Source organism: Bacteroides sp. RTP21281st1_H5_RTP21281_210402, assembly GCF_040918965.1.
In the GTDB taxonomy this organism is placed as follows: domain Bacteria; phylum Bacteroidota; class Bacteroidia; order Bacteroidales; family Bacteroidaceae; genus Bacteroides; species Bacteroides congonensis.
Map to the genome: position 1 here is coordinate 1 of NZ_JBCOWR010000003.1, position 57,671 is coordinate 57,671.

The 57,671-nt window shown below is 50.3% G+C and carries 54 protein-coding genes, 2 pseudogenes and 1 riboswitch (1 of these 57 running past the window's edge); of the genes and pseudogenes, 16 read left to right on the forward strand and 40 right to left on the reverse strand.

Annotated elements, in window-relative coordinates; translation table 11 throughout:
- From AB5443_RS05520 to AB5443_RS05575, 12 genes and pseudogenes are all read right to left on the reverse strand, one after another.
- Positions 1-207: pseudogene (locus AB5443_RS05520) on the reverse strand (hypothetical protein); the annotation flags it as partial.
- A gap of 211 nt (positions 208-418) precedes the next feature.
- The gene (locus AB5443_RS05525) at positions 419-1,156 is read right to left on the reverse strand and encodes a DUF6064 family protein (RefSeq protein ID WP_008782453.1); all 738 of its coding nucleotides are present in this window, start codon (positions 1,154-1,156) and stop codon (positions 419-421) included.
- 3 nt (positions 1,157-1,159) lie between these two features.
- Positions 1,160-1,660 (reverse strand): threonine/serine exporter family protein, encoded by a 501-nt coding sequence (locus AB5443_RS05530; protein WP_008782454.1) that lies wholly within the window; start codon positions 1,658-1,660, stop codon positions 1,160-1,162.
- Positions 1,657-2,419: pseudogene (locus AB5443_RS05535) on the reverse strand (threonine/serine exporter family protein). The gene AB5443_RS05530 and the pseudogene AB5443_RS05535 overlap by 4 nt, the downstream one beginning before the upstream one ends.
- 14 nt (positions 2,420-2,433) lie before the next feature.
- The gene (locus AB5443_RS05540; protein WP_008782458.1) at positions 2,434-3,189 is read right to left on the reverse strand and encodes an ABC transporter ATP-binding protein; all 756 of its coding nucleotides are present in this window, start codon (positions 3,187-3,189) and stop codon (positions 2,434-2,436) included.
- Positions 3,186-4,166 (reverse strand): iron ABC transporter permease, encoded by a 981-nt coding sequence (locus AB5443_RS05545; RefSeq protein ID WP_008782459.1) that lies wholly within the window; start codon positions 4,164-4,166, stop codon positions 3,186-3,188. Before AB5443_RS05545 ends, AB5443_RS05540 begins: the two co-directional genes overlap by 4 nt.
- Positions 4,167-5,306, reverse strand: coding sequence for an ABC transporter substrate-binding protein (locus AB5443_RS05550; RefSeq protein ID WP_008782460.1), 1,140 nt, complete (start codon positions 5,304-5,306; stop codon positions 4,167-4,169).
- Between the two features lie 4 nt (positions 5,307-5,310).
- Positions 5,311-7,401, reverse strand: a complete 2,091-nt coding sequence (locus AB5443_RS05555) for a TonB-dependent receptor (protein WP_016278621.1) — start codon at positions 7,399-7,401, stop codon at positions 5,311-5,313.
- A 13-nt stretch (positions 7,402-7,414) separates the two neighbouring features.
- Positions 7,415-8,494 (reverse strand): glutaminyl-peptide cyclotransferase, encoded by a 1,080-nt coding sequence (locus AB5443_RS05560; RefSeq protein WP_004320571.1) that lies wholly within the window; start codon positions 8,492-8,494, stop codon positions 7,415-7,417.
- An 85-nt stretch (positions 8,495-8,579) separates the two neighbouring features.
- On the reverse strand, positions 8,580-10,634 hold the full coding sequence (locus AB5443_RS05565; RefSeq protein ID WP_008782462.1) for a DUF4971 domain-containing protein: 2,055 nt from the start codon (positions 10,632-10,634) through the stop codon (positions 8,580-8,582).
- A gap of 8 nt (positions 10,635-10,642) precedes the next feature.
- Positions 10,643-12,418: a PKD-like domain-containing protein gene (locus AB5443_RS05570; RefSeq protein WP_016278619.1), complete on the reverse strand. Its 1,776-nt coding sequence runs from the start codon at positions 12,416-12,418 to the stop codon at positions 10,643-10,645.
- Positions 12,419-12,545: 127 nt separating this feature from the next.
- Positions 12,546-13,514, reverse strand: a complete 969-nt coding sequence (locus tag AB5443_RS05575; protein WP_008782464.1) for a DUF4465 domain-containing protein — start codon at positions 13,512-13,514, stop codon at positions 12,546-12,548.
- A gap of 159 nt (positions 13,515-13,673) precedes the next feature.
- Positions 13,674-13,866, reverse strand: a riboswitch (cobalamin riboswitch).
- A 215-nt stretch (positions 13,867-14,081) separates the two neighbouring features.
- Here AB5443_RS05575 and AB5443_RS05580 point away from each other — a divergent pair.
- The 5 genes from AB5443_RS05580 (at position 14,082) to AB5443_RS05600 (ending at position 17,962) form a co-directional block, all read left to right on the forward strand.
- Complete coding sequence (locus AB5443_RS05580; protein ID WP_004293627.1) at positions 14,082-15,161, forward strand: IS110 family transposase; 1,080 nt, start codon at positions 14,082-14,084, stop codon at positions 15,159-15,161.
- A 785-nt stretch (positions 15,162-15,946) separates the two neighbouring features.
- The gene (locus AB5443_RS05585) at positions 15,947-16,429 is read left to right on the forward strand and encodes a hypothetical protein (protein WP_016278616.1); all 483 of its coding nucleotides are present in this window, start codon (positions 15,947-15,949) and stop codon (positions 16,427-16,429) included.
- A 425-nt stretch (positions 16,430-16,854) separates the two neighbouring features.
- Complete coding sequence (locus tag AB5443_RS05590) at positions 16,855-17,322, forward strand: hypothetical protein (RefSeq protein WP_008782466.1); 468 nt, start codon at positions 16,855-16,857, stop codon at positions 17,320-17,322.
- Positions 17,319-17,573 (forward strand): hypothetical protein, encoded by a 255-nt coding sequence (locus tag AB5443_RS05595; protein ID WP_008782467.1) that lies wholly within the window; start codon positions 17,319-17,321, stop codon positions 17,571-17,573. The genes AB5443_RS05590 and AB5443_RS05595 overlap by 4 nt, the downstream gene beginning before the upstream one ends.
- A 14-nt stretch (positions 17,574-17,587) precedes the next feature.
- A complete protein-coding gene (locus AB5443_RS05600; protein WP_008782468.1) occupies positions 17,588-17,962 on the forward strand; it encodes a hypothetical protein in 375 nt (124 codons plus the stop codon).
- 59 nt (positions 17,963-18,021) lie between these two features.
- On the opposite strand, the gene AB5443_RS05605 is transcribed toward AB5443_RS05600, so the two are convergent.
- From AB5443_RS05605 to AB5443_RS05680, 16 genes are all read right to left on the reverse strand, one after another.
- Positions 18,022-19,710 carry a zincin-like metallopeptidase domain-containing protein gene (locus tag AB5443_RS05605; RefSeq protein ID WP_008782469.1) on the reverse strand — a complete coding sequence of 563 codons (1,689 nt, stop codon included), beginning with the start codon at positions 19,708-19,710 and terminating at the stop codon, positions 18,022-18,024.
- A gap of 5 nt (positions 19,711-19,715) precedes the next feature.
- Positions 19,716-20,324: a hypothetical protein gene (locus AB5443_RS05610; RefSeq protein WP_016278615.1), complete on the reverse strand. Its 609-nt coding sequence runs from the start codon at positions 20,322-20,324 to the stop codon at positions 19,716-19,718.
- A gap of 83 nt (positions 20,325-20,407) precedes the next feature.
- Positions 20,408-20,584: a hypothetical protein gene (locus AB5443_RS05615; protein WP_016278614.1), complete on the reverse strand. Its 177-nt coding sequence runs from the start codon at positions 20,582-20,584 to the stop codon at positions 20,408-20,410.
- Positions 20,585-20,596: 12 nt separating this feature from the next.
- Positions 20,597-22,153 carry a glucosaminidase domain-containing protein gene (locus AB5443_RS05620; RefSeq protein ID WP_008782471.1) on the reverse strand — a complete coding sequence of 519 codons (1,557 nt, stop codon included), beginning with the start codon at positions 22,151-22,153 and terminating at the stop codon, positions 20,597-20,599.
- An 11-nt stretch (positions 22,154-22,164) separates the two neighbouring features.
- Positions 22,165-24,435, reverse strand: a complete 2,271-nt coding sequence (locus AB5443_RS05625; protein WP_008782472.1) for a zincin-like metallopeptidase domain-containing protein — start codon at positions 24,433-24,435, stop codon at positions 22,165-22,167.
- A 27-nt stretch (positions 24,436-24,462) separates the two neighbouring features.
- Positions 24,463-26,262 carry a hypothetical protein gene (locus tag AB5443_RS05630; RefSeq protein WP_008782473.1) on the reverse strand — a complete coding sequence of 600 codons (1,800 nt, stop codon included), beginning with the start codon at positions 26,260-26,262 and terminating at the stop codon, positions 24,463-24,465.
- A gap of 8 nt (positions 26,263-26,270) precedes the next feature.
- Positions 26,271-26,552: a hypothetical protein gene (locus AB5443_RS05635; protein ID WP_004301295.1), complete on the reverse strand. Its 282-nt coding sequence runs from the start codon at positions 26,550-26,552 to the stop codon at positions 26,271-26,273.
- A 23-nt stretch (positions 26,553-26,575) separates the two neighbouring features.
- Positions 26,576-27,400: a M23 family metallopeptidase gene (locus AB5443_RS05640; RefSeq protein WP_016278613.1), complete on the reverse strand. Its 825-nt coding sequence runs from the start codon at positions 27,398-27,400 to the stop codon at positions 26,576-26,578.
- Between the two features lie 25 nt (positions 27,401-27,425).
- Complete coding sequence (locus tag AB5443_RS05645; RefSeq protein WP_008782475.1) at positions 27,426-28,091, reverse strand: hypothetical protein; 666 nt, start codon at positions 28,089-28,091, stop codon at positions 27,426-27,428.
- Between the two features lie 13 nt (positions 28,092-28,104).
- Positions 28,105-28,788 (reverse strand): hypothetical protein, encoded by a 684-nt coding sequence (locus AB5443_RS05650; RefSeq protein WP_008782476.1) that lies wholly within the window; start codon positions 28,786-28,788, stop codon positions 28,105-28,107.
- A gap of 14 nt (positions 28,789-28,802) precedes the next feature.
- Entirely contained in the window at positions 28,803-29,492 is a 690-nt protein-coding gene (locus AB5443_RS05655) for a hypothetical protein (RefSeq protein WP_008782477.1), read from the reverse strand.
- Positions 29,473-29,970: a PH domain-containing protein gene (locus AB5443_RS05660; RefSeq protein ID WP_008782478.1), complete on the reverse strand. Its 498-nt coding sequence runs from the start codon at positions 29,968-29,970 to the stop codon at positions 29,473-29,475. The genes AB5443_RS05655 and AB5443_RS05660 overlap by 20 nt, the downstream gene beginning before the upstream one ends.
- The gene (locus tag AB5443_RS05665; RefSeq protein WP_008782479.1) at positions 29,967-31,355 is read right to left on the reverse strand and encodes a toprim domain-containing protein; all 1,389 of its coding nucleotides are present in this window, start codon (positions 31,353-31,355) and stop codon (positions 29,967-29,969) included. The genes AB5443_RS05660 and AB5443_RS05665 overlap by 4 nt, the downstream gene beginning before the upstream one ends.
- Before the next feature lie 3 nt (positions 31,356-31,358).
- Positions 31,359-32,936 (reverse strand): hypothetical protein, encoded by a 1,578-nt coding sequence (locus tag AB5443_RS05670; RefSeq protein ID WP_008782480.1) that lies wholly within the window; start codon positions 32,934-32,936, stop codon positions 31,359-31,361.
- A gap of 16 nt (positions 32,937-32,952) precedes the next feature.
- Positions 32,953-33,177, reverse strand: coding sequence for a hypothetical protein (locus AB5443_RS05675; protein WP_004301303.1), 225 nt, complete (start codon positions 33,175-33,177; stop codon positions 32,953-32,955).
- A 20-nt stretch (positions 33,178-33,197) separates the two neighbouring features.
- A complete protein-coding gene (locus AB5443_RS05680; RefSeq protein WP_008669702.1) occupies positions 33,198-33,956 on the reverse strand; it encodes a DUF4099 domain-containing protein in 759 nt (252 codons plus the stop codon).
- Between the two features lie 219 nt (positions 33,957-34,175).
- Between AB5443_RS05680 and AB5443_RS05685 the strand changes: the two genes are divergently transcribed.
- Positions 34,176-34,829 carry a M23 family metallopeptidase gene (locus AB5443_RS05685; RefSeq protein WP_008782482.1) on the forward strand — a complete coding sequence of 218 codons (654 nt, stop codon included), beginning with the start codon at positions 34,176-34,178 and terminating at the stop codon, positions 34,827-34,829.
- Positions 34,830-34,977: 148 nt separating this feature from the next.
- Here AB5443_RS05685 and cobO read toward each other — a convergent pair whose 3' ends face one another.
- From cobO to AB5443_RS05705, 4 genes are read right to left on the reverse strand one after another with little or no spacing between them, the layout of a single operon-like run.
- Positions 34,978-35,496 carry a cob(I)yrinic acid a,c-diamide adenosyltransferase gene (gene cobO / locus AB5443_RS05690; protein ID WP_004301307.1) on the reverse strand — a complete coding sequence of 173 codons (519 nt, stop codon included), beginning with the start codon at positions 35,494-35,496 and terminating at the stop codon, positions 34,978-34,980.
- Positions 35,497-35,529: 33 nt separating this feature from the next.
- Entirely contained in the window at positions 35,530-36,264 is a 735-nt protein-coding gene (locus AB5443_RS05695; RefSeq protein ID WP_008669706.1) for an ATPase, read from the reverse strand.
- Entirely contained in the window at positions 36,261-37,334 is a 1,074-nt protein-coding gene (locus AB5443_RS05700; RefSeq protein WP_008782484.1) for a nucleotidyl transferase AbiEii/AbiGii toxin family protein, read from the reverse strand. The genes AB5443_RS05695 and AB5443_RS05700 overlap by 4 nt, the downstream gene beginning before the upstream one ends.
- Positions 37,331-38,053: a DUF6577 family protein gene (locus tag AB5443_RS05705; protein WP_008669710.1), complete on the reverse strand. Its 723-nt coding sequence runs from the start codon at positions 38,051-38,053 to the stop codon at positions 37,331-37,333. Before AB5443_RS05705 ends, AB5443_RS05700 begins: the two co-directional genes overlap by 4 nt.
- A gap of 481 nt (positions 38,054-38,534) precedes the next feature.
- Here AB5443_RS05705 and AB5443_RS05710 point away from each other — a divergent pair, with 481 nt between their 5' ends.
- The 9 genes from AB5443_RS05710 to AB5443_RS05750 all read left to right on the forward strand — a co-directional run bounded on the left by AB5443_RS05710 (position 38,535) and on the right by AB5443_RS05750 (position 49,974).
- On the forward strand, positions 38,535-38,759 hold the full coding sequence (locus tag AB5443_RS05710; protein ID WP_008782486.1) for a hypothetical protein: 225 nt from the start codon (positions 38,535-38,537) through the stop codon (positions 38,757-38,759).
- Between the two features lie 47 nt (positions 38,760-38,806).
- Positions 38,807-39,439: a hypothetical protein gene (locus AB5443_RS05715; protein ID WP_008669713.1), complete on the forward strand. Its 633-nt coding sequence runs from the start codon at positions 38,807-38,809 to the stop codon at positions 39,437-39,439.
- A gap of 588 nt (positions 39,440-40,027) precedes the next feature.
- Complete coding sequence (locus AB5443_RS05720) at positions 40,028-45,025, forward strand: helicase-related protein (protein WP_008782487.1); 4,998 nt, start codon at positions 40,028-40,030, stop codon at positions 45,023-45,025.
- Between the two features lie 355 nt (positions 45,026-45,380).
- Complete coding sequence (locus tag AB5443_RS05725; RefSeq protein ID WP_008669717.1) at positions 45,381-46,136, forward strand: ParA family protein; 756 nt, start codon at positions 45,381-45,383, stop codon at positions 46,134-46,136.
- A gap of 7 nt (positions 46,137-46,143) precedes the next feature.
- Positions 46,144-46,398 (forward strand): hypothetical protein, encoded by a 255-nt coding sequence (locus tag AB5443_RS05730; protein ID WP_008669718.1) that lies wholly within the window; start codon positions 46,144-46,146, stop codon positions 46,396-46,398.
- A gap of 427 nt (positions 46,399-46,825) precedes the next feature.
- Positions 46,826-48,562, forward strand: coding sequence for a ParB/RepB/Spo0J family partition protein (locus tag AB5443_RS05735; protein ID WP_008782488.1), 1,737 nt, complete (start codon positions 46,826-46,828; stop codon positions 48,560-48,562).
- A 442-nt stretch (positions 48,563-49,004) separates the two neighbouring features.
- Positions 49,005-49,280 carry a hypothetical protein gene (locus AB5443_RS05740; RefSeq protein ID WP_004320502.1) on the forward strand — a complete coding sequence of 92 codons (276 nt, stop codon included), beginning with the start codon at positions 49,005-49,007 and terminating at the stop codon, positions 49,278-49,280.
- A gap of 7 nt (positions 49,281-49,287) precedes the next feature.
- Entirely contained in the window at positions 49,288-49,560 is a 273-nt protein-coding gene (locus AB5443_RS05745) for a hypothetical protein (RefSeq protein WP_004320500.1), read from the forward strand.
- 33 nt (positions 49,561-49,593) lie between these two features.
- The gene (locus tag AB5443_RS05750; RefSeq protein WP_004320499.1) at positions 49,594-49,974 is read left to right on the forward strand and encodes a hypothetical protein; all 381 of its coding nucleotides are present in this window, start codon (positions 49,594-49,596) and stop codon (positions 49,972-49,974) included.
- A 102-nt stretch (positions 49,975-50,076) separates the two neighbouring features.
- On the opposite strand, the gene AB5443_RS05755 is transcribed toward AB5443_RS05750, so the two are convergent.
- Positions 50,077-50,199 carry a Fic family protein gene (locus tag AB5443_RS05755; protein ID WP_004320497.1) on the reverse strand — a complete coding sequence of 41 codons (123 nt, stop codon included), beginning with the start codon at positions 50,197-50,199 and terminating at the stop codon, positions 50,077-50,079.
- 89 nt (positions 50,200-50,288) lie between these two features.
- Complete coding sequence (locus AB5443_RS05760; RefSeq protein ID WP_008782490.1) at positions 50,289-50,471, reverse strand: hypothetical protein; 183 nt, start codon at positions 50,469-50,471, stop codon at positions 50,289-50,291.
- 148 nt (positions 50,472-50,619) lie between these two features.
- Between AB5443_RS05760 and AB5443_RS05765 the strand changes: the two genes are divergently transcribed.
- Positions 50,620-51,834: a PDDEXK nuclease domain-containing protein gene (locus tag AB5443_RS05765; RefSeq protein WP_004320495.1), complete on the forward strand. Its 1,215-nt coding sequence runs from the start codon at positions 50,620-50,622 to the stop codon at positions 51,832-51,834.
- A 107-nt stretch (positions 51,835-51,941) separates the two neighbouring features.
- Here AB5443_RS05765 and AB5443_RS05770 read toward each other — a convergent pair whose 3' ends face one another.
- The 6 genes in view from AB5443_RS05770 to traM are tightly spaced (at most 28 nt apart) and all read right to left on the reverse strand, a layout consistent with a single transcriptional unit that may run on beyond the window.
- Complete coding sequence (locus tag AB5443_RS05770) at positions 51,942-54,128, reverse strand: type IV secretory system conjugative DNA transfer family protein (RefSeq protein ID WP_008782491.1); 2,187 nt, start codon at positions 54,126-54,128, stop codon at positions 51,942-51,944.
- Between the two features lie 28 nt (positions 54,129-54,156).
- The gene (locus AB5443_RS05775; RefSeq protein ID WP_008782492.1) at positions 54,157-54,813 is read right to left on the reverse strand and encodes a hypothetical protein; all 657 of its coding nucleotides are present in this window, start codon (positions 54,811-54,813) and stop codon (positions 54,157-54,159) included.
- 25 nt (positions 54,814-54,838) lie between these two features.
- Positions 54,839-55,363 carry a hypothetical protein gene (locus AB5443_RS05780; protein WP_008782493.1) on the reverse strand — a complete coding sequence of 175 codons (525 nt, stop codon included), beginning with the start codon at positions 55,361-55,363 and terminating at the stop codon, positions 54,839-54,841.
- Positions 55,360-56,211 carry a conjugative transposon protein TraN gene (traN, locus tag AB5443_RS05785; RefSeq protein WP_008669736.1) on the reverse strand — a complete coding sequence of 284 codons (852 nt, stop codon included), beginning with the start codon at positions 56,209-56,211 and terminating at the stop codon, positions 55,360-55,362. Before traN ends, AB5443_RS05780 begins: the two co-directional genes overlap by 4 nt.
- A gap of 20 nt (positions 56,212-56,231) precedes the next feature.
- A complete protein-coding gene (locus AB5443_RS05790; RefSeq protein ID WP_016278608.1) occupies positions 56,232-57,035 on the reverse strand; it encodes a site-specific DNA-methyltransferase in 804 nt (267 codons plus the stop codon).
- 11 nt (positions 57,036-57,046) lie between these two features.
- Positions 57,047-57,671 carry the 3' portion of a conjugative transposon protein TraM gene (gene traM / locus AB5443_RS05795; protein WP_016278607.1) on the reverse strand. 527 nt of this gene lie beyond the right edge of the window, so the window shows 625 of its 1,152 coding nt (coding positions 528-1,152); its start codon lies beyond the right edge, outside the window; it ends in the stop codon at positions 57,047-57,049.

Sequence of the window (57,671 nt, forward strand, 5' to 3'; positions counted from 1 at the left end):
TTGTTGCCAAATGCATGAGGAAAAAGCAGCATAGCCAAAAGAAAATATAGCAGAACTGTAAAATATAAAAGAGGTTGCGCCAACGTTTTGACACAACCTCCATTGTTTGCAAAATTCGACAAAACGTTTTTCGTCTCGGAAGCGTGAAATGTATTCGTCCACGCTTATATTTGCCGTGAAATTCTCTGTTACATATCCTTTTTTCATTGCTTTACTTTAATGAAACCTGTTATGATATCGAACGTCACGCAATTATTTCGGAAGAGCCGTTCAATGCAGTCGCTCCGACGCATCTCCTCGGTCAACAGAACCGGTTGTCCGGGAAAAGGACTATAAAGGCTATATCGAGTGATGTGCCGGTTTATCGGCTCGAGTCCATTGCAACGGTAAAATATTTGTTTGAGCATGCGCATATAAATCAGATGATTCGAGTGAATAGGTCAAGCTGGTGCAATAACGTGAAAGTAAAGAAGATGCCGATGACCAGGCACAGCGTAATGAGCAACGCATCGAGCACATGGGCCGAGGGTTTCATCGGCCGGTCGGCGTTGCTTCGGACATACTCCCGAAAGAAGATGTAGAGTGCAGGTATGGTGCTGCACGCCAGCAGGTAGTCTTCGGGGATGCCGAAGAAGTAGACTTTCGACAGACCGATGAGTGCCCAGTGGCAGAGGAACATCGCCAGCACGATATTGACCCGCTCCGAGAAGGCGAGCATCAGTCCGATGGTGAAGACCGCCACCGAACAGGGCATGACGGGCGAGGTCATTATGGGGAATTCGTGGCCCAGCGCCAGCGAGCAGAGTGGATATATCAACGGCATGACAAGGAGCAGGACAGCGAATGCGTTGTGCTGGCCGGTGCGTTCGAGCGAGGCGTGCTTCACCAGCAGCTCATAGATCCATATTCCACCCATTATGGCCCAGAAAAGCGCCAGCATGCCGTGATATTCGCGCGGACGGCAATAGATCATGTAATAGACTCCGGCGATCCAGAAGTTGAGAAACGCCATGAAGAGTTTCATGGCGATCCGTACTGCGGGCGTCGGACGGAGGTAGAGTAGCACAAGCAGCATGGCCGCCACGAGCGTGAAACCGATCTGCGCAGGCCAGGTTGCGGCATTGTAGGCCGCGATCGTGTTCCAAAAGATTTCCATAACCTAACTATTTTTTCGTGTGCGTCGGGTCATCGAGAAAGCCCGGCGTTTGAAGATGAATATCGGCAGCGTGGCACCGGCGGCAAGCAGCGCAATGACACTCAGCGATACGGTGGCATTGAGAAAGAACTGTTGCATGTAGCGCATACCCTCGTCGGCCCGATCGAGCGACTGGAGGAACATGATGAGCGAGAAGACCGTCTTGTAGGCGTAGATGCCCGGCACCATCGGCAGCAGAGCCGGAATGTAGAGGCAGGTCATCGGGCAGCGGACGCCGCGGCCGAGCCACAGGCTGCCCATGCCGATTGCAAAGGCCGCGAAAAGCGATGCGGTGGCGATATCCAGTGCGGCACAGTGTATCAGCGTGAAACGCAAGGCGTGGCCTATGGCGGCAAGCAGGGCGATGCGTGGAAAGGCCCGCATCGGCGGGTCGGAGATGGCCCCGAATCCGATGGCGGCGACAGCGGCGAAGAGGCCGTCGAGCAGAATATCCGTCACGATCATAGCAGCGAATCTTTAACCATTAACAAAGTGGCCGACAAACCGACGGCGATGCAGACAATCTGCAGCAGAGCGTTAACCAGCCGGCTGCCCCCCATGAGGACGTGTCCTTCCATGATGTCGATGACCCCGTTGATGAGCGGCACGCCCGGCACGAGGAAGAGCGGACTTGTTGCCAGCGCTATCTCGGCCGTGCAGTCGAACCGCAAGGCTGCCGTGGCGCAGAGCGAGGCGACGAAAGCCGAGCAGGCGAAGACGAGGAAGTGATTGACAGCGTGGGCCTGCATGCGCTGTTTGACGGCGAAGCCCACGAGTGTCGCCGTGAAGACGATGCCCACGGCCGTCCAGTCGCCGCCGAAGAGCTTGCAGAATGAGGCGTTGGCCAGCCCGACGACCACGAGCGTGAAGATTGGGTCCATGCGCGGTTTGTCAACCAGCGTCCGGTAACGGCTGCGGATCTCGTCGAGCGAGAGGCCCTCGTCCAATGCGTCCCAGCTCAGGGCACTCAGATCGGAGTTACGCTCGAAACTGATGGGGAGCGACGGGATTGCCACAACACGGGTTGCGGACTCGCCGCTTACGGTGTCGAGCACCGTCAGTACTCTTTTGGAAACTCGATAACTGAACGTCCACACCCAGCGCCTCGCCGATCCGTTGCGCATTGCGTATTACCCGAGAGGTGTGCACACCCGAACCGAGTTGATAGGTCGCATATTCGGCGATGAAACCGAGTATATCGCAAAGTTCCTGCTGCGTTTTCATATGCGGATCATTATTTATCGGGCTTTTACCATACCTGTCGCGGTATCGAACGTCACGGAATTATTACGGAACAGCCGTTCGATGCAACCGCTCCGGCGCATCTCTTCGGTCGGCAGGCACGACAGGCAGGGCGGGTCGATAAGGGCTATCGCATCGGTGAGCGACAGGGCGATATCCAGCTCGTGAGTGGAAAAAAGGATGCACTTGTTTTCTTCATGCGCCAGCCGTGCCAGTAGCGTACACAATTCGTAGCGGTTGGGCATATCGAGAAACGAGGTGGGTTCGTCAAGTAGGATAATCGGCGTATCCTGCGCCAATGCCCGTGCAATCATGATGCGCTGGCACTCGCCGTCCGACATCCTGTCCATCGTGCGTTCCGCATAGTCCTCCATGCCTACCGAGGCGAGCGACCGCATAACGATCTCCGTGTCGGCCTTCTGCATCCTTCCTATCCAATTGGTATAGGGTGCGCGGCCGATAGCCACGACGTCCTCGCATTTGAGGTTGGCGATGCGTGTGCGCTCGGTCGTGACGAATGCCAGTGTTCTTGCCCTCTCTGCAACCCGCATATCGGCGGCGTTATGCCCGTCGAGCAGGATTCGACCGGCATAACGGCGGTTCAGTCCGGCGATGGCGCGGAGCAGCGTCGATTTGCCCGTGCCGTTGCGCCCGATAAGGGCTGTCAGTTTGCCTTTTTCTATGGTGGCTTCCACCTCGCAGAGCAAAGTTCGCTCGCCGTAGCCTATGGAAAAATCGTGTAACTCTATCATGCTGTAACGGATTTGTTGCGCAAGACCACCCACACCACAATGGGGATTCCCAGCAATGCGGTGATGGCGTTGATCGGCAGGGTGAACAGTTTGGAAACAAGGTCGCAAAGCAGCAGCACGGAAGCACCCGAAAGAACGGTTCCCGGCACGAGCACCCGATGGTCACTGTTGCGGAACAGCATCCGCGTGACGTGGGGCATGGCCAGCCCGATGAAACCTATCGGACCGCAAAAGGCGGTCACAGTGCCGGCCAGCAACGTCGTGGAGAGGAACAGCAGTCCGCGTGAGCGACGAACGTTCAGCCCCATCGTCACGGCATACTCCTCGCCGAACAGCAACAGGTTGAGCGGCTTGATCGTCACCACCGCCAACAACAGTCCGGTGGCAATCGACGGGATAAGCACTGCAAGCTGGTTGAAGGTCACATCGCCGAGCGACCCCATCGTCCAGACGACGAACATTTTCAAGGATTCATCGTTGGCAACATACTGCAATATTTGGACAATCGCACCGATTCCCGACGAGAACATCATGCCGAGAATCAGAATTACCATGATATCCTTGATGCGGTGTCCGACGGCGGCGATGACGACCAGCACGATTGCCGCTCCGAGCCATGCCGCCCCAGCGATGCCTATCGACGAGCCGACACCGGCGAGTACGACGAGTGCCACGCCGAGGCTCGCGCCCGAACTGATGCCGAGCACGTAGGGGCCGGCAAGCGGATTGCGGAAGAGGGTTTGCATCTGGAGTCCGCTGACCGACAGGGCGGCTCCGGCCAGCAACGCGACCACCGCCTTAATCAGTCGGATATTCAGTATGATTTTCGCCGTCGCTCGCGGACAATCGCCGCCCGTCAGGGCCGCCCAAACATCACCGAGCGGTACGGCGACAGCCCCCACCGCCAAATCCAGCAAAAACAGGAAAAGGGTGAGGGCAGCCAGTGCGGTAAACAATAGGACGGAACGGGAGCGCATCTATTTCAGTTGCTTGTAATAGACGAAATCTTCCTCGACCAGTTCGGGGTGGAATATCTTCACGAGGTCTCGCAGCACGAGGTCGGGATTTACGACTGCAGACTCATAGTAGTCGTTGCCGCCAGCAGCATTGGTGCGGGCGTTGTTGTTATAGACCTGTCCACCACGGAAACAGCGGGTGTCGATGAACTTCGGGCAGGCGGCTCGCAGCTCGTCGAGCGTGTTCGCCATACCCACATGCAGCCACATATCGGCTTGCGAGGCCAGCAGGTAGGCTTCCTCCAGGTCTATGGGCACCGAGGCATTGCCCGTGTTCTTTTTGTAGATGTAATCGCCTCCGGCATCTTTGACCATTCGGGCGACATAGCTTTCGGTCGAGGGCATGAACCAGCTGTCGCCGTAAGGGGTGTTGAGCATCACCGACGGGGCATCGAGAACATTGTCCGCTACTTTCTTTCTCAGGACATTGTATCTGACGGGGATTTCCGCGAATACTTTTTCGCCCTCCGCCCGTTTTCCGATGATCTCCGAAAGTGCCAACAGCCATTCGGCTTTGCCCAGCGGCGATTCTTCGAGGTAATCGCCGACGTACATGAACGGAATATCCAGTTCTTTGAGCTTGCCCTCCATCGAGCTTGCCCCGTTCACGCCGTAGAGCAGCACGAGGTCAGGGTCGAGCGAGAGCAGCAATTCGTAGTTGATATTCCCTTCGTAGCCTACATCTCCAACGCTGTCCCGCCGTGCCTGAATGTCGGGATTGGAGATGTAGTCGATGCCTGACACGCCGACTACGCGTCCCGTTTCACCGATTGCGTCGAGCATGGCGATATGGGTAGAGGACATGCAGATGATGCGCTCGGCATCTTTTCCGAGCACCTGACCGGTGAAATCTTCGGGTACGCTTTCTCCGTCACGGGCGATGAACAGGTATGTGGTAATGCTGTCAGCTCCCTGCCAAGGGTTCGTGACGGTAACCAATACGCTCTTTTTGCCGTCTGCACCTTTTATGTCAAACCCCGAAGCGTATTCGGGTGTATAGACCGCTCGGTTGAAATCGGCAAGTTTGGAACTCTTATCATGGCAGCCTGTGAATGTCAGTACAAGCAGCAATATCAGGCTCAGATTTTTCAATGCTTTCATATCGTTACAAATTTGTGTTTACGGACTTTTTCTTGTTTTTCCCGAACTTCGGGGTGATACCGATGAACAGCTCGAAGTTGATGCCGGGCATGGGGCGCGAGAGTACCGAGAGGTAATCTTCATTGAAAAGGTTGTTGACGGCGAATTTCAACTGCACGTCCACCGGTTTGAAAAAGAGGTTTTTCTCCAAGGAGACGTTGCTCATGAAATATTCGGGCAGGTGTCCTGTCAGCGTATAGTCGTTGCTCGACATGGTGAAACGCTCCGAGTAGAACGCCCACTTGTAAAGGAACGCCCACGACCGCCACGACAACCGTCCTGTCAGCGAGGCGGAATGCTCCGGCACGTAGGGTAACTGTTTGCCCACCGACTGGTCAGCAGGTGACATTTTCTCGCCCTCGTTGATAGAGGGTGTCCACGAATAGGAACCGTTCAGGTCAATGAGCCAATCCTTTGCCGGCTGCACGGCCAGGTTCGCCTTGACCTCGATGCCGTAGGCGTGTACCTTCTTCACGTTGCGGGGCGAAAAGAAGCCTTTGGTGGTGGGCAGCCAGATAATCCAATCGTCGATGTAGGAATCGAACCAGTTCACGCCGCCGCTCAACTTATAGACATTTTCTTTGCCGACCTCGAAACTTACACCTGCATCGTAGCTGAAACCATGCTCGTTTCTCAGATTGGGATTGCCACCGGGCAGAAAATAGAGGTCATTCAGCGTCGGGAAACGGTAATTGCGTGAAACAGAAGCTTTGAGCATCACATTCCCTTTCGGAGAAATGATGCCGTCAATAAAAAAAGCCGGTATAAGCGGAGCCCACTCGGAACCGTACATTTCTTCTCGCAACACAACCGACATGCCAAGCCGGTCTATCGGTTGCCACTTGGCAGATACGGAGCCGGAAAGTTCCACGCGTCCTTTGTCATAGCCCACGATGGCTTTGCCTCCGTCCTGCAAGATGATATTCTTGTCCTCACTGCGTACCAAATGCTGGTGAGCCGATACGTTAGCGGTGAAAAACCAACGTTTTGTCGGACTGTATTCACCTTCAGCCTGCCCGTAGAACGTATTTACCTTGCTACGGGAACGGGTCATCGACGCCCAGTTATCAGGTGCGACCTCACGCTTGTAGTCGTAGGCCATCCATGTGTGTATGTAACCGCCTTTCACGCCGAGTTTCCAGTTGCTTTTGATATGATCCCACGAAAGGACACTGCGGAAAGTCTGTTCCCGCTGGCGGTTCTCGAAGTCGGTTGCATCTCCGTAGTCGGTCGTCAACATCGGAAGTTCCCGGTTGGAGTTGATATACCATGCGTTCAGGCCTAATTTGTCGCCTTTGCGGGTGTTGTAATAGACCTCTTGAAGCAGGTGCAGGTCCTTGAACGCCCCGGAGCGGTTGCGCTCTTTAGGGTGATACTGCCCGATGATGTTCTTGTCCTCGTCGTAGATGTTTATCTTCTTGTCGTGGTTGGTGTACTTGTAATCGTTGGGCGAGGAAGAATAGACCGCACGGGTGGAGATGTGCCACCGCTCGCTTCCGTAGGTGAAGCGGGCGAACTCGTCGAATGTCCGGAACGATCCGATGCCCTGCACGTACTGGGCGTTGAACCCTTCGGCAACGGTGGGGGTGGTACCAAGCTTAACCAGACCGCCCAGTCCACCGCCAGTCTCGTTCACCGATGAAGTACCGTGCAGCAGCGATGCGTTGTCTATGAAGTAGGACGGAATGGTGGAGAAGTCTGTCATGCCGAGCATGGGGTTGTTGATGCGCATGCCGTTCCATGTCACTTGCGTGTGTGAAGGCGACGTTCCTCGGAACGCGACGGTCGAGAGCGTGGCGCGTCCGTAGCTCTTGACGAATACGGACGAGTTGAACGTCAGGATGTCGGCCATCGAGAGGGCGATGTTCTCTTTCAGTGCGAGTGAATCGAACTTCGTCTTCTGCACACCGATTTCTTTCATCGGCCGATGTCCGATGACCGTGACTTCCGGTATGGTAAGATGCCAGTCCGACCGCTTTTTGCTTTCCGTCTGCTGCGCGAAGAGTGTCGTGGGGAGACATGCTGCCAAAGCGAAGAACAGATATAGTCTTTTCATATTGCCTCCTTTCTTATTTCCAACAAAATGCACCGGGGATAATCCCGACATAAAATTCATCTATCAATTTCCCTTCGGGCGAGTAGCGGTAAATCATGCCCTGCTGCTGGTAGTCGATGGCATCGGCGATGTATACTTCCCCGTTGGCGGGGTTTACCGTCAGTCCGTAATAAATCGTGCCGCTGTATTCGAGGAACGGACGCACCGGCACATGGCTGGCTGTCACGTCCATGCTCCAAATGGCCTTGTTGATCCAGTAGAGTTTGTCCCTGTCGCCATTGAGCTGTACCTCCGAGGGCCAGTCGCCCAACTTGAACTTGAACTGCTTCTCCACCGTGAATGTCTCGGCGTCGATGCGGTAGAGCGACGGGGCTTCGTAACCGTAGGGGCTGCCTTCGTAACCGCCGTCGGTCACCGTCCACATCTTGTTGTACTTGTCCATGACCAGCGATGTCGGTTGTATGCCGACCTTCAGTTCATCGACCACTTGGTCGGTTTCGGTGTCGATTTTGATGATGCGGTTCTGATACGACCAGCAGTTGCAATAGACGTATTTGCCGTACTGCACCATCTGCTCCGTCGAGCCGCTTTCCATCGTCATGTCCGGCACTTGAATGTAGCCGGTAATTTCATATTTCTTCGGGTTGATGATGAAGATGCGGTTGTCCCACAGTTGGGTGACGTAGGCTTTTTCGTCGCTTAGGAAATGAATGTAGCGCGGCGAGGTCAGGTTCTCGATGCGTCCCACCTCCTTGAAGGTGTTCAGGTCGATGGCGAAAATCACGTGGGAGTTGTTCACCACGACCCAGCCCTTGTTGTCGTAGATGGTCATCGACTGCGCCACGTCGCCGAGTTTCATGCCGTTGGCACGGAAGAAGATTTCGTTCTGTACCTGTTTGGTCGCAGGGTCGTAATAGGACAAGGTAGCATTGCCGTACTGGAAGTTGCCCTCGTTGGTGATGAACAGTCCGGCTCCCGTGGCATTGAAGTCTTCTACGGCATCGCCGTAGTCCCACTTCATGCAGGATGTCAAGGATAGTGTCACTCCGACAACTACGCTCCATAGCAGATATTTCAATTGGTGATAGGTCATACCGTTATTTTTATAGTTAATCCCCGGTAGTCTTACCTTACGGTAAGCATACCGAGGATTGGCAGAAAACTTATTGTTTGGTTATCTATTCGGCAGGCTTGTACTTCCCGTCTTTCATATCTTGGTATGTGGGGTTATAAGCACATTCTCTGACAGACCATTGAGATTCTCCTGTTAGAACATTGTTTTCAAACAGGTATTTGAAAGAACTGAAATCGCTAACATCTCCTTGCCCGCTTATACTAATCCCTTTTACTGATTTGAGACCTGAAAAATCAATGGACAAAATACCATTAGAACCAAAATCAGAATACGGGCATGTTATTGAAAGATTTTCGGATATTGATTCAACGGTAGGATAAGACACCTCATCAGCCGTCATACCCCATACAACAGTAGATGTTACAATATTAAACAGTCCGTTTATCGTTTTTAATTTGGGACATAAAATATTAGTAACATCAATCTTAAACTCAATTTGTGTATTTGCTCCATCCGTCCCAATGCTTTCCAAACTGGTAAACTCAATATCATTCTTAAGAAAATCAGTCGTAACCGAACATGAACCGAGAATTTTTTTCAATGACGGGAAGGTAATATTATTTGCATTCGTATTATTTTCTAATGTTAAAGTACCTCCTATTTCCTGCAATTTAGGAAATTCAATTTCCGCACCCGTATCAACACTTCCCGAATTCAATGCAATAGTCATATTTCCTGCCACACGAATAAATGGCATAACAAATTCTTTTACATAAAAATAATCTTTGCATTGGAAGTCGCCCTCTATATTTGAGATTCCCTCAAGAGTCAATTCGGTCAATCGAGAATTTTTAGGAAGCAGAAGAAGGCTACCGTTAAATGTTTCCGAACCTACGATTTTATTTAGTTGCTTACATTGTAGGGTAAGTGTATTCCCGTTAAAATTTATCTGGGACAAATCCAGTTCTTCTATGAGCAGATTACTTAAAGTCATATCACCGAGTACATCTTTCAAAGAAGATATATTAAACTTATTGACTTTATTCGCATCCACACTGGTCTCTCCGCAGGAAATAAGACCGGGAAGTTCAACAATGGAAATCTCTTTGCAATTTTTTATAGTCAGTCCTCCAACCGAATGTAATTCGGTCATTGCAAGACTTCCGATGGAGGACATATCGGAGAATGAGGCAGTACCGGCCACACTTTCCAATGCCGGTAGATAAATTCCTTGCAGTTTGGGAAAATATTGGACTGTAAGTTCATTCCCGACCCGTTTGAGCGCTGAGAAAACAATGGCTTCGGTTGTCGCTGATTCTTTTTGTGCTACCGAACCTTTGACAATTAAGGAAGCTCCGACAGATTCAACGGCATTTGCATCCAAATCAAGCAAAGCATCGGAGGTTATATACATATCCTCACCAATGAACTCGACTTTGGGTATGGATATTTTTTCAATGACAGAACTGTTAACGACAAAATCGCCGGTCACTCCAAGCAAAGAGGGCAGATTAACCGTTTTGAGCGTTATGTTTTTACTGGTAGAAGTTGTCGATCCTAATTTGAAACTTCCGAGTTGTTCCAGATTATCCAACCCCGTCAAATCCGCTCCTTTGTAAGACGGATTGATAACAAGAGAGTTACTGATTTGTTTCAGGTTGGCAAGTCCGTCCAGATTGGTGATTTCTTCTCCGTCTGCCGTTCCGATGGTCAGGCTGCCTTCGATTTTGTTTATTCCTGTCTTGGCAAAATTATCCACCTCGGATTGCGTGGCAAGTACCACGCTGCCGCTCTGTTCGATGTCTGCATATTGATAAGTATAGGAATATACTTTGCTCTCCTGCATTCTGGAGGTGACTACGAATTTCCATTCATTTTCCCAATCCTCTATGGTTGATGGATTCGGGTTAATAGAGGCTCCCTCGCAAAGGGCATACTCTACGGTAGCCCCTTTCAGACTGGTATTATAAGGTATCTCAACTGTAATCTTGTCCCCGACTATCATGGCTTGATAGGTAATGCCATCTACAGTTAGAGCAAACTCGGAGATGAAGTGATCCTTGCCGTCTATTCCGCTTACTTCAGGGTCGTCATCACTACATGCAGCAAGGCAGAGCGTAGCGAAACAGAATAGGATGAAATGATATATTTTGTTCATAATGAATTTTATTTGTCGTTATTGTTGTTTTCATCACAGAACTTGAAAACTTCCGTGGAATTTTCCCCTAACCATCCGGCTTTTACATTGACTCCGGTCTGCACCTTGATAAAGTCGATATGGGAAAGGTTTGCAGGTGTACCGTCGATATTGACTGCATCGGAAATCTTAAAATAGTTTCCAAGTGCTCCCGCGTTAGGATTGTCTTTATTGGGCATATCATCACCAATATTATCGGCATATCCCCATCCGAACGGATTATTGGACCACATGCCTGTCGACGGGCTTTGTTCGGTACGTGCTTTCAGGCATGTGCCGTATAACGTATAGGAATCCGCTTCAATCCACAAAGGATAATAAAACTCTTGCGGGTGATAGTTGCCGAGACGGTCAATCGCTCCTTTATTTCCCTTGTTGTCCTGCCATTGAGTATCCATGTTGGGACCGGGACGGAAATAAGTTACGGCATAGTCCTGAATGGTTTCGGGTTTTCCATATTCAGAACCCTTCAGTTCATACCATTCATCGTTGGGCAAGCCGTCTCCATTGACATCTTGCATTACCCATACAATGCCCGGTTCATTTGACGAATCAAAGGCATTTCCTTTGATGGAAAAATCATAACCGCCTTTGTTTTCGATACTGTGGTCGAATCCTACTACGATATATCCTCCCCAACCTCCAAGAGAAACATATTGTTCATTATCAAGACGTTTTTGTGCGTAAGCACAGGCTGCTTCGTGCGTGCTTTCCCCATTGAAACCTGCTGTATTCGTTTCGTTTACGAATTGTCCCGGAGCCGGAACAAATTCATATACTTTATTGCTGTAAATGGAATTTCCGGCAGCAAAAGGTCTTTTTCCGGCCGCTTCACAACATTTCACCGGAATATTGACACTGACTTCATCGACACCGGAAACAGCAATATTACGAGTGAGGGTTGCTTTTGTTATTTGATTATCGTATTTCACGGTAAAAGTAAGCGTGTGTTCTCCGGTTTTAGAGGGTTTGAAACCGTAAACCAAGGAATTGGCTCCCTCAATCGGTTGCCCGTCCAAAATCCATTGATAAGAAGGCTCGGCACTTATTGATACAAAGGGGCGGACAAACAAAGTACGTCCTAATTCTACGTATTTGGTATTATCCTCGGTGAAATATAAAGATGACGGAACTACGATTTCAATTGGAAGTTTATCGACAACCTCAATAGAAACTGTCTTCTCTGATTGTCCGTCTTCATTCGCTACAGTTAAAGTCAGTTCATAAGTTCCCAACTCATCTTGCTTGAATGTATAAGTATTTTCAGTTCCGACTTCGTTCCCGTTAAGAGTCCACAAATAAGTAGCTCCTTCTGCATTTTGAATGTCGGGAGTAAGGATATATTCACGTCCTGCGACAACTTTAAGCCCTATAGAGGGGGTTACCAATGAAATGACGGGCGGAGCCAATTCATTGACATCCACACGAATTTCTTCCTCTGTGCTGGCATCCCTCGTATCCACACGCAGGGTAACGTAATACGAACCGCATTCGTTGAAAATGTATTTCAATTGAGGCTCATCGGAAATGATACGACCGTTGCATTTCCATGAATAAACGGCGTAATCGACATTCTGATAGGTCGGCTCAATAACGACCTCTTTTCCTATCTTTACAACATAGATTCCGTCTTCGCTGTCCAATTCAATGACAGGAGGCACGGTCACGTCCTGCGATATTTCTTCGTCTTTGTTGCATGCAAATAGAAATATCGTCAAGGAGAATAAAAGCAAATACTTCTTCATTATATTTATAATTTTAACGCTGAAATTCCCTTGAAGAAAGTATTTAATTTCAATCTCCATTGGGATATAATAAAAAGGGGCAAATACTTAGCATTTGTCGTTAAAAAGCATTTGCCCCAAATTCATGTTATTCGTTTACGGTTACATCAATATCGTCTATGGCAACGTAAGCAGGAGTGTTCAATCCGTATGCGCTTGAATCGCTTCCTTTAAAATTGATAGCTACAGTACATACGCTGTCACCTAAACCGCTTAAGTCCACTTGGCTCCAACCAGTACGGATTTGATTGGCCAAGCCTGATTCTGCATCCTTACTGGAATCGAAGTTTGCCAAATAGTATTCTACTTCCTTACCTGTAGGTTTACCCGTCGCATCCAACGCAACAAATACCACCTTAAACCATCCTTTTTGTGCCGACAAAGAGCCTTGTGTAAACGAGTTGCCATCCTTCATGACCAAGTAGGTATAAGTTGTATTGCAGACCCATACACTGTTGAATTTGCCATATTTCGGTGTACCCTTAACTGGCTTCTTTGGAATTTCGACTTTATATCCGGTTGCATTGGTCAAGTAAATCTTGGCGCACTTGTCATAGGTTGCTCCCGCATCATTGTATGAATCGCTATAACCGAAAGCAACGGCAAAATTTTTACCGCTATGACCGCCATTCTTATCATAAACGCTACATTGATTCTCATAATCACCCTGTGTCAGATTATGGAAATTAGAGATGGCAAAACCACCATTCCAAAACTCATATTCCCAAGGCTGTCCGCTTACCCATTCTTGTTCCAAATAGTTAATCGGGAACTGAATGTACGTACCGGTTTGCCCGATTTGAGTGATGTAGCCGGTCGTTACCTGCTTGCCGTTGGCCGTGGCAGAATAGAGATTGTTTCCATACTGGTCAGAAGCCATTACGCTGGAAGGTACGTTATCAAAATTGATAAGCGCATTGGTAGAACTTATCGCGCGGGTTTGAATCGCACTCTCCTCATACGGAGCAAGGAAGTCATCATCGGACGAACATCCTGTGAACACTGCGGCGGCCATTGCTACAACAGCCATTGCCAAGAATTTAAGATTCTTTTTCATAACTCAATTATTAAAAGTTAAACAAAAAAGTTTAATTACACATTCGTTTTCCTTGCGATAGATTTGCAACGAATGAGAAATCGGTTATCAAAAAGAATATTAGGTGTCTTTGGACGAGCCTCTGTTCATTTTAATCTAATGCCAATTATCCCGTGGTCACTAAATCATATCTCATCAAGCAGGTCTTCTGGCTCATCCCGCTTATCGCGCCTTCCCAGCTTTCACCAGTGGCAAAGAGTGCGATAAACTTTAATAGGACTTACAGCTGCGAGTACAGCTCCGGATTTTCACCGGGATTCCCTTTTAATTCCATTCGACGCTTCGATTGGAAACTTGACTGGTGCAAAGTTAATGGTTATTTTTTAATCTCGTTTCTTTTTCCCTAATTTTTATTTCAAGAAAAGATTATTTTATAGTGCGAATTGTATTTTCATGCCAACTAAACATTTATAATCCCTATGTTTACAATCAGGGTAAGCCGCGATGATAGCGGATAAATGAAAAAGCTATCGAGATTTTGGTTAGATTAAAGCTGCAAAACCTTTACTAACTAAAACGACGATAGCCATGAGAGAGCAAAGAAACAAAATTAGTTTCAGAGGACAAAAGATTTATGTAGGAATCGACGTCCATTTGAAGAGTTGGTCGGTTACGGTCTTGTCCGAAACCTCCGTATTGAAGAAGTTTAGCCAGCATCCGAGCCCAGAAGCGTTGTACGGATTTTTAACTCGGAGTTATCCGGGCGCCGAGTATCACTCGGTGTACGAAGCGGGCTTCTGCGGATTTTGGATACACGAGCGTCTGACGGCCTTAGGGATCGACAACATCGTGGTCAATCCGGCCGACGTGCCGACCAAGAGCAGCGAAAAGCTGCGTAAGACCGACACCGTGGACAGCGGTAAGCTGGCGCGGAGTTTAAGAGCCAACGAGCTGAAAGGCATTTATACGCCGGACAGCGTATCGTTGGAGATGCGTTCCTTGATAAGATTGAAGAACTCGATAACCAAAGACACGACCCGTCAGAAGAATCGGCTCAAGTCTCAACTTCGGTATTTAGGCATCGAGATTCCGCAGGAGTTTCTCACTCCGTTTTCCAACTGGTCGAAGCGCTTTTTCGCCTGGTTGAAGGAGATAGAGACGCTCACCCCGAGCGGCCGTCAGGCCCTCGACATTCATATCCGGCATCTGGAAGAGTTACGCCGTCAGAAACTGGAGATGACACGGGCTTTACGGACATTGGCCAAGACGGATCGATTCCGCGAACCGCTGCGGTTGATTATGAGCGTTCCGGGGTTCGGGCAGGCTACGGGAATGGCGTTCCTCTCCGAGATATGCGACATAACCCGCTTCCGCAATGCCGAACAACTGGCTGCCTATATCGGAATGATCCCGATGTGCCACTCCAGCGGAGAGAAAGATGGGACGGGGGATATTACCATACGAAAACACGCCGTTATGCGCTGTAACCTGATAGAAGCGGCATGGGTGGCGGTACGTCAAGACCCTGCGATGAACCTGTTCTATACGGAACAATGCAAACGGATGCCCAAGAGCAAAGCTATCGTAAAGGTCGCCCGCAAACTGGTAAACCGTCTATTCTTTGTGCTGAAACATCAGACCGAATATGTCAATAGTATCGTGTCATAGAGAAACCCTTCCGGTAAACGGATTTTCCCAGAGAGAATACTACATAGTTGTTGCGGCGTTAACGTCCGCTTAAAATAATCTGCTCCTCTGGCCTTTGTAAACTAATAAGGGATATGCGGCAGAGAGCTGACCGCTAAGGAAAATCTGTTTATCGAAGGATTTTTTCGGGTTCTGAAATCTCGGCTTTCGAGAGAGCCAAAGGTGTTAAGCACGATGTGCCTCCGCACCGGCTCGATCAAAGGCCGGCGGAGGCTCTCGTGCCTTGACCTTTGGCCGAGAAGTTCACCAAGAAATGCAATACGCTGTAAATAAGATAAAAACAAATTTAACCGAAAACTTTGATCCAATTTTATTTGGATTGTAACAGGAAAACAACTATGAATAGTCCTTCCCCTTTATGAATAATAACATTTCTCAATTATGGCTTTTTCTCATCTCACGTCAGCAATTCTCTTCGGAGAGGTTTTCTATGCAAAGGTACAGCGTGCGTCCGGTCGTCAAGTACCGCTTTCGCTAACGGTTCCCGGATATTCTTCACGGCAGCCTTCCGCAAATCGAAGATGGGCTTTTAGCCCCCGTCTCGTTGCAGAACAAAGCCGGTCGAGCCGGGTTTTGCCCTTGCACTCGGCGGTTGGGTATTCCGTTCCATCCCGTACACTGTTTACTTGCCTTATCCGTCCTTTTTCCGCTGTCAGTCCTGCATAAAAATCATTCCCCGACGAGAAGCCGAAGAGCTTCAAGAAAAGGGAAACAAGAAAATGTTTGACAATCTAAAATTTACAATTATGCACAGCAGGATTTTTCAAATTTCAACGGAGCCGATAGACAAAGAAAACTATCTGAATGAGGACACACTCCAGCAAGGAGACGGGAGCTTCTATGACTATTGTTCAGAAATAGACGAGGAAAACCGTAAAGAGGATATTGCCAATTTGGTCAATCATGCCTTACCCAACGGAATGTTCGAGCTTATATCCGATGACACCATGCGCTATAATGGTGGAATAGAGCAATGGAAAGAGGAGTATGTCGCCAATATCAAAAAGAGAGCGGATGCTCTTACGGTAGATAATATGTTGGAATGGGGTTCGACCTATTATCTCAAACAGGCAGTAGAAAATCCGTTGGATGTCGCCTATCATTTCTATTTGGATGGCGACGGCTGCCAGTCTTTTGCCGAACAGTCCTTTGCGTTTATGGAGTTTGTTTGTAGGCTTGAACCGGGAACGATACTCTACATCGGAGGAGTTGTTGATTATCACTTCTGATGATTGTCCGAAACATTGGCAATCACCCGCCTCAAAAGCGGGTGGTTGCTCTCTTTTTTGCACAGGCTCCCCGATTACTTTTATAACATACTCTGCCGAGTTTCCGCCATCGGCTTCCCTGCCGGTATATTCCTGTTTTAAGGGTATAATCCCTTCACAGCCCCGACATACGCCGCAGATCTGTTTTCGTGTGCAAAGGTACGGTGGACGAACATGGTTCAAGTACCGCTATCGCTACCTGAAATAAAATTTGACGACAACTTTCCGTAATCGGAGATAACGGTATTTCATAAAATTTCATCGCAGGTTCCTTGTCCGTCGTTCTTGTATCCCCCGTTTGGAACGCACATGAAAACAACCTCTTTGGGCGAAGTCAGAAGACTTCAAGAAAAGGGAAATAAAAAAAATCACTAAATCAAAAGACAATGAACAAGTACGATTTCATCAAGCAAGGCAACCTCCTTTATCGGCACACTGCCGATAACGATGTAGAATGTCGAATTATCTCAACTCCCGAAAAAGTGGATAGCGACAGTATTATTTTAGTCGCAACAGGTTCTTCTGAGATTGAAGTTTTGGCATCGGAGCTATCACCCATTGGCTCATCGAGAAGCCACAAAGAGGAATTTCTGCGCTGGAAGAAAGAGCGTGAAGCCGAGGGCATGGAGTTTTTCAGCCGGTTGTCCGAAGTCATGGAAACAGACAGCGGTTTGGCTGTAGGCGATATGGTGGCGTTTACAAACGACTATGGGGTGGTGTTTGGCCCCAAAGAAGTATTAGCTTTCAGAAAGCCGTGGAATGGCGGTAGATGCGTATATATCGACAGTGATGCCTATTGGTTTCCAGACCGTCCCGGACAGCTTACTATCCTAAGCAAAGGAGGTGCGGAATGACAACAACCGGCATACTCAAACGACTTTGCGGCAATATTGCCGCAGGTCGTTTCAACTGGCAAAAATACTGCACGCCACAACTTTACTTCGGGTGGGAGATTTGTGTTACCCCTCTGCATTGCTCATACGGACAGATAGGCTATACCGTTAATTTCCCTTATACCAATATACCGGAAGTGGAATACGATTGGGAAATGGGCAAACTGACCATTGACGGCGAGAAGTGGAAAAGTTATTTGTGGAACGAATAATAATAAATATCAATATGGCACAGAATTTTTATACCAAATGGCAGAACGCTATCCTTGCAGATGCAGGAGGCTATGTTTCAAAAGAGTATCGCAGTTTCCAGACAGCATTGGTACGTGAGATTTCCAAATATGCAACGGCGGTCGGTGCACAGGTGGCATCCAACTTAAAAGGACATTATGATACCTCATGTTTCATCGAGCGCAACGGCAAGTTCGTTTACATCAGGCACTCTTCCACGTTGGCCCGAATGGGCGGCGGCGTAAGAGTTGAACTTGATTCGTTTCTGATACGGACAGCCCAACACGCAAAAGACTACAGAGGAGGATATAACCAATATTGTGACATGGCAAATTTGCAGTCCATGATGGATGATTTACTGAAAGAATAAAAAAACGAAAACAAGAAAAGATGCGGAGCCAACCGGTTCCGCATCTTTTCTTGTTTTCCTTACCGGCGCATACCGCCACCGTATTCAGCCTCTTGTAGTTCTGCCCGATACTCTTCCAGTTCGTTCAGCTTCTCGTTCACGGCTTGCAAGTTAGCATCCAACCCGATATTGTGGTCGTAAGGGAAACGATGCTGCGCGACCAGCCCGGCATTGGTGGGCTGCCCGACATCAAGCGTATCGGATTCCTTGTTATATTCGACATACAGCACGTCGCCGTTCGGCATCTCGAAGGTCGGAATCTTTTGATGCGCCAAAGCGGAGAACTGTTCCACCGCCATCTCCCTGGCAACCTCTTTTATCGTCTCTCCGGCAATATCGACACCGTAACGCCGGATATGGTCTCGGATTTCCTGCTCCGTGAATTTCAACATCACCTCGTAGGTTCCCCCGACACTCCCGTTGTACACGACAGCAAAATTCCCGTCATCGACAATAAGGCTGTCACCCTTGTTGTTCGTAGCCGACGGATAAGTATATTTCTCGTTGATACCGTTGCCGTCATAATACTCCTTGGCAAGCGTAAGCAACCCCTCATAATCACCTTTGTCCCTAAGTTCGTCAAGCTGCCTCGTATCATCCGAGGACTGGAGATAAACGACAGAGGAATAATAAATCTTCTCCTTTGCCGCCACTCCATTCTCCTGCTTCTCACCGACATTCTGTTCCAACTCCTGCGCTATCTTATCCACCCTTTGGGTAATCATTGAAGTCGCTTTCTTTACATCCAGAAGCGTCGTCTTAATGAACTGCGGCGATTCCTTCAGCTCATCAAGCCAACTTTTGAGATACGCGCAACTGTCCTCCTTGATATGCTTGGTCATGCCATAACGCTGTGCGACCAATGCGCTGCCCAATTCCGCCACCAGTTCCTCACGGGCATACTCCGGGGAACCGAAGGCAGTCGGCTTGAATCGGTCGAGAACACCCTCCGCACCGGTCGAGTGTGTCATTTCGTGGAACAGCGTCCCATAGAACGACTCTCCCGATTTGAATTGTTCCTTTTCCGGCACGATGATTTCATTGTTCGAGATTGAATAGTAGGCTTTATCCTGATATTGCGGTGTAATCGGGCAAATCCACAGATTGTCCCGTATCATCGTATCGACAGGTGCGAAACTGAAATGCTCGCCGTTCTCAATGGCCGGACGCGAGTTTTCCCGCTCCAGCTTTTCCCATAGCTCCGGCCTCGCTTCCTGCAAATTGGTCTGCGCGACATTGAAGACACGGAACACCTGCATCTTCGGATAGACATTGTACTGATTCTTTTCTTCATCGGACAACTTCTTGTAATCGTCATACTTGATTTTCTCCCTGGTTTCCTTATGGATGCAAGTGAACGTGGTGAGCATGACCGGAAAGGACTTCTCGCCACGAAGCACGGAGACACGGGGCAGTTCCTCCCCATCCTTGCCGGGCTTGTTGAGCCGCTGCACACAGTCGAACGTACAGAAACGGGGAATCTTGTACCCCTCTTTCTCACAGTGAAGGAGCAACATAAAGGCATTCATCCCGTTGTACTCGCGCCCGTGAAGGTTGCGGGGCCACTGCAACGCACCCTCCGTAAACCAAGGCTTTTTCCAGTCCTTGTGGATGCCCTCGATTTTCTCGATCATCATTTCGGCGAACAGGTCGAGTGCCTTGTCCTCGCTGTTCGGCCCGTCGGCATTTCTTTTTCTGTAACCGGCCATAACCCTTACTGATTATAGTTAGACGAATCCGCCACATATTGCGCCAGTTCCTCCACCTTGCAGGAGAGGTTGACCTTCCCGTTGTGCGCCGACAGGTTCATTTCACCTCTGGCATCCACCTTTACACCCGGCTGCAGCCACTCATCGCGCTCCTTGCCGAAACAGAAGAAGCGCACCCACTGGTACTCGAAGCCGTCATCGACCTTCTCCGCGCTGAACGCCGAGAATACCGTGTACGGCTGGTCTTTCTTATCCCTTTTTTCTTCGATGTTCTGGCCGGTCTTGCCACGAAACACCAGTTCGCCCTTGACGGAATCCGCATTATCCGTAGCGGCATGGCAGATTTCATCGGCGAACAGGTTGAAATAGAGCTTGTCGCCCCGACGTTTGAGATACATCGTACCCCTCACTTCCACACGGGAGCCGTTCCGATAACCGGCGGCTTCTTCCTGGTTGCCCTCCCTGCGGACATCCACCTCGATAGTGTGCTGGCCACCAGTCGCCGGAATCTGTACCCGGAGTGGAAATGCCAGAAACTCTTTATCTTCTTTGTTCTTGCGAACCGACGCATCGCGGCCGATAACGCCGCATACCGTAACATTACATTTAATCATTTGTTTTTCTGTCTTTAATGATACATGGATCATCCGACAAGTGATACATGGGTTGATTGATGTTGAACTGTTGGAGGGTACAGTCAGTCAGGTGCGCGTATCATCGCCCAGACAATCCATCCGGCGATGACTAATTGCACGCCCACGACAACGAACGTCCCGATCCACCCCAACAGCAGGTAGCAGAACCGGACGTGCAAAGCAAGGATGGAAACTCCCGCCAGACACTTGCATAGCTGTATCATCACGCATTTTATCATATCGCCATGCTTTTATCTTCGCAGGTTTTCCGTCTGTCCCTGTTGCCGGGACATCCCTTGCTCGAAATTCTGAGAGGCCGCTTCCGACAGGATAACCGTATTCAGCATACCGGTTACACGCATCCGCTTGGCCTCTTCCGTGAGTGTGCCGTTGTTCAACGTGGCAGACAACCGGCTCAGCTCGGAAGCGGTCAGCTCCCGTGAGACACGCAGTTCGCCATTGTCCGCATTCAAGACAGCCTTGCCGTTCTCGCCGATAGTCAGGTCGCAGTTCTTCATATTCGGCAACAACGGCTTCAGGTCAATGGCACGAAGATCCATCATAGCAGATATGGCCGCCTTCTGTTCCTCTTCGTTCCGGTTGTCAATCTGTGTGGCCAGCAGCATCAGGGAGGCGAAAGCGGTCATCGCCATCTCCACAATCGGGTCGTTGCAACCCGACATTCCCACACCGCTGTCCTCCGACGAAAGGAGCTTCTTCATCCATCCGTCAGGCGAAAGGTTCTTTTCAGGCACGGTCTCTTCCGCCACCTTGTATTTGGCGAGCAGGTCATTACCGTTGTGCAGCATTTGCAGCTTGATATGTCCTTTCTGTGCGATTTCAGCCAGATACGCCGCAGGGTCTATGTCCCGCATCGTTCCGTCGGCATAGATATTCTTCACACCGAAATGCAGATGCTCCCCGGTCGTCCGTGTCCCCGTATTGCCCGATGTGCCGAGCCGTCCGCCGGCCTGTACCGTATCGCCGACCTTGACGGAAATCTCCTTGAGGTGCATATAGGTACATTGTACCTTGCTGCCGTCCGTCCGGGCATATTCCACCGTCAGCGACCTGCCGCCGGGCGTGTTCCTGTTTTGGTTTACCGCCACGACCTTGCCGCCGTTTTCCGTAGCCAGTACCGCGTCGCCTTTACAACGGATATCCACCCCCTTGTGCATCTGCTGCTTTGTGCCGTCCATCGGGTCTTGCCGTGTTCCGAACGGCGAGGTGACGAATAGAAATTCCTCCCGTTCCACCGGAAACGAATACCCCGTTCCATGTTCCGCACCCTCGGATGTTTGGAGCGGATTGTGTTCCACCCCGAACTGCCTGCCCTGTGCCGCCATCTCCTGCATCACCTGCCTGTCATACTGCTGCAAGCCGTTCTGTTCGATGATTCTTTGCAGGTTCTCGGCATACTTGCCTCCTGTGGCGTAACCGGCTTTCTCAATACTTTGTGCCCAGCCCTTGTAATCGTCCGGGGAGAGCTTGAAGCAACTGGCATAGCGGCTGTTCTCCTTCAAAAAGCGGGAGTGATGCTCGTATGAATCACCCACGCTGTCATAGCTGCAGAACTTTTCATTCGGCTTGTCGTCCGTATAGGTTCCGTACCTGCCGCCCCCGGCAATCCACGAGGGGGTTGCCTTGATACCGAAATGGTTGTTCTCGTTTCTTGCCAGACGGCTTTGTCCGTTGCTGCTTTCCAGTATGCCTTGCGCCAATGTGACGGAAGCCGGAATGCCATACCTGCGCATCTGTTCCATCGCATACTCCGCGTACTGTTGTGCATATTCCTGATTCTTGCCCATAATCTTCCTCCTTATCTGTGAATACCACTGTGCGTTTCCTGTTCGGCCTGCTGCTTCTCTTGCGCCTCCATGTCACTGATAGCAACCCGCTCACCGGCACGGACAAGTTTCGGCAGGTAGCTGTCAAGCTGATTCATCGGGAACTCCGCATAAGATGTGAAGCCCCGTTCCCGGTTCCCCGCATACTCATTCAGTCCGATACCCAGTATTTTCGCACTCTTTACGGCGTCCTCGTCATAGAGCCGATACACCTCTCCGGTACGGATCAGGTGCAAGGCATCGGGGTACTTTTCCTTGACCTTGTCCCAAAACTGCCGTTGTGGGGAAACATTTTCATCATTTTTCGCTTCCGGCCGGTTCTTTGCCACCGCCTCGTTCTGTTGCCGCACCTGTTCTTCCTGCTTCTGTTCCCCGACGGATTGCCCCTTTTGCAGCACATCGGCAAACAGCGTGGCCGCCAGATGCCGCTTGTAGCCTTCACGGTCTTCCGCCACCCACATCCGTTGCCATTGTTGCGGCGTGACGCTCCGGGGCTGCAATTTTTGCCCGTCGATGGTCGCCACGCACTGAATGCCGTCCTGCCTGGTCTTGAAGACAGACACACGCTGAATACGGTTCAGGTCAATCTCCGGCGTCTCGCTGCTGAACAAATCCACTTTCAGGTCAGGCTTGACTTCCGCCAGTGTATAATATTTGTGCGCCAGCTCCATGCGTACCTTGTCGATGTTGTCCATCGCCTGCTTGAGCGTGGAGAAAAAGCGGTTCACATCCTCCTTGTCGGGATAGACACTGTACCCCTCCTTGTTCTCCGGCTTGATATAGAGTGCCCATCGGTTCTTGTCATCCTGAATCATCTGTACGGCATCGAACCCGACCTCGTTCGCCCGCCTGACCGCATCCGACACGTCCAGTGTGGAAAGCCTTTCCAATGTGTAGTTCCTTAGCCTGGCCAATGTCACCAGTTTCTCGTTGAAATAGCTGTCGTCAGGTCTGTAGCCCAGCGCACCGTCGGTATTATAGAAGCGTACCTGTTCGATGCCCTCCTTATTCAAGGCACGTTCGATACGCCCCTTGTTCATGCCGGGAATCTCGTTGTTCACTTCGGTCGAAGCCCCAGCCGGCAAAATGACATCCGCCGATTTCGCTTCCCGGTCAATAACGAGGACAATACTTTTCGCCGCCTTGTCCGGGTGTTGGCGGATTTCGTTCGCCACGAAGTAATGCTTGGGCATCTGCTCCTGCATGGTCGTGGTCTGCCGCCTGTTGCGCAGGGTGGCGTACTCTATTTTCTCGCCCCGTTCCGCCTTGCGGATAACGTCAAGCGCATTGTTCACGTCGCTTTCGAGTGCATCCATCATGCAAGGATTCTCCTTGAACTCCCGACACCAGTAATCCACCGTCTTCAGACTTTCATCGGACAGACGCGCAGGCAGCCCCAGTTCCAGCATCTTGATTCCCGAAGCCAGTTCCACAATCAGCCGTTCATATTTTACCGCATCCTCCGACGGGGCCACGCCGTTCTTCATGACCATGCCCTCACGGGCAAGCCGCTGTTGGTGTCCTGTGGCACTCACAATCTGCCGCAAGGTTTCCTGCACATAGTCGTGGTAATGCTCAAAGTCCTTTTGACGCGGCATATAGACCGCATCCTTGTCCGTCTCGTAATGGGGTAATCCGCAGCCGTCCGAACGCACGGGGACGAGGTTGTCCCGCATTTTCAGCAGGAAATCGTTGAACCGGGTGCGCAACTTGCGGTTGTCCGCTTCGGTATATCCTTTCTCCTGAACACCGCCGTCCTGTCTTACCGCATCCTCGTAAGCCGGCTTGTCCACGTAGGGCAGCGTCGTCTGGTCGATGTTGAAGATAGTGCGTATCTCCCGGTTGTGGACACCCTTGAACTGTGCCTTCTGCCCTTCGTCCAACTGGAGATAGGCGGTGCGGTCGATGGTTTCATTCGGGTTGTTCCGGTTGACATACTTGTTCCAGTTATAGAACAGGAACGGTACGCCCTGCTCATGCTCCCGTACCGCAGCACCCCGTGCCTTGGTCTCGCTGTAAAGCGTGAACAGGTTGGTCTTGCATCCGTTATTGTCCGAATGCAAGGCCATAAAGAGGGCATTGAACGGACTGGCCGAGACACCCTGCGGATAGAGCCGGGGAAATCCCTTGCCCGATACGTTGAGCCAATGGCCGCCGGCGTTCGATGCCCCGCCCAGTGCGGCAGACAGCAGCTCCGCCTGCCTTGCTTCGGCTTTCTTTTCGATTTGCGACTTTTCTTTCATATCATCATGCTTTTATTGTTCATGGAATTATTGGATGCCCCGTGTGCGCACGACCGTCTCCCGCTGTCCGTCGTCGTAATTCTGCGAGGCGATATGGCGCAACTGGTCGCTTTTGGCAAGCACGGCGTTCGCCAGCGTGTTCAGCGGCAATGCCCCTGCACGGTAAGCCTCTCCGACAGTCGGCGTGAGCTGGATAGTACAGGGAACACGGTCTATCGTGGCGATGAGCGTGCTGCCTTGCAGTACCGGGTTCACGATACGGGGATTGAGCGGCTCGTCGGGATAACGGCGGTACTGTTTCTCCGTCTGTTCGGCAGCGGACGGCATGGGTCGCCCCAAAGCCTCGTGTCCAGCCTTGTTCAGCAGGTTCGCGCCGCCCAGACCGACAAGGAGCATCTTCAGCAACGGGTTACGCACGAACAGACCGGCCACGATACTCGCTATCGGCAGCAGGTTGTCCCCCAGGCGCAACGATTGTGTCTTGCCGGTAAACGCCCCCAGCAGGATGTCGGGCAGCATGGCCATGACATATCCGAGGTTGCCCGTGACGTCTCCCATACCGTCCAGCCCCAGCATACCGAGCAATCCGTTCCAACCGTTCGTGTTGTTCTGTACGGCCTGTTCCTCTTGCATTTCTTCCTTGTGGGGAACAACCGCCTGCCGTTCCTCTTTTTCTTCTTTTTCCCTCTGTTCCGTCTCCGGCTGCGCTGACTCCTTTTTGGCAGTTACAGCCGTTGCATTCTTATATTTCTCCAAATGCTTCAGATAGGCTTCTTCCTGTCCGGGAGCGACGACCAGCGGCACATCCTTGTACCGTTCGGCACGTTCATTCTTCTTTTCAGGGTGTCCGGGCAGTTCGGGCATTTGGAAAGGGGTAAACTTCGGCGTCTGCATCCACTTCAAAAAATTAAAGTCCATCACCGGTATTTTCTTTTTCAATCGCTCGTTGGCCGCCATGATAAGCGGACTCTCGCCGGTCTGTACCGTTGCAGCCTCTTTGCGGAAGTCCGCAAACACGTTCCGTTCGCTGCCGAACACCCCTTTGCTGATGCACTGTTCCACAGAAAGCGTATCAGGCTTTTTCGGCTCGAAACGGGAGGCGACTGCCGAGATAGCCACATCTGCCCCGACAAACTTCGCCAGTGTTGCCCACGAACCCACGCCGCCCATCATCACGGTATCTGCCGTTGCGCCCAGTACCCGACCCGCGCCTTTTTCCCATCCTTTCGGACGGTAGGCCGCTTCGCCCCGTGCCTCGATTTCCTCGGCAAGCGGCGAGCGGTTCAAGGTCTGCGAGAGTCCGAGCAGGCTCGATTCGGCGGCCTTGCGGATGATGTAGTCGGCTGACGATTTCGGCATACGCTCCTTGACCAGCCGGTCAATCATCAGTTCCTCCACCCGGTAGTCCATATAGGCATAGGCAAGGTCACCGCCTAATTGTTCCGACAGTTCATCGTAACGCTTGCGTCCGATTTCCTGCACGACGGTATCACGCCACTGCCCGGCCATGTATGCAAGGTCTTGCTGTATCTCCTTGGAGCCGGTAATCTCCGCCTTGCACATTCCGATATAGTCCTCCGTTGTCTTCGAGTTCCATTCGCCCGTGACCTTGAGTACCTGGTATGGGTCGCCCATCGGTTGTGCCGCAGACGCCATCGCGCTGAGTATGCCGCCCAAGGAGGTGGAATATTCCCTCATTTCCTCGCCCTGTTTCTTCGTGAGGTAAGCCTGCGTTTTTGACATGACGGGCGCAAGGTGGCAATGGAAATAGTCGCTCACGAGGCGTTCCATTTCCGCGAATTGCCGGCTATGTTTGATTCCATCCATATTGTGTACTATATATTTATCTGTTTCAATAACTGTTCTTTCGTCTGCTCGATGGCGTTGTGGTAAACCTCCATCTGCCGGGGAAAGAACTCTTCCAGCCATGCGTCCTTCTCGATGTTGTCCTGCATGAACCGTATCGCCTGCTCCCGTTCGATTTCGACGGATGTCTCGCCCTCTTCCCGGTTGTTGAACCATGCCTTCGTCCACCAGCGCACACCCGCCCGGTCGGGATAGACCGTGACAAGCCTCGGTATGTCGAAGCTCTGGATGTCGATGTCCAGTTCCGCCAACGGGTCGATGACACCGTTATATGTCAGGGCTTCGTCATGGAGTTTTTTTTTACGTCGCCGTCCGCTGTGGAGAGGTACACGTCATGCCGCAGGGCGAGGTAATGCAGGAAATCCGCAATCAGGAGGTTCTGTACCTTGCAGGCCAGCGGCAGGGCTTTGTGTCCCAGTCCGAGCGGATTGGCCATGCTCGGCATATTCTCGTAGAAATACTCCTTCATCGCGCCCACCGTGAAGATGTGGCGTAGCGACTGCTCCGTATTTCGGGGCAAGGTGTATGTCCCATGCCGCAAATCCTCCATGTAATGCGGCAGGAAGCGCAGCATCAGTTCCTCTATCTCCCTCTTGTCGTGTTCGTAATCGGTTTTCAGTTCCAGACCGGAGAAATAGTCAGTCTCGTGTCCGCCAGCCTGACGCATCGCCTGAATATTCCCGTACAGCATCGTCAGGAACTCCAGCGGGTTCAGTTCCTCTCCCTTGAAGCGGACGGCGATATGCAGCTTGTCGCCGCTCAGGGCTACCGTCTGCCCGGCCTTGACACGCTGGCCGAATTGGGCGAACACATTGGACAGGTTTCCGTAGGTCACCTCATACTCCCCGTAGCGGATGGTCTGGCAGATGCCGTGTCCGCTATCGTTGCCCACGCCCGACACGATGCCGCTGGCAAGGGCGGAAAGCGTATAGCACCGCACGTTGAAGTCGATGCCGTGATGAAAGAATTTCTCGCCCGTCGCCGGGTCGGTCTGTTCGCCGTAGCCGAGCGACAGCTCCACATCCTTGCCCTGCTGTTCCTCGAAAGGCATACAATAGCCGCTCTCGGATTGCAGGATCATTTCTTCTGTATATTTCATGCTGTTTCCATTTTGATTCATATTCCTATCTTCTCATCCCTCCGCTGTGCGTCTGTTTCTCGGCCGGAAGGTCAGGTGTCCGGCTACGCTGCACGTTTCCCGTTTCCTGCGTTCGGAGGACACCCGCGTTATTACCGATAAGCATCATGCCGAGGAACGCCCCCGCGATTTTTCCTAACCAGCCGAAGCGTCCGAATATGAGGAACGCCGCCGCGACCAGTCCGGCGATGCCCAACCCCGACACGTTGCCGCTGCCGAGGTTGCGGAAAAAGTTGCCGAACATATCCATGACACCGCCACCAGAGGCTTGGCGCAGAAAGTTCGACACGCCGTTCAGCTTGTTGTCGATACCGGTCACCGCACCGCTGACCGAGCCGATGGCTTCCCCGGCCTTGCCCGTCAGTTCACGCACACCGTCAGCCGTCTCCGCGAGGGTATTCGTCGCCAGTTCGCCGATGACCGCATCGCTCACGATGCGCACCACGCTTTTGTCGGTGGTCAGCTTCTCCCAGCCCACATAACCGACTGCGCCGCCGACAGTCGCCGTCTTGACGGCCTGACCCGCACCACGCAAGGTTTGCGAGGGGTGCAAAGCCGCATTGCCCATTTTCTTGCCGGTAGCCGCCGTAGCCGTCCCGACACCTTTCATGGCCTTGCCGCCATATTTCAATATTGAATCCCAAACTCCCATACGTTATCTGTTTTTAAGGTCTTACATTTTTTCCTATCTGCCGCCAGCGTCGCTTGGCAGCTTCCACGATGTCCCGCTTGTCGGCCGTCGGACGTGCCCCTTCGTTGATTTCACGCCAGATGTCGCCCATCGTCGTGTACTTCACCGCCTTGGTCAGCCGTTGCAGCTTCTTGTTCATCAGCTTGAGCTTCGGACGGATGCCGAAGACGATTTCCATGCGCTCCTTCTCCGTCATCTTGTTGTCCGAAAGGCACGCCATGCGGATGTCATTCACAATCTCCACGCTGTTCATGATCAGTTCCCGGTAAATCCGGTTCCGTTGCGTGGAGAGGGCGACGGCCAGCGCATTGGGACTGTTACGGCTCACCTGTCTGGTAAAGTCACCCATATTGTCAGTCAGCTTCGATATTTCGTGGTAGAAACCGTATATCTGCGCCGCGTAGCAGACTATCGACCGGAAAGAGTCCAGATAGTTGTTGAACTCCCGTTGCAGGTCGGTCGTGGCTTTCACTTCCTCTTTCGTCCACAGGTGTCCGGTGGTCTGCAGCAGCATGACCTTCTCCTGGTTCTTCAGCTCCTTTTCCGCCTTGTCGGTATAGAGCAGAATCATCCCGGCAAGCACGGGGTCGTTCTGCGCCCATGTCTTGTTAATACCGATGCACAACAATAAGATGCCTATCCAAATCGTCCGTTTCATTGTCAGTTCCGTTTTTATCGTGCGAGGACGGCAGCCCTGCGCCAACGGGTCATGGCCATCCGTGCCGCCTCCCCGTTGTTGCGGTCGAGCATCCCGGCCGTCACATTGTTCCACACATCATTGAGGGTATAGTACCGTATGCTCAGGTAGAGCAGGTGCAGCTTCCGGCTGAAAGCCGAAAGTTTGTCGTTCAATGCCCACAGGGTCTTGCTGCGTTCCGCTCCCGTGAGCATATTCTCATGGCCGCCCTTGGCTACCGCGTCATTCAGGAGCGTGAAGACCGATACCAGTTCCGTTGCCGTCTCGATATACAGGTTGTTCATGCTCATGGAGGCGACGATGCCCTGCGGATTGTTCCTGATAGCCTTGCCTAATTTCCCCAACGTAAGGAAGATTCTCACCCCGTCGTTATAGAGGTGGGTGCAGGCTTTCAGTGATGAAGCATAGCCGCTTGCCGTCTTGAGATAGCTGTTATATTGCTTCTCCCATTTGTGAATGCGGTTGAACTCGGCGGCGATGCTGTTCTGCAGCATCGCTGTCTTCGTTTGGCCGTTTATCTGTTTCTCTATCTGGTCATTGATGACTTCGTTGCCCTCGGCCAACGCCATCCATTCCAACGGATTGGATGCCGTGATTTGTGCTTTCGCCCAGTGTGGCATCATGCAGACGGCAAAAATGACCAGACTAATGATTCGTGATTTCATATATTCCCTTTTTTCGTTTGTTATACTCGACCCGTTCCCGGATAAGCGTTACCGCATCGAAGTCGTATTCAATACCTACCAAATCAAGCCGGGGTGTATTCCTGTCCGTCGAGAAGATGCGTACCGTCTTCAATCCGCAAAGCTGTTGCATGAGGCTTTGGTGTTCCACAAAGTCCACGATGCGGTATTGCTCCATGTAGTCCGTCTTCCGGGACAGCACCCCATGCTGGCTGATAAGCTGCTCGCAACCGATATGGTAGCGTGTCCGGCGCAGATAGATGAAACGGTACAGCAATGCCAAAGAGAGCAAGGTGGCGACCGGTACGGCAAGAGCCGTCAGAGGCAGCCCCTCCATACCTCCGTACACCCATGCCGCACAACACAGCACGATTGCGGGCAGCTCGTCGATAAAGAACTGTCCGGCGTGCGGTTGCAGCACGATACTTTGGAAATGTCCTGTAGGTGCATCGGTCATCATCGGCGAAAGTGTGTTTGTTGTTCCTCTTCCGGTGACTGTTCTCTCGCCTGTGTCTCATCGACCGTCTCTTCCCGTTTCAGCTCGGCCAAAAGCTGTTCGTTCCAGTCCTTGCTGGGATAGGTCGGCTGTTCACGGACAAAAGAGGTATCGTTTTCCCTGTCCAAGCCGAGGAACTCCCGCAGCCCTTCCCGAAATTCCCGGTAATGACCGTTCATGATATCCGTCTGCTCCCGTATGTCGTCCGGGTGGCACAAACCGCTCGACCGCATCGACATGGCTTCTTCCCACGCGGATTCATATTTGCCGTAACTCGACCGCAAAGCGTCGGGCAACAGTTCAATGTCGCCTTCATCGAGATTCTTGCCGTCAGCGACGGAATCCAGATATGCCTTCCGCTCCGGCGTCTGCTCGATGGTGGAGCGGACAACCCGGTACATCTCCTGTTGCAGATTCTTGGCAAACTCGATTCCCGCAAGGTCGGTATCAAAACAGATATGCTGCCGGGCAGGAAGTGTAAGTGCGAGAACACCCCGCATCTGTTCCACCGTCGGGTTGCCGCCGGTAGATACGAAGACCGCTTTCCGCAAATCCTTGTTGTTTACCTGATGAAGCTGGTAATAGGCCATCGCATCGTAGGCACTCTCGAACCAGTAGATATGCCTGGCATTCGCAAGAGGCGTTTGGGCTGGGCTGGCAATCCATAGCCCTTGGCTCGAATTGCTCCCTTCCGCCTTTCCTTTATAACTGCCGCTGCCGTCCATGCGGGGGCGGCCTCGCTCTTCCAGACCGACAACCTGCCCCGTATCTTTCGGAACGGTCAGCGGAAAGGCGAGGTTGGTGTATTTCATGCCGTCCTCACGATGCTTTGTCGCCAGACAGAAATTCCGGTGGAAGGCGTATTGCGTGTAAAGGTCGATTCCACGATGCTTGAAAAACGGATAGAACTTCTTTTGTGTCGCCCGATCCTGCGGATTGAACTGGTGAATGTCGTAATCCGCCATATCAAACGGCTTCACCTCCCGTTTAGGCTGGATAATCCGGGTATCCCGGTCAGCGACGGGTTGGTTCAGCAACCGGTTGCAGACAAGGTTTACCAGTCGGTCGGAAGACACGCCTGCACGGTATTCCGCAAAAAAATGCGGATGCTCCTTGATAAAGGAAATGATGTTATACGACTTCTGCTGTTGCGGTTTGAAACAGCATTTCCCTTGCTGCGTGACAATGAACTTGTCGTTGCGGATGCGCCGCCCCTCGCTGTCCAACCGGACATACGAGGGATAGCGCAGGCCGTCGCGCCGGTTCAGGTGATAGCCCGCATCGATAAGCACGTCCTGAATGTTCAGCCTGCGCAGAAAATCGTCATAAGTCAGTTCGCCCTCTCTCATGGTTTACCTCCCCATTCTCATATCATTGATTTCACGGTTCATCTCTGCCTCGAAACAACGGATGGCCACATCCCTCGGCGTATCGACACCCGGCTTGAAGTACGGGCGTGGCGGACCGCCGAAACGCTCGCCGTAGAACTCCGGGGCATGGCAGTGATGGTGGATGCCGTGCGCGACACCCGCCGCGACTACCGTACCTGCGGTGAGGGCGGCAAAGATTTTCGTACCGAGCGCCCGTTGTGCTTCCGGGCGTGTTTTCATGTCCACTTCGCTGAAAATCTTGGAAAAGAGCTTCATCCGGTGATAATCATCCACAGCAAGGAACTTGTCGTAGTCCCGTTGAGTGATTTCGTGGCTGATAGCCTGACCGTCGATAACGGCGGTCATCCTGTATTTCCCCTCGGTCTGTGCCGGTTGAACGGCTATCTGGCTCACTTCGACTTCCCGTCCGTGCTTCTCTTCCCGATACCATCCCTTGTTTTCATTCAGAAACTGGAGGTCACGCCCGTCCACTGACGCACCGATCTCTCCCTGTATGGATTCCTCTTGCTGTTGCAGCGAGGTTTCCACCGGCATGAAAGCCTCCTGCTCCTGCCGTTGGCGTTGTTCCAAATCCTGCTGTACTTCGGGATGCAGACCGATAGCGATGCGTTGATCGCTGTTGAGAGCCTCCATCGTCACTTTGTCGGAAAAGTCAGCCCCGATAATGCCGTTCAGCAGTTCCAGACGTTTTTCTACGGGTTGTTCCTCGATGGGTGTGGCAACCAGTGTCCTCACTTCCTCTTCCGTCAGGTCATAGACCATATCGGCTTGGACGCTTTCCGACTGCACGGTTAGCGTCCGCCTTTCCGCATCCACGACAAGACCGTGCGAGGCAAGGCACTCCGCCCATTTCTCGTTGGAAAAATAGACCGGAGAGGCTATAAGCTCCTTGTACGGCCGTGCCGGTTCTCCGCTGCGCGGACGGCTGACAATCGGCGTGATGACCGCCTGCAAGTCCTGCAGAACGTCCCGTTGCTGTACGGGTTGCGCTTGTTGATGCCCCTTGTAATAGAATCCGTAACCGCCCGATTGCAACTCGCCGGGCTTCATGCGCCCGTCGGGACGTTCGGGTACGATGGACGGCCCCGGAAAGAACAGTTGGCCGCCGACCCTGCGCAGGTGGAAGCCCCACTGGTTGCGTGGCGTCCAGCCGAGGAACGGCGGGGGCATTCCCATCCGTCCCATGCGACCGTACTCGCCGATGCCGATGCGGTAGCCGTGCAGCCCCATAGCCACACGCCCGTTGGCATTGCGGGCATGGACGAAGTTCTTGGGCATGTAGAAGTCTTTGCCCACGATGCTCGTGAGCACGTTGTAGGCTTTCTTGTTGGCCGTATTGGTTCCCCAGTCCGTGAGTGCCAACATCTGACGTTCGCTTATCGGATAGACCAGCAGCGGAGAATCATGCCCCTGCACAATCAGCCGATACCCTGAACCATCAAGCGCAACATGGGCTTGCAGGCCGTTACGCATCAGCATATTGCGCATTTCGGGCTGCAAGTCCATCTGCCGGGGATTGGTATTCGTTCGTATCGCCATAGTCGGATTGTTTTCGTTATGCGTCGCCGCGTTCCATTGCCGCCTCCAACTGTTCGTCCTTGAAGCGGACAAACTCGGCAGCGGATTCGTTGCCGACAGCAAGCCCCTTTTCCTCGCAGTAACGGGCGTATTCCTCCTGCCAGTCGGCGGAGAAATGATTGACGTAATCGAGCCAGCCGTATTCGCCGCTCTGCATCTTCCCGACAAGCACCTCTTCGGGATAATATTCGTTTTGTGCCATAATCTACGGATTGATTGTTTTTACTTGTGAAGGGCTGCCGCACGGTTGCGCTCGCCGCTCTTCTTCTGTTCGTTCCACAACTCCTCGGTGTAGTCCTCTTCCGAAACGTAGTCAAGGTTGCCGTCATCGTCCATGACCCAGCAACCGTAGCACCCGAAGGTGTATTTGTCCCACTCTCGCTTGGGTTGGTTGCGCCATTGCTGCGCGTCGCCCGAACAGATGCGGATGCCGGTCTTGGCATGAAGGTCTATGCCCACTGTGGCAGGCTCGCCGTCCACGACGACCGTCAGCGGCTCGCCGTGCTGCATCCCGTTTACCTCCACTGCACCGAGGCGCATGACCTCGGCCAGCACTTTCAGGTTGCGTGCGATGATGGGCGTGGGGACATACATCACCTGTTTCGTCTCGGTGTCAATCTGCACGAAAGCCTTGCTGTTCCGGCCGTCCGCCATTTCCACGTCGGCGACAATCGCCTTGCCGTCGAGCAACTGTTTCTGCTGCGCTTCGTCATACCGTTCCAACGGAGAGGATTTCAGTGCCGGATAGAAGACCACATCCACCTGACCGTTGTCCATGCGGATAAAGGCAAAGCGGCTACGGCTCTCTATTTGCCCGCCATGCTCGTCCGTAACACGCACGGGAAGCACGGGAGAATGCCGACCATTGCAGATGTCGTCCAACACACGCATCGGCAAATCCTCGATCATCTCCCGTGTGAGACCGAATCGTTCCAGTGCCGGGAAGGGTAATTCATCAAATTCAATCTGAACTTTTTTCATACTATATTTATATTATAAAATTGTACTATACAAAGATAGAGACATCTTATTGTGACGAACAAAAATACAGCTATATAAACGGTTGTAATATGCTGTTTTTATCTTCATTAGTACAATTATCTAATCAAAATCGTACTAATAGACGCAAAATATCAAACCAATACAAGAAATGACGGTAGTTTGTTTCCGACATGAAAATTCCCGTTATAACTTTGCCGAATGAGAAAAATTCTACTGATAGCAATATCGGGTATTTCATTCTGCACGATGCCCGTTCAGGCGCAGTTCAACACGATTGCCAAGACACCAGAAAGATACAAGGTAGAAGCCTTGCAGGAGGGTATGAAAAAGCCGGAGCCGACACCCGAAAGCATGGCTCCTGCACAGGAGACTTCGACAAAACCTGCCGATGAAAGTAAGAAGTTGTGGATTGACCGTTATCTCAGCGTGTCTTATCCATTGCAGCGCATCAGAATTACATCGCCATACGGCTACCGGAAAGACCCGTTTACCGGGAAGAGGAAGTTTCACGGCGGTATCGACCTGCACGCACGGGGCGAGCAGGTATTGGCCATGATGGAGGGGGTGGTCATCAAAGTGGGACAGGACAAGACTTCCGGCAAGTATGTGACCCTGCGGCACGGAAATTACACCGTCAGCTATTGCCACCTTTCACGGGTGCTGGCCGCCAAGGGTACGGTAGTCCGTCCCCGTGATGCCGTCGGTATAACCGGCTCGACTGGACGAAGTACAGGCGAACACCTGCACATAACCTGCAAGCTAAATGGCAAGAGTGTCGATCCGTCGGTCGTTTTCGATTACATCAGGACTACACAGCAGGAGTGCATTTCAGCTTTGAGCAGACTGTTGTAAGAGTGTTTATGTCGCCAAACGCTAATCGAAAAGAGTGTCATTAGGTGATGTGGTTTTCGATTAAAACAGGGGACTTTTCATTTTGGAACTTATCGTAATTTTTTATTTGAATGATTGTGAAACCAAGACCGAGTAGGGAGATCGGACTCTAACGGTCTATCCCGTTGCGGGAGAGGACGCCTTCCGTGTAATAATGTTTGACTTCTCGCATCTCCGTGACCAAGTCGGCTATGTCGATCAATTCTGCCGGAGCGTACCGTCCCGTGATTACCAACTCTGTCCCGGAATGTCGTCGAGAAATCGCCGTCAATACCTCCTCAATAGAAAGCAACTCGTAATACAGGGCAATGGTTAGTTCATCGAGCACGACCAGATTATACTCTCCCGAAGCGAGAATTTGTTTGCAGCTTTCCAATCCCGCATAAGCTGCGTCAATATCTTCTTGTGCCGGCTTCTTTTCAATAAAGCACCCCCGACCGAATTGCTGGATGCGGACGTTGTTAAACAGATGTTCGATCTTGGTTTCATTATATTTCATGTTCTTTACGAATTGTCCGATGAAGACGCTTCCTCCGGCACACAAAACTCGAATGGCAAGCCCAAATGCGGCCGTTGTCTTTCCTTTCCCGTTGCCAGTATAGACATGTATATATCCTTTGTTTTCCATATTGTTGATTTATGATTGCAAATGTAATCCGTGTTATGGTTCGGCGGAAAGATGGGCAAAACAATAAGTATAGGTTTGAATCGTGCCATCCTCAAGCCGGATGTCATAACTTTGGCTAAAGGGAGTTCCCAGTCGGAAAAGTACGGGTGAAGAGAATATCGGTCCGTCGTAGCAGAACGTGTGGTATTCTCCGTTTTCTCCGTTGGGGTCCATTTCCTTGGGGAGAGAGGCAATAAAGTCGGCATCTACCTCGCGACCGATGGCATCCATTCCCAAGCCATCGGCTTGCGTGGTCACGATGACCGTCTTCAGTCCGGAAGCGAGGTATTGCTGCATGACGATTTCCGAGGAGACTACTCCCCATAACGGCTCCACAACCTCTATTCCGAGTGGAGCGAGTTGTCGCTCCCGGTAGGCACGGACATCGTGCAAGTAAATATCCCCGAAAATAAAATGGGTTACTCCTTGCTCCTTGAAATGTAGGGCTGCGCAAGTCATGGCCTCTGCGTAATTTTCAAGGTTCCCCTGGGGTGTGAGATTCACGATATGCAGGGGAATACCGATACTGTCTGCTTGTGCCTGAAGCAAGGGGAGTGGGATACCGTGCATGGTGGAGCGTTGCGAGTCACGATTGATTGTGGTGAGCAGGGCAACGATGTCGTATAGCTCCGATTGACGAGCTCGCCAAAGGGCATGCGCGGAGTCTTTTCCCCCGCTCCAGTTGAATACGGCTTTTATCTTTTCCATTCGATGTTCGTAAAACTTCATGCTTCCAATAACTCACTCGTTTTTGCCCAATAATAGTAGGCTTCCGGTAGGTTGCTTCTCAGCTTATTCAGTTTGTTGGGCAGCGAAGGTCGGATGACCATATCCTTTATATCGGCAGGGTTGTTGGAATAAGATTCTATTTCATTGATTCCCTTTTCAATTAACGTGGCTAAATAAGCCGCCCTTGCTGCATCAATAATGGCATGGTCTATCAGATAACGCTGATTGTACATGAATGATTTGACACGGATGATTCCGTCTTGTATCAGGTCGAAGTCTCCTTCTCCGGCTTTTCCCCGTGTGGAGATACAAAGTGCCGTTTGGCGGATGTCATTGAAAACTTGCCCTATGTCCGTTCCGAAAGACCGGTATGAAAGTTCGACCACCGCAATCTTACGGAACGCTTCTTTGGTAATCTGCAAGTCTGAAACATTTTCAAACAGCCGCCCCACATCATAAAGCTGTTTGGCTATCTCCATCGAACAGGACCTTCCATTCTTGTAATAAGGTATTCCAGTTGTGTTGGGAGCGAAAGCCGTCAGTTTATCGCCCAAAATATCTTCTGCGGACGGGACTGTTACCATCAATGGTTTTCCTTCCAACCGTATGAACGGGCAGTCGATAGCTATTTGTTGGGTACGGAAATAATGAATGTCCTCGTAGAGTACATCCAGCAGGATATAGGATTGTGCATCGGTGTCATTTCGGTAGGCAATCTGATAGAAAAACTTGGAATGGCTCTTGGGAATATCCGCATCATCCCGTTGCTTGCGTTCCACAAGTTCCAGATTGATGAAGCCGAAATCGGCAAATGATTTCAGATAGTCTTCAATGTTGGTTCCAGGGGGACAGATAACATCAATGTCGATTGACAGACGATGAGCAGATTTCCCAAGTATGAGCATAAGTGCCGTTCCTCCCTTAAAAACCAGTGGACACCCGGCTTTAACCAGCATTTCAAGCAGGGACAGGGCACGGATTACTTTCTCTATCAGATTTTTATCATTATAGTGCAATTCGGATGAAACCTGTTCGATCCATTCTGCCGTAAAACACTCCTTCTTTATCATTTTATGTTCAGATTTTCTAATATGGACAATATTTCTTCTTTTGCCTTACGTCTGCCGGCATACCTGAATAGCCGATTTCGATTGACAGCGTACAGGTTAAAGGCATTTTCAAAGATATGCTCGCTTTCACTACCTTGTAGGTAGAAGAAATCCGCATCCCTCAATATATCCACCAACAGCTTTTCCAGTGTAGGCATCGGTACATCTGATACTTTCTGCAAAGGAGCTTCCGAGACCAAATTTTTCACAAAAAAGACACGGCTGTCCATATCTACATATCGGTAAATCATATCTTTGTCCGGTCGCAGATAGACGTCACGGTTCCCGTCTTTCAAAAAGTTGAAAACCGTTTCTGCCGAATCCCTGTCTGTTTCCACATAGACAACACGGTTGGAAGAAAGGTGATGCTGCAAGGGTGCGATAATATCCCCCTGATAGACGCAGAACTTCGCAAATGGGAAATTGACCAGCAACGAATCGTAAATTTCTCTTACTTCACCTATGAGTTTAGGAACAAAGGGCTGTTTCATGACTTTAGCATACATTCCGCGTCCGGTTCTGACCAGTGCATTTTCATTCACGAGCTTGAACAGATACCATGACAAGGAAGACTTGCTTATACCAACCTTTTCGTGAAGATAGGCAAACAAGTCATCCATGCTGAAATCACGGTGTACTTCAGCGTATTCAAGTATGGATGTCGTTGTTTTATTACTCATATTATATCCTGTTTTTGCCTGCAAATATAGCAAATTTTCGGCACTATTTCTGAATAGTGCCGAAAATTTGTATTTATTTAAAACAATCTATATGTAAATAACCTTTTGTCATCATCTACTAAATATCGGCACTAAATTAAAATTGTGCCGATATTTAGTGGTTGTTCAATATTGTACAATGACAATTTACCAAATCGTATTTTCCTGTTTTATTGTTGTCACATCTCGTTTATCGGCAGGTCATTCTTTACTCTTTTCGTCGGCGAATGTAGGACGAAGCGCATAATCGCCAAGCCGCATTGCATTCGGATGACGAAAACAGACTGTTGCACGGTCGGTTTTCTATCCGGGTTTGGCTTATGATGCCACAGCTTCATCCTCTGGCTGCCTCAAAAAGCTGAAAACAAACCTGCACGGCAAACGAAAGCAGGGAAAAAGAAAAAATCAGCAGAAAAGTTCAACCAATTAAAAGTAAACAAGTATGGTAGAAGAAATTAGACAAGACGGCAAAGTGATATTGTCGAGCGAAGACGTTTTTTCCGTCCCTATGATTTTCAACAACCTTTGTGGAAAGAATTTCATTGGCAAAGAATACAAGGACTATATCAGGCATATAGCCTTTGAGGAAATGGGACTTAAGCCGGGCATCGTGTCCCATTATCGGGACGGTGTTCTATATAAGAACGGCACAATCCCGGAACTTTGAACAGGTAAACCCAAATAGGAACAGCAAAAATCAAAATTCATATAGATATGGAAACAACAACTATCCATCCGGCAGAAGCCTATCTCCGAAACGAGCAGAATCCCGCCTCTTTATATGTAAGGATTGCAGGCCAACGCAGGCGATTATTCATCAACCGCAATGAAAATGTTATCGGCATTATTGCGCCCAAAAAACGAAAAAGCGGGTACATCTTCACAGATTGGGCAAGCATTGAGAAGATATACTATCCGTCATCCTCTCCCGAAGATGCAGCGGACATAGAAAAGAAACTGGTCTTGAAATACCAGAAACTTGCCCGGCTTGCCACGCATACAAACGACTGGCTTCGCAAAATCGCTAATGCCGATTTGGATAAATCCCTTTACGAGAACCGCATCACGACCGGCACACGCATCGACGGCAAGTGTATCGGACTTGCCACCATCGAGAAGTATTGCGGCAGTTGGGATATGGCTCGTTTCAGAACGGCACTGAAGCAAGGCGAAAAGTTTTCCACCGGACGTTTCGACTTTTGTGGCTATGACGGTACGTTATGGTGTGAGCCGCGCGAAAACGGCGATATGGCGGCTGGATTCAGCAAAGAATACCGGAATTGCGGTAACGGCTACTATTATCTGCTTATCAACGATGAATACATGATAGGCTATGACATAGACTGAGTTATATGCAGGGTAAGGACAGACCGTATCGGGCAAAGTCTCGGTACGGTCTGATGTTCCCGTCCGCCAACGACCTTTTATAGAACTCCTGTTCTCCCTCTTATAGCCTTACATCCTGCGGCCAGTTTGCTTCAAGCAGCCTCACGCATTTTGTGTAACACCTTACATAAAGTGCGTGAAGCCCCTTTTTGCAAAAGGACGGACACGGACAGACTTGGCATTACAGGGGGCGGGATAAATCCTGCCCTCTGTAGTCCCAAGACAGTCCGTCGAAAAGTCCGTCCCGGCTGGCCGCCTTATTCTTTTACCCATAATCTTTCCTTTTTCTAACGGATTCCCATTAAACCCAAGTCCGCTGCCGTGCGACCTACGGGATAGAATTTTCCGCAAAGGTAACCGGCCGCTCCAATCTTGCCAAGGCCGGCGTGCCGCTGCGAGTGACACGTAAAAATCTTCCTCTCCGTCTGTCGAGCGTATTTTTTCGGATCAGCCTTGTCCGATTGTCCCTCACCACCTTCTGAAAGCAGAAAAATCTTCCCGGCGGTCGCAAACAGACCGAACAAAGGGAAATAAAAAGAAAGGTTAAATATGAGTTACAACAAATTGAAATCATTGGTGGCAAACGTGGAAGCGATAAAGACAGCGTTACAAATCCACATTCAAGGCAGACAAGCCACAACAGAGGAAAAAGAGATTTTATCCCTATATTCGGGGTTTGGCGGTATCAAAGAAGTATTGAACATCGGCACGGAAAAGCCTGTAAGTGGCGACATGGTAGAACCGATACAAAGATTGCAGGAGCTTATCGACACCTACCCACATTTCACAGAACCCATGCGCCACAACGTCATGGAGGGTATCAAAGCCTCCGTCCTGACAGCGTTCTACACCCCGAAATTCCTTGTTCAAGCGGTAACAAAACAAATACACACTACATTCAAGGATAACGGACTGCAAATGCGCTTATTCCTCGAACCGAGTGCAGGCATTGGCGGTTTCCTCCCGGTAGCCATGTCCGACACCTGCGGCTATGCTATTGAAAAAGACCCGGTTTCGGGTCTGATACTCTCCCTGCTGAATGACAACACGATTACACGGACAGCCGGGTTTGAAACGATAGACGAACAGGGTTTTAAACATACGAAATTCGATGTCATAGCCTCCAACATACCTTTCGGTAACTTCCGTGTGTTCGATGCGGAACTCTGGAAGAAAGGCGGCATATACGAGCAGGCTACCAAGACCATACACAATTACTTTTTCGTCAAGGCTATGGAACTTTTGAACGAGGGCGGTCTGTTGGCTTTCGTCACATCAAGGGGCGTGGCCGACACACCAAGCAACAAATTCGTGCGTGATTACCTTGTGAGCCATGCTGATTTGATAAGTGCCATTCGTCTGCCCGACATGCTTTTCATGCAAACAAGCGGTATCGAGGTAGGCAGTGACTTACTTGTATTTCAAAAACATACACACAAGGCATCACTTTCACAAAGGGAACAGCTCTTTTTGCAGGTCGGCAGGGAAAAGGCAGATACGACAGGCACAATGACCGAATACGCCAACAAACTTTTCACATTGTCGAAAACCACCCTTGCAACAGGCAGCCGCATTGCGATGAACCAGTACGGCAAGTATGTACGCAAATACCAGTGGCAGGGTGATGAAAACGCCATGTCGCAGTACCTCGCCGCATTGCTCAAACTCGACTTTGGCCGCTATTTCCGCAAAAGCCTTTTCACAAGTGAGGGACAGGACGGCATACACACGCAAATGTCCCTTTTCGGTAGTGTGGCCGTTAAGCAACCACCAAAAGGCAGACGAGCCTATACGGACGAGCCGGAAGCGTGGATGAAAGAGGGCGCAATGGTACTGTTCGAGGGGCAGGTGGGCGTTATCCAATACCGCAAATCCGACCTCTACCAAGAGACGGCCACCGATTTTGTCCCGGTGGACGAGGGCAAGGTGAACACCGACAGGGCAAACGACTATTTCGCTATCCGCAAGGCATACTTTGAACTTGCAATCAAAGAGCAGGAGAAACAGATGGAACAGCCGCAACTGCGTGAACGACTGAACGCTTGCTATGATGCTTTTGTCGCCAAATGGGGCTTTTTCCACGAGAACGACAACAAGGAATTTATCATGCTTGACAGCCTTGGCGTGGAAGTCTTTACAATAGAAATGCAGGTCAAGGGCAACATATTCAAAGCCGACATCATGCGTGAGCCTGTAGCGTTCAAAAAGATAGACACGACCGTGCAACTCACACCGGCCGAAGCGTTGGCAAGCAGTCTGAACTTTTACGGCTGTGTGGATATGGGCTATCTGACACAGACCACAGGCAAAGACGAGGACGAAGTTATCGACGACCTCAAAGGCGAGATATTCTACAACCCAGCCACCGGAGAATGGGAACACAAAGGCAAGTTCATAGCCAGAAACGTCATTGCCAAAAGCAAGGAAACAGGCTCTTATCTTCCCGACCTCACAGGCAAGGAAAAGGACTGGGCGGAAACCGCTGTAAAGGCATTGGAGGAAGCCATGCCCGAAGCGATACCTTACGAGGAACTCGACATCAACATGGGCGAGCGTTGGATTGACACGAAGCTGTACGCCGATTTTGCCACAGAGCTTTTCGGAACGGAAACCGATGTGATGTATTTTGACGTGAACGACACCTATCTGGTACGTCTGCAAGGATATTCCCCTATAGTCTATAACACCTATTCCGTAAAGAATTACAACGGAGAGGACTTGTTTGTACACGCATTGCAGGACACCGTTCCCGAAATAACCAAAGAGATAGAGCGGAACGGCGAAACGGTACGAGTGCCGGACGAGGAAGCCATACAGGAAGCGGCCACCAAGATACAGGAGATAAGAAACCGTTTCAACCAGTGGCTCGACTGTCAACCGATAGAGGTAAGGGACGAATTGGTAAGGGTGTACAACGAGCGGTTTAACTGCTATGTCCGTCCGCATTATGACGGCTCGGCACAGACCTTTCCGCAGCTCTCTTTCGAGAATTTCCCATACGACAGCCTCTATCCCTCACAGAAAGACGCTATCTGTATGATTAAGCAGAACGGCGGCGGTATCTGTTGGCACGAGGTAGGCACAGGCAAGACGATGATAATGTGCGTTTCAGCTTACGAAATGAAACGCCTCGGATTAGTGCAGAAACCACTCATTATCGGCTTGAAAGCCAATGTTCACGAGATTGCCGACACGTTCCGCAAGGCTTACCCCTCGGCAAAGGTGCTTTATCCGGGCAAGGAGGATTTCACCCCTGCCAACCGCAAAGAGGTATTCTCGAAAATCAAGAACAACAACTGGGACTGTATCATTCTGACGCACGACCAGTTCGCCAAAATACCGCAGTCGGAACAGACCATGATAGATATATTCACGGAAGAACTGGCCGATGTGGAGCGCAATTTGGAAGTATTGGAACAATCCACCATGCGCTACCGCAGCGGAAAGATGCAGGACGGTCTGGAGAAGCGCAAACAGAACCTCACGGCCAAACTTAAGGAGTTGCGAATGAAAATCAACGACCGGAAAGACGATACAGTCGATTTTCACTCGATGGGCATAGACCACATATTTGTCGATGAATGCCACATTTTCAAGAACTTAATGTTTCAGACACGCCACACGAGGGTTGCCGGTATAGGCAATACCAAAGGCTCGCAAAGGGCGATGAACCTGCTGTTTGCCATCCGTGACATTCAGCACCGGACAGGACGTGACCTCGGCGCAACATTCCTTTCGGGCACGGTAGTAGTTAACGCACTCACCGAGCTATATGTGATGTTCAAGTATCTTAGACCAAGAGAATTGCAACGTCAACAGATTTCTTGCTTCGATGCGTGGGCGGCGATATTTACGCAGAAGACAGCCGACTATGAACTGAACGTGACAGGTGCAATCAAGCGTAAAGAGCGTTTCCGCACCTACATCAAAGTGCCGGAACTGGCAATGTTCCTGCGTGAGATTACCGACTACCGCACCGCCGACATGATAAACCTCGATGTACCGGATAAAAACGTGCGCTTTCTTTCTCATGCGCCCACTATCCAGCAGGAGGAAATGATAGGCCGTCTGGTTTCCTTTGCACACAGCGGACAGTGGGAGGATTTGGGACTTGATACGCCCGAACCCGACAATCTCGATAAGGCTAAAATGTTGGTCGCTACCAACGTGGCACGGAAAATGGCTCTCGATATGCGTTTGTTGGGCGACAAGTTCAGCGACGATGCCGACAACAAGGCTTCAATCTGCGCAAGAACAATCTATGACTATTATGTGAAATCGAACGCCAACCGGGGTACGCAGTTCGTGTTCAGCGACCTCGGCACATACAAGCCGAATGAGTGGAACGTATATACTGACATTAAAAAGAAGTTGGTGAACCTCGGCATTCCGGCCGATGAAGTGCAGTTTATCCAGTGCGCCACCACCGAAAGGGCAAGAAAACGCCTGTTCGAGGACATGAACAACGGCAAGGTGCGTGTGCTTTTCGGCAGTACCACCATGTTAGGCACAGGGGTAAACGCCCAACAGCGGGCGGTAGCGGTGCATCATTTGGAGATTCCCTGGCGACCGGCCGACATGGAGCAGCGCAACGGCAGGGCGGTACGCAAGGGCAACACCGTGAAGCTGTGGGGCGGCAATGTGGTGGATGTGGTGATATACGGCACGGAAAAGACACTTGACGCCTACAAATTCAATTTGCTGAAAAACAAGCAGATGTTCATCAACCAAATCAATAACGGCACAATAGCCGTGCGCCGTATCGACGAGGGCGGCATGGACGAGGACAACGGCATGAACTTCGCCGAGTTCGTGGCTGTCCTTTCCGGCAATACAGATTTGCTGAACAAGGCAAAACTTGACAACAAGATTATGCAGTTGGAAAAGGAACAGGCCATTTTCAAGAAAGAACGCGTCCGTGCCGAGCGCAAAATAGCTTCCAATCGTGAAGAGGTTGAAAAGGCACGGCGTACAAAGGCCGGTTTCATCAATGATTGGGAATACTTCAACTCTTACGAGGGCACAAAGGTAACGCAGCTTCTCAACCTGCCACAAGCCACAACCGAGGAAACAGGCCGGGAATTACACCGCATCGCTAAAACCTACCGTAGCGGAGCGTATGGCACGATTGGTACGTTTGCAGGACTGAACCTGTTGGTACGCAGCGAGTACAGTATAACAGGGGTATTTGACCGCAACACGTTCTTTGTCGAGGGGACAAGCGGGCTTAAATACCGTTGTGGACTGACAGGTGCGTTACCGCTTGGCTTCGTGGAATCTGCTCAATATCCGCAGGCTACACTAAACAAATTGCCCTCACTTATTGAGAAGCAACAAAAGGCGGTGGAGCGGATTGAAAGCGAAATCCCCATATTGCAGGACATCGTTGACCGCCAGTGGAGCAAAGCCGATGAATTGGTAAAACTCAAACTGGAGTGCAAGGAGCTGCAGCGGAAGATTGACGAAAGTCTCAAGGATGCGGAACGCTCTCTAACCCCACCCGAAACACCGGCTACCGAATACGAACCTACAACCAAAGCCGCTTAAACCATACTCATATCTTAGCCTTTTCCCTCTGTTTGGTTGTGAGAACCCGGCAGAGGGATTTTTCTTGTGTTCCCCGATCTGACAGCGGCAATATCCGTTTATATGCTCCAAGAGGCTACTTTACTGTTATACAACCGATACTAAATGTAGTATATACTAAGGTTAGTAAAGTAGGATATTAGGAAATATCACATCGGAAATGATAGAATGCAACTACATTTAGTCAATCAGTATTTTAGTATAGTAGTAGATACTACAATACTAAAATATAAATAAGTAGTAAAATAGTATGCACTAATCGTAGTAAATACTAAAAATAGTAGTATCTTTGTATCAGATATAAAGATATGAAATTATGACAAAAATAATCGCAGTTTTGAACCACAAGGGTGGTGTCGGAAAAACGACTACTACCATCAATCTTGCTGCCGCATTGCAGCAGAAAAAAAAGCGAGTGTTGCTCATCGACATGGACGGTCAGGCGAACCTCACGGAATCCTGCGGTCTCTCCATCGAAGAGGAACAGACGGTGTACGGAGCGATGAAAGGCGAATATCCCTTACCGGCATTCGAGCTGGGAAATGGTCTTTCCGTTGTTCCGTCCTGCCTTGATTTGTCAGCGGCGGAATCCGAGCTTATCAACGAGCCGGGACGGGAACTGATACTGAAAGGCCTGATTGCAAAATTGCTTGAGAGCCGGAAATTCGACTATATCCTGATTGACTGTCCGCCCTCGCTGGGTTTGCTGACGCTGAACGCCCTCACATCGGCGGACTTTCTGATTATTCCGGTACAAGCACAGTTCCTCGCCATGCGCGGAATGGCGAAGATTACAAATGTGATCGAGATTGTCAAAACCCGTTTGAACCCGAATCTGAACATCGGCGGAATTGTCATCACACAGTTTGACAAGCGCAAGACGCTCAACAAGAGTGTAGCGGAACTCATCAGCGAATCGTTCTGCGACAAAGTGTTCAAGACCGTCATCCGGGACAATGTGGCATTGGCCGAAGCTCCGATAAAGGGTCTGAACATCTTTGAATACAACAAGAACAGCAACGGGGCAAAGGACTACATGGAGTTAGCAAAAGAAGTGTTGAAATTAAAGTAAAAACGATATGAGCAAAAGTGATTCATTGAAAAACGGCATGAGAAGCGGACTGGACGGCTTGCTGTCATCCACCGGGAAGTCCACGCAAAAGAAAGAACCTGCACCGGTCAAAACGGAAAAAGAGCCTGCTGTGCATTGCAATTTTGTTATCGACAAAAGCATCCATACCCGGATGAAATACCTCGCTATCGAAAAGAATATGTCGCTCCGAAATATTGTGAACGAGGCGATGAAGGAATATCTGGAGAAGCACGAGAAATAACCAGGGCGGCTTGCCGCCCAATCGACTTTTATACCAAATACCGCTATCTTATGACACACGTCCACAAGGTAGCGGTTTTCCCATTTATATCCCCTGACAGTTTACCTGTTCTATTCGCCTCTTATAGCTGCAAGGCTGCATTTCCCTTTCTATCCATTCCGCTTACCGCTTGTCCGGTCTCGTTCCTGCCATCGCCGGTTGGTTTTCCAGACGCAAATTTGGACTGCCGCGCTTGATTTCACCGCTTTGAAGTGCATTTCTCGTAAAATTCTTCCTTTCCTTGAAAGAGTAATTTTCCGGAAAAAGCGTTGAAAATAGCTTGTTCGTCAGTCCCTTGAAGCATCTGTAAATCCCAAGCGGTTCAGGCAGAAAAAAGAACCGAAAAGAGGGATAAAAAAGAAAATCAATTCAATAACAATTAAATTTTATGATTATGGCAACAACAGCAGCAGCCCAAGCAGTAGAGAAGAACATCACATCGGTAGCATTGGCAAACATTCAGCCAAGTAACTACAACCCACGCAAGAACTTTGACGAGACAAGCCTTGCGGAACTTGCCGAGAGTATCCGTCAGCAGGGAGTGCTTCAGCCTATCGGTGTGCGCCCCATTGCGGACAACCGTTTCGAGATTGTCTTTGGAGAACGCAGATACCGTGCTTCCCTCATGGCTGAATTGACGGAAATTCCGGCTACCGTCATGGAAATTTCCGACGAGACAGCCGAGGAAATGGCAATCACCGAGAACCTGCATCGCAAGGATGTTACCCCGATTGAGGAAGCCAACGCCTACCAAAAACTCATAGACAGCGGTCGCCACGATGTCCAATCCTTGACCGTGCAGTTCGGCAAGACGGAAGCGTATATCCGTACACGACTTAAATTCGTTTCCTTGATACCCGAAATCGCCTTGCTGTTGGAGCAGGACGAAATCACAATCAGTGTGGCAAGTGAAATCTGCCGTTATGGGGAAGAGATACAGCGTGAGGTGTACGACCAACATCTGAAAGAGGGAGTGCAGTACAATAGTTGGCGAGGCATGAAAGCCTCCGAGGTGGCACAGAGCATCGAACGGCAATATACCGCAGACCTCAATCGCTATTCATTTGACAAAACCCTTTGTCTTTCATGTCCCCACAATACCAATAACATGATGTTATTCTGTGAGGGTAGTTGCGGAAATTGCGCCAACCGTGCTTGCTTGGTGGAAATGAACACATCGCACCTTACCGAAAAGGCTATGCGGCTCATGGAACAGCACCCTGCCGTTCCCCTCTGCCACGAAAGCTACAATTACAATGAAGCTGTCATCGACCGACTTACCGCTATGGGCTACGAAGTGGAAAGCCTTAAAACCTATGCAACGAAATACCCCGAAAGCCCCCAAGCACCTCAAAAAGAGGATTATGATACCACCGAGGAATACGAGGATGCAGAAAAGGATTACGGGCAGGAATTGAACGGTTACACCGAAAAATGCGAAGCAATCCGCACCCGAAGCGAAGCAGGAGAAATCTCCCTCTATCTCCGTATTGAGAGCAACGACATTACACTGTGCTATGTTGCAAATACCGCTACCACCGTAAACGGTACAGCAACCGAAATGCCGCTTTCACCTATCGAGAAGTTGGAAAAGCAGGACAAACGCAACAAGGAGATTGCCCTCGAAAAGACCGTTGAAGACACCAAAAAGCGGATTTTAGAGGTCGATATGTCAGAGCGCAAATTTGGACAGGACGAGGAGAAAATGGTGTATTTCTTCCTGCTCTCCTCACTCCGCAAAGAGCATTTCAATGAGGTGGGAATTGAAGATAAAGGTTCTTATTACTACCTTACGAGCGAGGACAAAATGCGCATCATCGAGAACCTTACCGCCAAGCAGAAAGCCGTTATCCGCAGGGATTATCTGATTGCCAATTTCAAGGACGCATTCGGTAACAACGCCACAGCCTCCCTGTTGCTTGGCTTCGCCCAAAAGCATATGCCCGAAGAACTTGCCAATATCCAAGACGGATATAATGAAGTGTACGAAAAGCGGCACCAACGCATTAAGGAAAAAAAAGCCGCTTTGCAGGAACAAGCCACGCAGGAAGCGGAACAACCCGATGAACCGCAACCCGAAGCGGAAGCACAGACCGAACCGCAAACGGAAGAAATAGCTGCCTGACAAATGTTGTTGTCATAACGAATAGGGGGGGGGGAAATCCGCCCTCTATTCATTTTTGTATGCTCCGGACAAAGGACCCAAGTACCTCTTTTAACTTTCTGACGAACCCGTCACCACCCACCCTTCCTCCATTCATAGCTTTCGTTTCCTCTTTTTTTTACCATTTTCAACTTCCCTTTTATAGCGTTTCCCCAGCTTCATTCCCTGTCAGCCCCGGTTTGGTTTTATCAGATGCAAAGGTCGGCCGTCGCGCTTGATCCGGCGGCTTGAAATGTATTTCCTGCAAATTCTTCCTTCCCTCAGAAAGAGTAATTGGCAGGAAAAGCCTCCCGTATGAAGCTGTACCGACAACCGTTTACCGCATCTATAAAATCCCAAAGCGGTTCCGACAGAAAGGAATCGAACGGAGGGAATAAAAAACAAATCATTAAAATTCAAGATTATGGACAACATCAAGGAAAGCAAGGAGTACCAGCTCGCCAAAGACTGGGAAAGAGCAGTGAACGATTACGGCTTCAATCCCAAACGGTTTGCAGCCGCTATCCCCGAAATGCACCCCACGCTGCAGCAAAGCCTTTACAGGTTGGTAAAGGAGTGTATCGTGGTCATGGCAGACGAGACACGCAATTACGATGACCGCAACCGTGCATCGCACGAAGAAGCGAAGTGTATCATGGAATACCTCAAGGCAAACGGGAGACATATCCCATTAAGATAACAGGCGTATGAAAACGAAAGAACTACAATTTGACGGCAATATCTACATCTGCCGTATCGTGAAATCCAACGAAGGTGAAGAACTACTTATCGGCTCTACCGCTCTGCTCGATGCACTTCATCCGGGCAGTTTCGAGGACGAGAGCGAAGGTTTTGCAAGTAAGGAAGCCGAACAAATATATGACGAGGTTTTCTTTTTCGCCGATGCGAAGACCCTCAAATTACCGGACGATGAACTCATCACGGAATTAAAAGAGGATAACCCCGAATGGTTCAACTAACATAAATCAATAATCATATTAAAAATCAAAGTTATGGATAAAGAGTATGTAATGCACATCGCACAGACCATCAAAGAACAATTACTGTCATTTACCCCCATACCCGTCTTTATGTCGTGGGGAGTCAGCGAATTTGTCGCTACGGTATTCCAAGAATTACCGGCACTGCGGCTGAAAGTAAACGGACGGTTACACGCCGGATATGTCGTTATCGCTCTCAACGGCTCTGATTACTACGAGGTCTATCTACTGAAAGAAGATGATAGCAATGCAAAGTGTGTCAATGAAGAAGTCTGCTTCGACGAACTGGGCGATGTTATCGACCGGGCTATCGAAAGCGGTACAGACAAGGAGGAATACGATAAATTCTGCGACCGGCAACTTGCCGAACTTTTAAGCGGTACACGAGCTTAAATAAGCGAACTACCATATAAATAACACTGCCCCCATTTTCACGCGGGCAGTGTTATTTGTATGAGGTTGGATGCGTCCAAGCCGCAATATCCTATTATAAACTTACTTTTGAAATTCTTGTTCCACTTTTACCGTTACATACATCTGGTTACGGCTTGTGGGATTGTCCGGCTCCGTCATTTCCAATACCCCTGCACCAATCATCGGATTGATATAGACCTCCATAAGATTTTCCCTATCTTTCAATCCTAAATGTTGCAAAATATCAGATAGGGATTGCGGCTCAACACAGAACTCCAAGATTTGCTCTTTTCTCAAATCCTGCTTGCGAGGTTTTCTTGTCGGGTTTTCATCCCTAACTGCAAGGTCAGCACAACATAGTCCGGACGTGTTTCCTCGGCTACAGTAGGAAGCGGCCAACCCAAAGACTGCCAACCGCTCACAATCTTATCCACACCGCTACCGGCTTTCTCGGCACGCCCCAGACACATGAACATCTAAGTGAGTAGATTGGCAGCAAAGCGAGTGCAGGAAACCGGAACGCTAAAAATACCGAATAAGACCCACACGGCACTATAATATGTTGGCATTCTGCCCTGTATATCCCGTATTTTTCGTACCTTTGCGGCACAAAAACGTATGTATATGGAACAACAAGTTATCCCATCGGATTATACACAATATGCAGAGGCAGTAGAGATAATCAAACATGCCATCGAACGCTGCCGGTATAGAAGTGCGGCTGCGGTCAACAAAGAAACTCTCTCGTTGTATTTTGGAGTGGGGAAATTCGTGTCTGAAAATTCCCGCATCGGCTGTTGGGGTACTAAAGCATTGCCTACCATATCAAAGCTCCTTCAACGGGAGTTGCCCGGTCTGCACGGCTTTTCTGAATCGGGGTTGAAACGGATGCGCTCATTCTATGAGGAATGGAGGACGTTTTTAATTCGTCCAACAGTGTTGGGCGAATTGGAAAACCATTCGTCGGAAAAGGGTACGGCTTTAATTCATCCAACAGCGTTGGGCGAATTGGATATTGACGAGCATCTACTGCTGCAACTTATCGGGCAACCGGTCAATACCGAATTTACCTGGGACGATTTTGTCAAGATTAGCTTTTCACATCATATTGAAATCCTGACTCGTTCAAAAGACATCGCAGAACGATTGTTCTATATCCATTGTGCCGCTCAAAATGCGTGGTCGCTATCCTCTCTCAAAAATTACTTGAAAGAAGACATCTATTCAAATCGCGGATCTTTGCCGAGCAACTTCCTTCAAGTGCTGCCCGAAGCCATTTATGCCGTAAAAGCGACATTGGCGTTCAAGGATGAGTATATGCTCGAAATGGTTAATCTGGAGAATGTGGGAGAACGCGAACAGGACTGGAACGAAAAGGTCATCGAAAACCAAATCGTAACCAATATCAAGCAGTTCATTCTCCGTTTTGGAAACGACTTCACTTTTATCGACAGTCAGCATCGCCTGATAGTTGCCGGAGAGGAAATGTTTGCTGACCTTGTATTCTTCAACAGAGAACTGAATGCCAGCGTAATCGTGGAATTGAAACGGGGCAAGTTCCGCCCGAATTATCTCGGACAGCTTAGCGGTTATCTGACTGTATATGATATGACCGACAAGAAACCGCACGAGAACCCTTCAATCGGTATTGTCCTATGTCAGGATGCCAACCGCCAATTTGTCGAAATCATGGTGCGCGACTATGATAAGCCTATGGGCGTGGCGACATACCGCACAGCCCAAGAAATGCCGGAAAATTTGCGCAAGACTCTACCGGACATCGACAAATTACAAAATCTGCTGTCGGAAAACGATTCCAAATCGGAAACTGTCAGATGATTCATTTACGTCCGCAAAACCGGCTTTATGCCCACAAGATTTTGGGTAACTGAAATTGAATATAAAAATCCCTGCAATAACCACGAAATTATTGCAGGGATTTTGATTTATTTCGCCCCACGCTTGTTCAGTACATCCGCTATCATGTCTTTTACGTCCTGTCCGACTTGTATGAAATTTTTATACAAGATGCGTTCCCGTTCCTCCCTCGACTTGAAAGTGTAGAACTTCGGTAGAGGTACATAGGCCGCTTCCTCCGCTTTTATCTCCCTCATATCGAAATCCGTCTTGCAGAAGAACTTTGTAGTCTTGAACTCTTCCGATTCCTGAATGTTCATCGAGCCTCCCGTACCGGTTTTCGTCTTCACGAAATCCCTGGCCGTCTGTCCGCAAATCCATCCCGTCGCCATATCCGAAATTTTCGAGGCGGGTACAAGGCTGTCCATGTTCTCATTGAGATTGATACTCGTTTTGTCCCGGTCGATGGTTACACCTTTCTTAACTTGTACCACTTTACCGAAAATGTCATTCGACAGCCATTCCAATGTCTCTTTCGAGCGAGCCGAACCGCTCACCACGTTACCCACCGTCGTGATGATTTTTTGCATTCCCACTTTTCCGTAGTCAGCCTCCAACTGCGGCAACTCCTGAAAACCCAATGTCACGCTTACCTTGTTGCTTCTCGCCGTACCTATCAGTCGGTCTATCTTGTGGAAATACAGTGTCGGCAGCTCATCCACGATGATGCTGACCGGAATATTCTTCCCCTGCCCGGTGTTCACACGGGTAACGAGACGGTTCAATATCAGAGCGTTCAACGCTCCGATGATACTTTCCATTTCCGGATCGTTGGCTATCAGCAGATAACTGGGTGACTTGGGGTCACTAACTTTCAGGTCGAAGTCGTCCCCATCCTTGTGGAATATCCAGTAGGATTCTTTGGTGGCCAAACGGCTGGTATAGACACGCAGCGTACCTATCATACCTTCCAACTGCTCCATCGCCTTGTTCTTGAAGGCCGTCTGGAACGGGCCGAGCAACGGCGCGACCTCGTTGTCCGTCTCCAGTACCTCAAAAATAGTCTGGTAGCTCTCATTGAGAAATGAAAGGATATGCGGCATATCCGAGTATTTTCCCAGCCAATAGGCAGGCTCCACGATGCTGCCACCCTCACGGTCACGAACGACACCCGTCGGCTTCCAGAACTTCGTCTGCGGATCTTGCCGTTTCTCCGCATACAGTTTCTTTCCGTTTGCATCGTAGGGTTCCCGCTCGTAGTTCACGAAAAAGTAGATACAGGCGGCAAGAAAGTTCACGGCAGAAGTCTGAAAGAACTGGTCACTGCCTCCGCCTCCCTCTTTCTTGCCTTTCTGCAGGGATTCCAACAGGGTTTCCGCCGTTTCGCTTGCCGCCGCAAGATTATTGATGTACTTTGCCTGAATGGGGTTCACCCGTTTGCTGTACTCCACATCCACGAAGTTGATGATGTTGAACTTACATCCTTTTGGCACTTTGCCGAGCTTCTGGTTTTTCTTGTAATGATAGTAAAGTTTAGTGGCAAGTGTCGGAAATTTGTAGTCATAGACCACCATCGCAAAGCCCTTGGCACTATGTTGGCGGATGAACGGTTCTATGATGCTGAACGTCTTACCGCTGCCCGGAGTTCCGACTACCCATGTTCCTCTGAAACAGTTGCTTATCGACACCCATCCCTTGCGAAATTTACCTTTGTAATAGTACCGCATCGGTATATTCACGCTATACTGGTTCTCAACCTTCTCTTCGCTCTGCTCGAAACTTTCATTCTCGAAGTTGAACCGGTCTTTACCCAGTCCCTCCTTTATGAACTTCGAGATGTTATCCAGTGCGATATGTACCAATATCACACCGACAAGCGTGGTCGCCATGTAGAAGATGATATTTAGTGGCAACGTGTAGAGCCTCGTTTCCATCGGATGATGGTACAACCACACGGAGAACACAATCAGGAACAGTCCGCTGATTAGCGGATATAACACCTGTCTCCGGGCATCGAACTCCAGATGCTTCTTGTTCCTCGTGCCGATACAGGTGATGCAGATAAGCAGGAACGTCGCAATCTTGCTGTACACAAGATTACCGTCATTGTAAATCATCCACCGCTTGATGCGCCCGTGAATATCAATCAGTATGCCACCCCAGTGGTCGAGCATGGCAGGGTCGATGGCATACTCGAAGAACTCCATCAGCACGGAGATATAGATGACCGCACGGAATATCTTGTAGAACCCTTGTAATTCTTTGCTTTCTTCCATTGTCTTTGTACTTTCCCTCTTTTCGTTCCTACCTGTTCAGTGTGATAATCGGCCTCACCTTGTGTGCCTGTATCTTCGGGGTCTCCTGCATCGCACCGCTTCCTGTGGAGTAAAGCCATGCTTTCGCCGTCTCTTGTCCGGACACTTCCGTCGATGTCCAGTACCAGCAGTCGTTTTCATCCAACGGCAGCGGATGGCCGCCACACCGTTCGATGACAGGATTGACGGTTTCCCGGACGGCATACAGCAGCCGCATTTGTGCCACCGACGGGATATAGGCACTCTGTCCGTACCGCCACAGGTCGAAGACCGCTTCCGCCATAGGCGAAGCCGTCTCCCTTGTGTCGTACAGCGAAAAGGTGTTCATGTTCCCGTCCAATGCCCCGATGTCGGCCGACGTCCCTTGTGCGACACCGAGGCTGTCGGCGAATGCCACCGGAGCGATGTCCCACAGGTAAACCGCATAGCCGTTCCCTTCCGTACCTTCACGGCGTTCGGTATCAAAGACAACCGCTATTGCCCGCTTCCCCGATTGTTCATACTGCGCATAGGACAATGCCGTGCCGTCCTCGCAGAGAATATGCCCCGGACGTACCGCCGTATCGGGTACGTCGATATGAGCGTCACAGGCAGCGCACAATACCGCCGCCACTGCCATTGCAAACCATTGAATCTTTCGTATCATGTCATTTCCGTTTTTTGTTTTTCCTTTATTTTATCGGCAGTTTTACACCCAGCACGATACCTGTCCGCAGCAAATCCGCCCCTTTTATCATCATGTCACTCTTGACCTGCCAGAACAGTGTGCATCCCGACCGCAGTACATAATTGTGCTCGTAACCCACATGGATTCCGGCAAGAAACTTGTTCGTGTCGCTTCCTGCCGAAGCTCCGATACGCAAGTTGCCGTAATGGTTGCGTCCACGCACCACACAAGGTTTGTACGCCACACCGAAACCATAAGTGCGGTAGTTGCGCCAGAAGGATTCCGGACAAATATGACCGCAAGATTTACATTCCGTCCATTTCAGATAGCCGTTGGCGAAGAACTCCCACGCATGACGGTAGTTCATTTCATGCTCGTAAGCAAGCGTTACGTCCATGCCGTTCTCATACAGCAATCCCACGCCGAGCGAGAGGCGGCCGCCGTTGCGTTGCGCATGGGCATTGGTGGCAAACCCTATGCAGACAAGCATCAGTAACAAAACTATTTTCAACGTCTTTTTCATCGTCATTCCTCCTCCAATAAAGCTGTGTTAAATGAATCAGCCGACAGCACATCCTCGTAGTCGATGTTAAGGCTGATATTGCGCCCGCTGATTTGTTGTTCCGTCATTTCGATGGTCAGCAGCTTGTCGTTCGGAAAGGTCATCTTTTTCACGACAATCACATTCCGGTAGCCGTGCTTGAACGTCTTGCCATGTTCCAATACCAGGGCAGGCGTCAGCTCGATGGTCTGCGCGTTAGTTGCCTTCGAAAGTTTCTTGTCCGACAGTTTCACCCGTATCTCGTCGATGTCGAAACGGATGTTCGTTTTGTTCTCGATGGAAAAGTCGATGAAGAAGTAGTCGCCCACCGAGTAAATGTTGTTCAGGCGCATTACCATTCGGTGCGCCTTGGTCGCCACGTTGCGGATTTTCGCGGGCGAGTTCCACACCCGTCTTGCAAAACGCACCATGTCGGCTGTGGACATCGAGACCGTAGGATTGTTGTAGGCATCCCGTTCCTGTAGCTGAATTTCCTTGTCTGCCACCGCCTCGCTTATCCGCGTGGTGTAGATGAGTGCATACTGCGTGCGATAGCGTTCCGTTACGATGGTGACGATGGCCAGCACTTCACCGTCCTCGTGTCCCGTCTCTTTGGGCTTCAACCGGATGATGTTTTCAATGGGTTGGTCGCCCGCCACCTTGTCGGTGGAAATGTCCACGAAGCGGACCGGCTCCGATGCTGTGATGACGGTCGTTACCTGTTCATTGACCGTCAGCCGTTCCATCTCTTCGTATGTACGCTGAGCCTGTGCGTCCCGTGCGGCAAAAAGTCCAGCCGCCAGAAGAAATGCCGTTACAATTATTTTCCTGTTCATATCGTTTCTGTTGATATTTTTTATTTCTTTATTTCCCTTATTTCGCTTTCTTTAATCCCATGACCACGTTCCAGTTCCTCCCGAATCCGTCGTCCGGCAATTTCGCAATACGTCGGCTCAATCTCGAATCCGATGTAATGCCGTCCCGTGCGGATGGCGGCAATGGCGGTCGTACCCGAACCGATGCAGTTGTCAAGCACCACATCGCCCTCGTTGGTATAGGTGCGTATCAGGTACTCTATCAAGGCTACCGGCTTCTGTGTCGGATGATAGAATGCTCCTGTCTTGTGTTCCTTGGGTATGGAAATGACAGAGGTCGGGTACTTGTCTTCGGCAACACGTACCGGAGCCAGTTTCATTTCACCGTAACAGCGGTTCGTGAAACCGTCCGTCTTGCGCCGTCCATGATTTTTCCGTTCCGGTGGACACGGCATCATCTGAGGATGATATACCGGCTGACGGTCGTAGAACACGATGATATCCTCATGCTGGCGTAGCGGCATCCGGTTGGCATTCAGGTGACCCGTTACCCGGTCTTTCCGCCACACGAGGTTATACCGCCACATCCGGGGTTGCGAGAGCATGAGCCGCGCCGAGAAGATGCCCTGCGCAAAGAGGATAACGGGGCTTCCCGGCTTGGTAATCCTGCGGTACTGTTCCCACAACGCTTCGAGCGGTATCTGCCTGTCCCAGTGTGCCGCCTTGTTGCTACGGTTCAACACGCCGTAAGGCAAATCCGCTATCACGGCATCGACACTGCCGTTCGCCATGAGCTTCATGCCCTCGATACAGTCCATATTATATATGTTGTCAATCTCTATCATGTTTTCCGTTTTTACTGTTTCTCACGTCCGTTCACCAGATAGACGAAAGTGCCGTATTTCAGCTTTACCTTATTCTTTTTGATAGCCTTGCCGATGGCGTTGCTCGTTTTCTGGTAGGCATTCGTAGCAGCTTGCATTCCCCATTGCGAGAGACTGTTGCCGTAACTGCCGGTATTCATGTTCAGATTCCCCGACACCGCACCGCTTGCCACATCCTTGCTCGTTTCCCGGAACTGGCTGTTCGGTACATAAAGCCCTTCCATGCCGTCCGTATCGTAAAGGGACAGGCTGACCTTCACCAGTTCGTCCTCGATGAGAATGCTGGTGATGTTCCCCTTCACACGCCCCGACGAGAAGCCGCTCATGGTGGCATACAGATACGACCCTCGTTTGACCACGCACTCGTTGATCTCCACGTCGTCGAGCAGACGCAACCGCACACGCGAGCCGTCCATCGCCTTGATGTCCTCGTCGATAATGGCCTTTATCAGTTTCGGTTCACGGGCATTGACCGCAAGCGTATTGAAGTAATCCGAAGCCGTCTTTACCTTGCGTACCACTTCGCTGGGCGGTTCGTTCTCTGACGGGGCTTTTACCGAACGGCTCTCTTCCTCTATTTTTCCCTTGACCTCTATG

Coding starts and splice junctions, on each gene's coding strand:
- AB5443_RS05565 (WP_008782462.1), bottom strand. CDS start 10,634: ATGAACAAAATATATCATTTCATCCTATTCTGTTTCGCTACGCTCTGC.
- AB5443_RS05540 (WP_008782458.1), bottom strand. CDS start 3,189: ATGATAGAGTTACACGATTTTTCCATAGGCTACGGCGAGCGAACTTTG.
- AB5443_RS05640 (WP_016278613.1), bottom strand. CDS start 27,400: ATGAAATATACAGAAGAAATGATCCTGCAATCCGAGAGCGGCTATTGT.
- AB5443_RS05545 (WP_008782459.1), bottom strand. CDS start 4,166: ATGCGCTCCCGTTCCGTCCTATTGTTTACCGCACTGGCTGCCCTCACC.
- AB5443_RS05595 (WP_008782467.1), top strand. CDS start 17,319: ATGACAACAACCGGCATACTCAAACGACTTTGCGGCAATATTGCCGCA.
- AB5443_RS05655 (WP_008782477.1), bottom strand. CDS start 29,492: ATGAAATCACGAATCATTAGTCTGGTCATTTTTGCCGTCTGCATGATG.
- AB5443_RS05700 (WP_008782484.1), bottom strand. CDS start 37,334: ATGATAAAGAAGGAGTGTTTTACGGCAGAATGGATCGAACAGGTTTCA.
- AB5443_RS05620 (WP_008782471.1), bottom strand. CDS start 22,153: ATGGGCAAGAATCAGGAATATGCACAACAGTACGCGGAGTATGCGATG.
- AB5443_RS05670 (WP_008782480.1), bottom strand. CDS start 32,936: ATGGCGATACGAACGAATACCAATCCCCGGCAGATGGACTTGCAGCCC.
- AB5443_RS05730 (WP_008669718.1), top strand. CDS start 46,144: ATGAGCAAAAGTGATTCATTGAAAAACGGCATGAGAAGCGGACTGGAC.
- cobO (WP_004301307.1), bottom strand. CDS start 35,496: ATGGAAAACAAAGGATATATACATGTCTATACTGGCAACGGGAAAGGA.
- AB5443_RS05665 (WP_008782479.1), bottom strand. CDS start 31,355: ATGAGAGAGGGCGAACTGACTTATGACGATTTTCTGCGCAGGCTGAAC.
- AB5443_RS05710 (WP_008782486.1), top strand. CDS start 38,535: ATGGTAGAAGAAATTAGACAAGACGGCAAAGTGATATTGTCGAGCGAA.
- AB5443_RS05580 (WP_004293627.1), top strand. CDS start 14,082: ATGAGAGAGCAAAGAAACAAAATTAGTTTCAGAGGACAAAAGATTTAT.
- AB5443_RS05750 (WP_004320499.1), top strand. CDS start 49,594: ATGGATAAAGAGTATGTAATGCACATCGCACAGACCATCAAAGAACAA.
- AB5443_RS05720 (WP_008782487.1), top strand. CDS start 40,028: ATGAGTTACAACAAATTGAAATCATTGGTGGCAAACGTGGAAGCGATA.
- AB5443_RS05610 (WP_016278615.1), bottom strand. CDS start 20,324: ATGATTAAATGTAATGTTACGGTATGCGGCGTTATCGGCCGCGATGCG.
- AB5443_RS05780 (WP_008782493.1), bottom strand. CDS start 55,363: ATGACGATGAAAAAGACGTTGAAAATAGTTTTGTTACTGATGCTTGTC.
- AB5443_RS05530 (WP_008782454.1), bottom strand. CDS start 1,660: ATGATCGTGACGGATATTCTGCTCGACGGCCTCTTCGCCGCTGTCGCC.
- AB5443_RS05755 (WP_004320497.1), bottom strand. CDS start 50,199: ATGGAGGTCTATATCAATCCGATGATTGGTGCAGGGGTATTGGAAATG.
- AB5443_RS05585 (WP_016278616.1), top strand. CDS start 15,947: ATGCACAGCAGGATTTTTCAAATTTCAACGGAGCCGATAGACAAAGAA.
- AB5443_RS05775 (WP_008782492.1), bottom strand. CDS start 54,813: ATGATACGAAAGATTCAATGGTTTGCAATGGCAGTGGCGGCGGTATTG.
- AB5443_RS05615 (WP_016278614.1), bottom strand. CDS start 20,584: ATGATAAAATGCGTGATGATACAGCTATGCAAGTGTCTGGCGGGAGTT.
- AB5443_RS05790 (WP_016278608.1), bottom strand. CDS start 57,035: ATGATAGAGATTGACAACATATATAATATGGACTGTATCGAGGGCATG.
- AB5443_RS05770 (WP_008782491.1), bottom strand. CDS start 54,128: ATGGAAGAAAGCAAAGAATTACAAGGGTTCTACAAGATATTCCGTGCG.
- AB5443_RS05570 (WP_016278619.1), bottom strand. CDS start 12,418: ATGAAGAAGTATTTGCTTTTATTCTCCTTGACGATATTTCTATTTGCA.
- AB5443_RS05600 (WP_008782468.1), top strand. CDS start 17,588: ATGGCACAGAATTTTTATACCAAATGGCAGAACGCTATCCTTGCAGAT.
- AB5443_RS05630 (WP_008782473.1), bottom strand. CDS start 26,262: ATGGATGGAATCAAACATAGCCGGCAATTCGCGGAAATGGAACGCCTC.
- AB5443_RS05590 (WP_008782466.1), top strand. CDS start 16,855: ATGAACAAGTACGATTTCATCAAGCAAGGCAACCTCCTTTATCGGCAC.
- AB5443_RS05735 (WP_008782488.1), top strand. CDS start 46,826: ATGATTATGGCAACAACAGCAGCAGCCCAAGCAGTAGAGAAGAACATC.
- AB5443_RS05550 (WP_008782460.1), bottom strand. CDS start 5,306: ATGAAAGCATTGAAAAATCTGAGCCTGATATTGCTGCTTGTACTGACA.
- AB5443_RS05625 (WP_008782472.1), bottom strand. CDS start 24,435: ATGAAAGAAAAGTCGCAAATCGAAAAGAAAGCCGAAGCAAGGCAGGCG.
- AB5443_RS05605 (WP_008782469.1), bottom strand. CDS start 19,710: ATGGCCGGTTACAGAAAAAGAAATGCCGACGGGCCGAACAGCGAGGAC.
- AB5443_RS05660 (WP_008782478.1), bottom strand. CDS start 29,970: ATGATGACCGATGCACCTACAGGACATTTCCAAAGTATCGTGCTGCAA.
- AB5443_RS05560 (WP_004320571.1), bottom strand. CDS start 8,494: ATGACCTATCACCAATTGAAATATCTGCTATGGAGCGTAGTTGTCGGA.
- AB5443_RS05645 (WP_008782475.1), bottom strand. CDS start 28,091: ATGGGAGTTTGGGATTCAATATTGAAATATGGCGGCAAGGCCATGAAA.
- traN (WP_008669736.1), bottom strand. CDS start 56,211: ATGAACAGGAAAATAATTGTAACGGCATTTCTTCTGGCGGCTGGACTT.
- AB5443_RS05705 (WP_008669710.1), bottom strand. CDS start 38,053: ATGAGTAATAAAACAACGACATCCATACTTGAATACGCTGAAGTACAC.
- AB5443_RS05525 (WP_008782453.1), bottom strand. CDS start 1,156: ATGGAAATCTTTTGGAACACGATCGCGGCCTACAATGCCGCAACCTGG.
- AB5443_RS05695 (WP_008669706.1), bottom strand. CDS start 36,264: ATGAAGTTTTACGAACATCGAATGGAAAAGATAAAAGCCGTATTCAAC.
- AB5443_RS05765 (WP_004320495.1), top strand. CDS start 50,620: ATGGAACAACAAGTTATCCCATCGGATTATACACAATATGCAGAGGCA.
- AB5443_RS05555 (WP_016278621.1), bottom strand. CDS start 7,401: ATGAAAAGACTATATCTGTTCTTCGCTTTGGCAGCATGTCTCCCCACG.
- AB5443_RS05745 (WP_004320500.1), top strand. CDS start 49,288: ATGAAAACGAAAGAACTACAATTTGACGGCAATATCTACATCTGCCGT.
- AB5443_RS05675 (WP_004301303.1), bottom strand. CDS start 33,177: ATGGCACAAAACGAATATTATCCCGAAGAGGTGCTTGTCGGGAAGATG.
- AB5443_RS05760 (WP_008782490.1), bottom strand. CDS start 50,471: ATGTTCATGTGTCTGGGGCGTGCCGAGAAAGCCGGTAGCGGTGTGGAT.
- AB5443_RS05680 (WP_008669702.1), bottom strand. CDS start 33,956: ATGAAAAAAGTTCAGATTGAATTTGATGAATTACCCTTCCCGGCACTG.
- AB5443_RS05740 (WP_004320502.1), top strand. CDS start 49,005: ATGGACAACATCAAGGAAAGCAAGGAGTACCAGCTCGCCAAAGACTGG.
- AB5443_RS05575 (WP_008782464.1), bottom strand. CDS start 13,514: ATGAAAAAGAATCTTAAATTCTTGGCAATGGCTGTTGTAGCAATGGCC.
- AB5443_RS05650 (WP_008782476.1), bottom strand. CDS start 28,788: ATGAAACGGACGATTTGGATAGGCATCTTATTGTTGTGCATCGGTATT.
- AB5443_RS05725 (WP_008669717.1), top strand. CDS start 45,381: ATGACAAAAATAATCGCAGTTTTGAACCACAAGGGTGGTGTCGGAAAA.
- AB5443_RS05715 (WP_008669713.1), top strand. CDS start 38,807: ATGGAAACAACAACTATCCATCCGGCAGAAGCCTATCTCCGAAACGAG.
- AB5443_RS05685 (WP_008782482.1), top strand. CDS start 34,176: ATGAGAAAAATTCTACTGATAGCAATATCGGGTATTTCATTCTGCACG.